Below are 53,776 nucleotides of genomic sequence, written 5' to 3'. Positions count from 1 at the left end.
GGAGCCGCGAAAACAATCAACCGCACGGTTGAATATGGGTTTTCGCCGCATTGCGGCCCCGGGCGCGGTGTTCACGGGCTGCGTGACTCCTGCAACCACGGTAAATACATTTACTTTCAGCGCGTTACGGAGAGTTTAAGGTTGCGCTAACCTGCTTGACTCACTGGCCGGTGAACCCTAGGAAGTCCCGGACCGTCAAACGGGGCGAAAATTGGCCGAAGATCCTGATCACGAGCGGCTCAGGAGACTGGAGGACAGGCTCCGCGAGACGAAACTCGGACGCGAGAAGACCTCGCGCACCGAAGAGCATTTCAGCCAGGCGAACATGGCCTGGCGGATGGTGATCGAGCTGGTGTCCGGATTGGGGATCGGCTTCGGCATCGGATACGGGCTGGACACGGTCTTCGGGACCATGCCGTTCCTTCTGGTGCTGTTCGTATTCCTGGGCCTCGCGGCCGGCGTGAAGACCATGCTTCGCACCGCCGCCGAGATGCAGGACAAACGTCAGGCGGAGCAGGATGCTGCCCGCGATGAGGGGATGTAGGACGTGGAGCACGAAGCAGAAGCCGGCACCGGCCTTGCCTTCCACCCGATGGACCAGTTCCTGGTCAAGCCGCTGTTCGGCGGGACCGAGATCCACTGGTATACGCCGACCAACGTGACGCTGTGGATGGGCCTGACGGTCCTCGCGATCGTGCTGGTTCTGGTGGTGGGCTCGCGCGGCCGGGCGATCGTGCCGTCGCGCGGCCAGTCGGTGGCCGAGCTGACCTTCGGCATGGTCCACAAGATGCTGGAAGACATCTGCGGCAAGGACGGGCTGAAGTACTTCCCCTATATCCTGACCCTGTTCTGCTTCATCGTCTTCGCGAACTTCCTGGGCCTTCTGCCGAAGAGCTTCTCGACCACCTCGCATATCGCGGTCACCGCGGTGCTGGCGGTTCTGGTCTTCCTCGGCGTGACGATCCTCGGCTTCGTGAAGAACGGCGCGCATTTCCTCGGCCTGTTCTGGGTCAGCTCGGCGCCGCTCGCGCTGCGCCCGGTGCTGGCGGTGATCGAGATCATCTCGTACTTCGTGCGCCCCGTCAGCCACTCGATCCGTCTTGCCGGCAACGTCATGGCGGGCCACGCGGTCATCAAGGTCTTCGCGGGCTTCGCCGCGGTCGCCGCGATCATGCCGGTTTCGGTCCTCGCGATCACCGCGATGTACGGGCTCGAGGTGCTGGTCGCGCTGATCCAGGCCTACGTCTTCACCATCCTCACCTGCGTCTACCTCAAGGACGCACTGCACCCGGGCCACTGAGGCCCGGACCGCAGCCAGAGACAACCCATTCAAACCTTTCAATCCAGGAGAATACCCATGGAAGGCATCGCTCAACTCGGTCAGTACCTCGGCGCGGGCCTCGCCTGCATCGGCATGGCCGGCGCTGCAATGGGCGTGGGCAACGTCGCGGGCAACTACCTTGCCGGCGCGCTGCGCAACCCCTCGGCGGCCGCCTCGCAGACCGCCACGCTGTTCATCGGCATGGCCTTCGCCGAAGCGCTGGGGATCTTCTCGTTCCTCGTCGCGCTGCTGCTGCTGTTCGCAGTCTGATCGCTTCCTGAACGGATGGCCGGGCGGGTGTCCTTGCGGCGCCTGCCCGACGGTTTGATGGCCCCGCGTTACGCCGGGCCGGGGGAAACGAGATGGCAACGACGACAGAGGGAGCTGCGGGTCACGCGATCGCCCTGCTGCCCGGCACCAATGAGCACGGCTCTGCCGTGGGCATGCCGCAGCTGGTGTTCGAGACCTTCCCGAACCAGATCTTCTGGCTTCTGGTCACGCTGGTCGTGATCTACCTCGTGCTGTCGCGCGTGGCGATCCCGCGGATCGGCAGCGTTCTGGCCGAGCGTGCGGGCGTGATCACCAACGATCTCGCCACCGCGGAAGAACTGAAGCTGAAGGCCCGCGCGGCCGAGGCCGCCTATACCAAGGCGCTCGCGGATGCGAAGGCCGAAGCGGCGAAGATCATCGCCGCCACCAAGGCCGAGATCCAGGCGGATCTCGACAAGGCGCTGGCCAAGGCCGATGCCGAGATCGCCGCGAAGACCGCTTCGTCCGAAGCGCGCATCGGCGAGATCAAGGCCGGGGCCGAGGCCGCGGTGAACGAGGTGGCCCGCGATGTCGCGGCCGAGATCGTGGCGGCCTTCGGCGCCGGTGCGGACGCGGCGGCGGTGGATGCGGCGGTTGCCGCCCGCGTGAAGGGGTAAGCGATGCGCAAACTTGCACTCCTGCTCGCCCTGACCGCGAGCCCGGCGATGGCGGCCTCGGGCCCGTTCTTCTCGCTGCACAACACCGACTTCATCGTCACGATCGCCTTCCTGGTCTTCGTGGGCATCCTGCTGTACTTCAAGGTGCCTTCGATGATCGGCAAGCTGCTCGACAAGCGGGCAGAGACGATCAAGGCCGAACTCGACGAGGCGCGCGCGCTTCGCGAGGAAGCCCAGACGGTGCTGGCCTCCTACGAGCGCAAGCAGAAAGAGATGCTCGCCCAGTCCGAGCTGATCGTCGCGAGCGCAAAGAAGGAAGCCCAGGCGGCCGCCGAGAAGGCGAAGGAAGACCTCCGGCAGTCGATCGAGCGCCGTCTCGCCGCCGCCGAAGGCCAGATCGCCTCGGCCGAGAAGGCCGCCGTGGCCGAAGTCAAGAACCGCGCCGTCGCGGTGGCTGTCGCCGCCGCCTCGGAAGTGATCGCGGCGAAACTCGGCGGGGCCGACAAGGCCGCGCTGATCGACCGCTCGATCGGCGAGGTCGAGGTCAAGCTGCACTGACACCGGCAGCGCCGCCCGCTCAAAGAGGTGGCGCCCGGCGACAGGATTGGGACAGTGACGAGAGGCTCCGCATCGCGGGGCCTCTTTCCCGTTTGGGCTTCGGCTTGGCAAAAATACTTCCGGGGGAGCCCGGAACGGGCGGGGGCGGAGCCCCCTGTCTAGCGTTTTCGCATTGGCCCAAATATCCCGGGGGGGCTGCGCGCAGCGCAGCGGGGGCAGCGCCCCCTCCGACCCCTTGGGTTGAAGTCTCCCCGCCTCAGTCCCGCGCCGCCTCAGTCCCGCTCGGCCTCGTGGGCAAGCCGCAGCCGGGCCACTTCCTCATGCGCCTCGGCGCGCCTGTGCGCCTCGAGCGCGGCGCGGACGTAGTCGAGATGCGCCTCGACCGCCGCCCGGGCGCGGGCCGGATCGCGCGCCTGCACGCCCGCGTTGATCGCGCGGTGCTGGTCCAGCAGCGCCGAGCGCGCCTGTTTCTGGCGGAAGATGATCTGGCGGTTGTAGAAGACGCCTGTGGTCAGCAGGTCATACATCGAGCGCATCATGTGCAGCATGACCACGTTATGGCCGGCCTCGATGATCGCCATGTGGAATTCCGCGTCGATGCGCGCCTCGTCCTCGGCGGGGCGGCGGCCGGGGGCCTCCATCCGGGCGAAGATCGCGGCGATGACGCTGAGGTCGGTGTCCGAGCCATGCTCGGCCGCGCGGGCGGCGGCGAGCCCCTCCATGTCGCGGCGGAAGTCGAGATAGTCGAAGAGTGCCGCGTCATGGCGCGCGAACAGCCGCACCAGCGCCGGCGAGAAGGCCGAGCCCAGCACGTCGGCCACATAGGCGCCGGCCCCGGGGCGGGTCTCGACCAGCCCGTCCTCCTGCAGCGCCGAGAGCGCCTCGCGCAGAGAGGGGCGCGACACGCCCAGACGGTCGGCCAGATCGCGTTCCGGGGGCAGCCGCTCGCCCGGGCGCAGGATCCCCTCGAGGATCAGCCGCTCGATCTGGCGCTGCACGGCGGTGGCGAGTTTCTCGGGATCGACCTTCTGGAAGGGCATGGTTCGGACCGGCAATGGATTGGTCCGGTATTATTACCGGCTGCGGCGCGGCGCAAGAAAAAGGCCGGGCGCGGGGCGCCCGGCCTGTCGTCTGGTCGCCGTGACGCGCTTACTGCGTCGGCGTGATGACGATCTGCACGCGGCGGTTCTGGGCGCGGCCGGCCTCGGATTCGTTGGAGGCGATCGGCTGGCTTTCGCCGCGGCCGATCGGGGTCACGCGGCCCGCCGACACGCCGGACTGCACGAGGATGGCGGCGACCGAGGAGGCGCGGCGCTGCGACAGGTCCATGTTGTAGGCGTCCGACCCGGTCGAGTCGGTGTGGCCGATGATCTGCACGGTCGAGTTCGGATAGCGGTTCAGCGAGGCGCCGAGCTCGTAGAGGCTTTGCGTCGCGCCCGACGAGACGGTGGTGCTGTCGACCGAGAACAGCACGTCCTGCGGCATGTTCACGATCAGGTTCGAGCCGTTGTTGACCACGGTGGTGCCGTTGCCGCCGATCGAGTTCTGCAGCTCCGACGCCTGGCGGTCGAGGAACGAGCCCGCCACCGCGCCGATGCCCGCACCGACGAGGGCGCCGGCGGCGGCCTTGGTCAGGCGTTCGTCGCCATCCGCGGTCGCGCCGAGCGCGCCGCCCAGCACGGCGCCGGCGATGGCGGCGTTGCGGGTGTTGTTGGGCTGGGTGTTGGTATAGCCGAAGGGGGCCGCCTGCTGGCAGGCGGTCAGCGCGGTGGCGCCGGCCAGGGCCAGGAGGATCGAATATCGGAAGGTCATGCTCTGCCGCCTCGTTGTCTGTGGTCCGGTGAAAAAGGACGGTGCAGGGATAGCACGGGAACGGCGGCGGGAAAGCGTTTCAGGGGCGGAAGGCGGGTTTTCGCCCATCACCTTGCGGCGAGGGGTGGTTGGGGGCGGGCGAAGAGGGGGCTCTGCCCCCGTCGCGTGCCGCGACTCCTCCGGGATATTTGGGCCAGTGCGAAAGCGGGAAGGGGGGCTCGGCCCCCGCCCGTTCCAGGCCCCCCGGGATATTTCGGCAAAGTCGAGACGCAGGGTCAGGCGGCGTCGGCGCGGGCGGCCTCCCAAGCGAGCATGGCGCGTTTCAGCGGCAGGCCCCAGTGGTAGCCGGTGAGCGCGCCCGAGGCGGCAAGCGCGCGGTGGCAGGGGATCAGGAAGCTGATCGGGTTGCGCCCGACCGCGGCGCCGACCGCGCGGCTGGCCTGCGGCTGGCCGATGGCGCGGGCGATGTCGGAATAGGTCGTGACATGGCCCGAGGGGACGGCCAGCAGCGCCTCCCACACCTTGATGTGGAAGGGGGTTCCGACGAGTTGCAGGCGCAGCTCGCCCGCGTGGCCGAAGGCGGCGGCGACCCAGGGGGCGAGGGCGGCGGGGTCTTCGGTGAAGCGCGCCTTCGGCCAGCGGCGGGCGAGGTCGTCATGGGCCTCGGCCGCGCCGATCTCGGCCGCGAAGCCGAGGCCGCAGAGCCCGTGTTCGGTGCCCATCGCCACCGCCGGGCCGAAGGGGGTGTCGAAATTGCCCCAGCGGATCGTCAGGCCCTCGGCGCCCCTGGCGAAGTCGCCCGGGCTCATCGCCTCCCACCGCAGGAAGAGGTCGTGCAGCCGCCCGGTGCCGGAGAGGCCGGTCTCGGCGGCGGTGTCGAGCAGGGTGCGGCGTTCGGCCAGCAGCTCGCGCGCGAGGCCGAGGCGCAGGTATTGCTGGTAGCGTTTCGGCGAGACCCCGACCCAGGCCGAGAAGGTGCGCTGGAAATGCGCGGGGCTGAGGCCGATCTCTGCCGCCAGCGCCTCGAGCGTGGCGGGGGCGTCGGGCGCCTCCATCCGCTTCAGCGCGCGGGCGATGACGCGGTAGTGGTAGCTGTCCTCTGGGATGGGGCTGGTGAGCGCGGGCATCGGCTGTCTCCTTCGCCTGTCACTCTAGGCCCGGCGCGGGCGGCGGGCGACCCGGAAGCTGCGGCTTTGCGGGCTTGCCGCGCGCCGCGGTGGGGTGCATAGCTTGCGCCCGATGGCACGACAGCTCGACTATTCCACGATCCAACGGATCTTCACGACCTTCCGCGAGGTCGAGCCCGAGCCGAAGGGCGAGCTCGAGCATGTGAACGCCTTCACGCTGGTCGTCGCGGTGGCGCTGTCGGCGCAGGCGACGGATGCGGGGGTGAACAAGGCCACCCGCAGGCTGTTCGAGATCGCCGACACGCCCGAAAAGATGCTGGCGCTGGGCGAAGAGGGCGTGACCGAGCATATCAAGACCATCGGCCTGTTCCGCCAGAAGGCGAAGAACGTGATCCGCCTGTCGCAGATCCTGGTGGATCAGTATGGCGGCGAGGTGCCGTCGTCCCGGGCGGCGCTGACGTCGCTGCCGGGGGTGGGCCGCAAGACCGCGAACGTGGTCCTGAACATGTGGTTCAGGCATCCGGCGCAGGCGGTCGACACCCATATCTTCCGCGTCGGCAACCGCACCGGCATCGCGCCGGGCAAGGATGTCGACCAGGTGGAACGCGCGATCGAGGACCATGTCCCCGCCGAGTTCCAGCAACATGCCCATCACTGGCTGATCCTGCATGGCCGCTACATCTGCCAGGCCAGGAAGCCGCGCTGCGGGATCTGCCCCATCGAATCCCTCTGCCCCTACGAGGAGAAGAGCTTTTGACTGACCAACGCTACCAGATCGTCGGCATCGGCAATGCCATCGTCGACGTGCTGTCGCATTCCGACGACCACTTCCTCGACATGATGGGGATCGAGAAGGGGATCATGCAGCTGGTCGAGCGCGAGCGGGCGGAGCTGCTCTATGCCGCGATGCGCGAGCGGGTCGAGGCGCCGGGCGGCTCGGTCGGCAACACCGTCGCGGGCGCGGCGGCGCTGGGGCTGAGCACGGCCTTCATCGGCCGCGTCCGCGACGACGCGCTGGGGCGCAGCTATGCCGAGGGGCTGGGCGGCAGCTTCCCGAACCCGCCGGTGAAGGGGGGCGAGCTGCCCACCTCGCGCTCGATGATCTTCGTGACGCCGGATGGCGAGCGGTCGATGAACACCTATCTGGGCATCTCGGCCGAGCTTGGCCCCGAGGATGTCAGCGAAGAGGTGACGGGGGCGGCCGAGGTGCTGTTCCTCGAGGGCTATCTCTTCGACAAGGACAAGGGCAAGGAGGCCTTCCTGAAGGCCGCGCGGGCGACGAAGGCGGGCGGCGGCAAGGCCGGGATCGCGCTGTCGGACCCGTTCTGCGTGAACCGCCACCGCGTCGATTTCCTGCGTCTGATCCAGTCGGAACTGGATTACGTCATCGGCAACCGCCACGAATGGTGCGCGCTCTACGAGACCGAGGATCTGGAGGCGGCGCTGGAGAAGGCGCGGGCCGACTGCCCGCTGGTCGTCTGCACCCGCTCGGGCGAGCCGGTGGTGATCCTGTCGGGCGAGACGCGGATCGAGGTGCCGGTGCACACGGTCGTGCCGGTCGATGCGACCGGGGCGGGCGACCAGTTCGCGGCGGGCTTCCTGTTCGGGCTGGCGACGGGCCGCGACCTGGCGACGGCTGGGCGCATGGGCTGCGTGATGGCCGAGGAGGTCATCGGCCATTTCGGGGCGCGACCCACGAGCGACGTGCAGGCGCTGTTCCGGGCCGAGGGTCTGATCTGAGAGCGGAGGGGGAGGGGGCGCTGCTCCCTTCGGGCGCTTGCGCGCCCGTTCACCCCCGGGATATTTGCGCCGTGAGAATGCGCTTTCTCATTGGTCCAAATATCCCCGCCGGAGGCGCAGATCTCCACCCCGCGGGGCGCCGGGGTGATGCGGTCAGCCGCGGGGCGGGGGCTCGCCGGCCGAGCGCATCTCGGGCGCGGGGGGCTCGGGCAGCGGGTCGATGATCTTGGCCAGCGCCGTGCAGCCCATTGCCCAGGCGAGGCCCGCGGCCCAGCCGCCGATCACGTCGGTGGGCCAGTGCACGCCGAGATAGACCCGGCTGATGCCCACCAGCACGGTGATGAGGATCGCCATCGACATCAGGTAGATGCGCAGCGGCCGGCTGGGCTCGGTCCGGGCCACCATCGCCGCGAGCGTCAGCCAGATCACCGCCGACATCATCGAATGGCCCGAGGGGAAGCTTGCCGAGGTCACCAGCGTGCCATGGGGCACGAGATCGGGGCGCGGGCGGTCGAAGATCGCCTTGGCGATGTTCGAGAAAAGCTGGCCGCCGGCGACCGCGACCAGAAGGAAGATCGCCGTGCGGTGGCGCGACTGGAACCACAGGATGCCCACGACCGAGGCCACCAGCATGCCGAGCACCGTCACGCCGCCGAGCGCGGTGATGTCGCGCATCACCGTTTCCAGCCAGGCGGGGCCCGCGGGCAGCGCGCGGTCGGTGGCGTTGCGCATCCACAGCAGCACCGCCTCGTCGAAAGCATGGGTCTCGCCGGCGGCGACCTCTTCGGCGACCTCGACGAAGACCCAGACCGCGCCCGAGACCAGCGCCACGAAGGCGAAGACCGCCGGCGACAGCTGGTTGCGCAGGTGGTGATGCAGGCGCTGCCAGAGCGGGCGGTTGCGCAGCCGCTCGGCCACGGCCTCGCGCCGCTGGGCCTGCAGCTCGGTCTCGGGGGATCGGGTCTCTGTCATCGCGGCTCCGGATGCGGGGTCAGTCCCCAAGCTTGGCGTGAACCTCGTCGAGATCAATCTCGCCTTTCGGGAATTTGTTGTCCGGATCGTCGAAATCGTAGCGGAAGAGCTGGAAGTCCTTCTTGTAGATCTCCCACACCAGATGGCGCGACAGGTCGTCGAAGTAATGCGACACCGGATGCGCGCGCTTGGGCCCGTGGCCTTCGCTTTCATTGAAGCGCGGGATCGCCGACAGGTCGACCTTCACCCGCGTCTCGGTCGCGTCGAGCACCTTCTGCATGCCCTCGTTGAAGGTCTCTGTGTAGAAGATGCTGTCGTAGCGCCCGCCGTTGACGATGAAGGTCGAGATATGGCCCGACATCGCCGACCAGTGGATGTCCGGGTCCATCGGCCGGCGCCAGCGGATGGTGTCGCGCGCGAACAGCAGGAAGCGGCGGAACGAGGCGATCTGGTCGAACTCGTCCTTGCCGTCGGGCCCGCCGACCTCGACCCCGTAGCGCTGGATCAGCTGCGGCACGAGATTGCCGCGATAGCGCCGGCCGTTGCGCTGGATGCCGCAGATCTTGTCGAAGAACGAGGACAGGATCCGGGCATAGGGGTTGCGCACGCAGGTGAAGGCATAGGCGCCGCGGGCCTTGGCCACGCGCTCGATCTCGGGCTGCGAGGCGTCGAAGGACCATTTGTGCATTCCGTCGGTGGCGTCATGGATGTCGCCGTCGAAGAACCGGCCGTTGTCCGAGTAGTACATGATCTGCCCGATGGTCGAGCAGGCGCATTTCGGGACCACGCGATAGAGCAGGCTCTCGCTCTCGGTCATCCAGGTTCCGGGGAATCCCATCGGCACATTCCATTTCCGCTTCGCCCGCAAGCCTTGCGGGCCGGGGAACAATTGCGCATTAAAAAGCAAAGAAACTGCGGCAAGACAACGCCGGAAACCGACCGTTGTCGGGGCAGGGACGCGAGGCGGAAGAGCACCCCAGATGGCAAGGATCGCCTTCATCCTGCTGTGTCACAAGGATCCCGAGGGGATCGTGGCCCAGGCCGAGCGCCTGACGGCGGCCGGTGACTGCATCGCGATCCATTTCGATGCACGGGCGCCGCGCGCGGCCTATGAGCGGATCACCTCGGCGCTGGCGGGCAATCCGGCCGTGACCTTCGCGGCGCGGCGGGTGCGCTGCGGATGGGGCGAGTGGAGCCTGGTCGAGGCGACGCTGGCCGCCGTCGAGGCCGCGGTGGCGGCCTTTCCGGCGGCCACGCATTTCTACATGCTGTCCGGCGACTGCATGTCGATCAAGTCGGCGCGCTTCGCCCATGACTTCCTCGACCGGGCCGAGAAGGACTACATCGAAAGCTTCGATTTCCTGACCTCTGACTGGATCAAGACCGGGATGAAGGAAGAGCGGCTGATCTATCGCCACTGGTTCAACGAGCGCACGCAGAAGCGGCTGTTCAACGCCAGCTTCGAGGCGCAGCGCTGGCTGGGGCTGAAGCGGGCGGTGCCGGCGGATCTGCAGGTGATGATCGGCAGCCAGTGGTGGTGCCTGCGCCGGCGCACGATCGAGGCGGTGCTGGAGTTCTGCCGCGAGCGGCGCGACGTGGTGCGGTTCTTCCGCAGCACCTGGATCCCGGACGAGACCTTCTTCCAGACCCTCGTGCGCCATCTCGTGCCCGATGCCGAGATCGACAGCCGCACGCTGACCTTCCTGATGTTCACCGACTACGGGATGCCGGTTACCTTCTACGACGACCATTACGAGTTGCTGGTCAGCCAGGACTACCTCTTCGCCCGCAAGATCTCGGTCGATGCGGTGGCGCTGAAGGCGCGGCTGGGGGAGCTTTGGGCCGATGACGGGGCGCGGTTCTCGATCTCGAACGAGGGGCGGAGCCTCTTTCAGTTCCTGACCGGGCGCGGGCGGCTGGGCCGGCGCTATGCGCCGCGGTTCTGGGAGACCGAGGCGAGCCTCGGGCGCGAGCGCGAACTTTTGCTGGTGGTGTGCAAGAAGTGGCACGTGGCCAAGCGGCTGGTCGAGCAGATGCGGCAGGTGACGGGTCTGCCGGCGGTGGATTACGTCTTCAACGAGGAAAGCGCGCCGCTGCCCGATCTGGGCGGGATCCAGACCACGCTGGGCAAGCGCACGCGGCACCGGCGGGCACTGCTGAGGATGCTCTACGACTGGTACGGCACCGACCGGATGGTGGTCTGCCTCGACCCGGCGGCGATCGAGCTGATGCGCGACTTCTACGCCGACCGCTGCCGGACGCGGCTGCTGCATGTGGAATGCGAGCTGACCGACGACTACCTGCTGGGCCATGCGCGGCGGATCGGGCTGGCGGGCGAGGCGACGCCCGCGGACGTGGCCGACCGGCTGCTGCCGACGATCCAGTACGACGTGCGCTTCGAGGCCGAGCAGATCCGCGATGCCGGCTTCCCCGACACCTACCGCATCCGCGAGCGCGACCCGGCTGCGGCCAATGCCGAGGCTCTCGCCGCGTTCCTGTCGATTTCCGGCGCGGCGGCGCTTACGCTCGCCTCGACCGATCACCTGTTCAGCGACTGACCCCGGAGAGTGCCCGATGGGCTATGCCTATGACGACCAGAACATCTTCGCGCGCATCCTGCGTGGCGAGATCCCCAACAAGACCGTGCTGGAAACCGCGCACAGCCTCGCCTTCGAGGACATCCGCCCGCAGGCGCCGGTGCATGTGCTGGTGATCCCGAAGGGGAAATACGTCAGCTACGACGATTTCGCCCGCAACGCCTCGGAGGCCGAGATCGTCGATTTCGTGCGCACGGTGGGCGAGGTCTGCCGGATGACCGGCGTCGCGCTGGATGCGGGCGAGGGCTTCCGCGCCATCGCCAATTCGGGCGGGGCCGGGGTGCAGGAAGTGCCGCATTTCCACACCCACATCCTTGGCGGGCGGGGCCTTGGCCGGATGCTTCAGCCGGCCTGACGGATCAGGGCCCCGGCTCTTCGTAAAGCTCGAGCGGCAGCGCGTCGGGGTCAGGGAAGAAGGTGAAGCGCCGGCCCGTGTAAGGGTCGGTCCGGATGTCCTCGACCGCGATGCCTTTCGCCTCCAGATCGGCCTTCGCCGCCGCCACGTCCGCGACGCGGAAGCACAGGTGGCGCAGGCCCTGCGCCTCGGGCCGCGAGGGGCGGGCGGGGGCGCCGGGGAAGCTGAACAGCTCGATCCCGGTGCCGTCGGGCAATCTCAGGTCCAGCTTCCACGAGTCCCGCTCGGGGCGATGGTTCTCGTCGATGACTTCCAGCCCGAGGACCTCGGTGTAGAAGCGTTTCGAAGCCGCGTAATCCGAGGCGATGATCGCGACGTGGTGGGTGCCGAGCAGGTTCATACCGTGTGAAGGTAAAGCTCGTAATCCACGTCGGCAATCGTGCGGGCGACGCGGGCATATTCGGCGGCCTTGATGGCGGTGAAGGTGCGGTGCATTTCCTCGCCGAGCGCCGCCTTCAGGAAGTCCGAGCCCTGCGCCGCGCGGATCGCCTCGCGCCAGTCGCCGGGCATGGCGATGGTGCTGTCGCCCTCGTAGCCGTTGCCGGTGGTCTCGGGCCCCGGGTCGATGCGGTTTGCGAGCCCGTGACGAAGGCCCGCCAGCACGGTCGCGGCGACGAGATAGGGGTTCGCGTCGACGCCCGAGGGGCGATGTTCGATCCGCCGCGCCTTCACCGACCCGGCCGGGATGCGCAGCGCGACCGAGCGGTTGTTGACCCCCCAGTTCGGCGAGACCGGCGCGTAGCTCTGGCTCGCGAAGCGGCGCCATGAATTGGCATGGGGGGCGAAGACCAGCATCGATTGGCCCATCGTCTCGCGCAGGCCGCCCAGCGCATGCAGGATCGTGTCGGTCCACTGACCTTCGGTCGTCTCGGCGAAGACGTTGCGGCCTGCGTCATCGCAGAGCGAGACGTGGAAATGCATCCCCGAACCCGCGTGGCGCTCGACCGGCTTGGCCATGAAGCAGGCGGTGACGCCGAAGCTGCGCGCGGCGAGGCGGACGATGCGCTTCAGCCGGATCAGGTCGTCGGCGGCCTGGATCACGTTGGTGCGGTAGTCGAGCGTCAGTTCATACTGGCCCGGCGCGAATTCCGAGATCACCGTCTCGGCCCGGATCCCGGCGGCCTTCGCGGCGGCGTAGATGCGCGAGAAGAGCGGCTCCATCCCGTGCAGGTGGTCGACGGAATAGACCTCGGTCATGTTCGAGCGACGCCCGTCGAGCACGGCGGCGGCGGGGCGGGGATAGCCCTCGGCGTCGAAGACCGGGTCGAGCAGGAAGAACTCGAGTTCGAAGGCTCCGGCCGGGTGCAGGCCCTCGGCCTGCATCGCGGCGACCTGGGCGGCCAGCGCGTGGCGGGGATCGGACAGCATCGGGCTGCCGTCGAGATGATAGAGGCTCATCAGCACCTCGCCCCGCGCGGGGCTGGTGCCGGGGATCGGGGCGAGGGTGCCGGGGATCGGCCAGGCGCGCAGGTCGCCGTCGCCCTTGTCCCAGATCAGCCCGGTCTCGTGCACATCCTCGCCGCAGATGTCGAGGCCGAGGATCGAGATCGGCAGGTGGCGGCCGTTCTCGTAGAAGCCGATCAGCTCGTGCCTTCGGATGATCTTGCCGCGGCCGATGCCGTTGGCGTCGGTCAGCACGATGTCGACGGCCTCGATCTCGGGGTGGGCATCGAGGAAGGCGCGGGCCTCGTCGACGGAGGAGCCGGAGGGGGAGAGGGTCATTCTTGGGCTCCGAAGAGGTCGGCCAGCACCGCGTCGAAGGCGGCGGTCAGGCGGTCGATCTGGGCGGCGGTGGTGACCGGGCTGACCAGCATCATGTTGTGGAAGGGCGCGATCAGGCAGCCGCGGGCGACGAGCGCCGCGTGCACGGCCGCCTCGAGCGCGGGGTGATGGGCAAGGCGGGCCTCGGCCCCGTCGCGGAGGGGCGTCGGGTGGCAGATGAACTCGACCCGGGCGCCGACGCGGGCGACATGCCAGGGGGCGCCGTGGCGCCTGATCGCGGCGGTCAGGCCCTCTGCAAGGCGGGCGGCGCCGGTCTCCATGCGCGCGTGGGCCGCGGGCGTGGCGACCTCGGCGAGGGTGGCGCGCAGGCAGGCGAATTGCATCGGGTTCGCCGACAGCGTGGTGCCCATGCCGGAATGGCCGGAGGGGCGCGTGGCGTCATAGGCGGCGAAGCGGTCGGCGGTGGCTTCGGTCATGCCCCAGACGGCGGTGGGCAGGCCGCCGGCGATGCATTTGCCGACGACCAGCATGTCGGGGCCGAGGCCGTGGCCGCGCGCGTAGCCGCCCCAGCCCGAGGACTGGGTGTGGGTCTCGTCGAGGATCAGGAGTGCGCCGTGGCGGGTGCAAAGGTCGCGGACACCTTCGAGGAAGCCGGGGGCGGGCAGGACCATGCAGGAATTGGTCATCACCGGCTCGGTCAGCACCGCGGCGATCTCGCCGGTGGCGAGCGCGGCGTCGAGGGCGGCGAGGTCGTTCCACGGAAGCGCGGTGCCGGTCAGCGTCAGGTCGGCTGTCTGGCCCACAAGGCCGGGGCGGGCGACGGTCCGGCCGGTGGCGTCGAGGGCGATCATCGCCTCGTCCACGGTGCCGTGGTAGCAGCCGTCGAAGACCGCCACCTTCGGCCGGCCGGTGACGGCGCGGGCGACGCGCAGCGCGAAGCGGTTCGCATCGGTGGCGGTGGTGGCGATCTGCCAGCGCATCGGGCCGAAACGCTCGGACAGCAGCGCCGCGCAGTCGAGCGCGGCACTCGTGGGCAGCATGTAGGTCAGGCCCCGGTCGGCCTGCGCCCGGATCGCGGCGGCGACGGGGGCGGGCGAATGGCCGTACATCGAACCGGTGTCGCCAAGGCAGAAGTCGTCGAGCAGGTTGCCGTCGATATCCTCGATCGTGGCCTCAGTGGCGCGGGCGACGAGCATCGGGAAGGGCTGCGGCCAGTCCTTCATCCAGTGCATCGGCACGCCGCCGAGGAAGTCGTTCGGCTGCGCGAGACGGGCGAGCGTCTGAGGGCGGGCGGCGCGATACGCGGCCTCGGCCCCGGCGGCGAGCCGGGCGATGCGGGCCGGTGACGCGCCGGCGATCGGGGACAGGTCTTCGGGCATGGGGGCACTCGTTTTGCACGCCCTGCGTAGCGCGGGCGCGGCGAGGGCGTCAATCGCGGGCCGGAAACAGGGGCGGGGGGGCCTGCGAGGCCCCCATTGCCATCGGTCCTCGGACCGATGGCGGACCAATGGCAATCCCCCCGGCTCTGGCGCCTCTGATCGGGGGCGGGCTTCTTGAAACTGTCGTGCAAGATCCTTAGAGAAACCCGGTGCCGGCCTGCCCGGCCGAGACACCGCCCGCATGAGACCCATGCGCCTGCCCGAGGAGCCGCGATGACCGATCTGCCCACCCCCCATTACCTGATCGACGCCGCGAAGCTGAAGGCGAACATGGAAAAGGTCGCGCGGCTGCGCGAGCTGTCGGGCGCGAAGGCGCTGCTGGCGCTGAAGTGTTTCGCCACCTGGTCGGCCTTCCCCTACATGAAGCCCTACATGGACGGGACCACCTCGTCCTCGCTCTACGAGCTGCGTCTGGGGCGCGAGGAGTTCGGCGGCGAGACCCATGCCTATTCCGTCGCCTGGTCGGAGGCCGAGATCGACGAGGCCGTCGGTCATGCCGACAAGATCATCTTCAACTCGATCGGCCAGCTGGAACGCTTCGCGCCCCGCGCGGGCGGGATCGAGCGCGGACTGCGGCTGAACCCGCAGATCTCGACCTCTGGCTTCGACCTCGCGGACCCGGCGCGGCCGTTCAGCCGCCTGGGCGAATGGGACAGCGAGAAGATCGCCAAGGTGCTCGACCAGATCTCGGGCTTCATGGTCCACTACAACTGCGAGAACGAGGATTTCGACCTCTTCGACCGCCAGCTGACCGAGATCGAGGGCCGGTTCGGGAACCTGCTGGCGTCGGTCAAATGGGTCTCGCTCGGCGGCGGCATCCATTTCACCGGCGATCACTACCCGCTGGAGAAGCTCGCCGCGCGGCTGAAGGCGTTTTCCGAGAAATTCGGCGTGCAGGTCTATCTGGAACCCGGCGAGGCCTCGATCACGCGCTCGACGACGCTGGAAGTGTCGGTGCTCGACATCCTCGACAATGGCAAGCGGCTGGCGATCGTCGACAGCTCGATCGAGGCGCATATGCTCGACCTGCTGATCTACCGGATCCCTGCGAAGATCGCGCCGAACGAGGGCCCGCACCGCTACATGGTCTGCGGCAAGTCCTGCCTGGCGGGCGACATCTTCGGCGAGGCGGACTTCCCGGCGGAGCTGAAGGTGGGCGACCGGATTTCCGTGCAGGACGCCGCCGGTTACACGATGGTCAAGAAGAACTGGTTCAACGGCGTGAACATGCCCGCCATCGCCATCCGCGAGGAGGACGGGACCATCCGCGCCGTCCGCGCGTTCGGCTACGACGATTACAAGTCCAGCCTCTCCTGAGGCGCATCCCAACCGAAAGGGGGTCCCGCGAAGTGAAACGGAACGTGTTGATCATCGGCGCCGGCGGCGTCGCGCAGGTCGTGGCGCACAAATGCGCGCAGAACAACGACATCCTGGGCGATCTGCACATCGCCTCGCGCACGGCGTCGAAATGCGAGGCGATCATCGCCTCGGTCCATGACAAGGCCGCGATGAAGGTCGAGGGGGTCTTCGAGGCCCATGCCGTGGATGCGATGGACACGGCCGCGGTCGCCGCGCTGATCCGCGAGACCGGCGCCCAGATCGTGATCAACGTCGGCTCCGCCTTCGTCAACATGACCGTGCTCGACGCCTGCATCGAGACCGGGGCCGCCTATATCGACACCGCGATCCACGAGGACCCGGCGAAGATCTGCGAGACGCCGCCGTGGTATGCGAACTACGAGTGGAAAAAGCGCGAGATCTGCGCCGAGAAGGGCGTGACCGCGATCCTGGGCGCGGGCTTCGATCCGGGCGTGGTGAACGCCTATGCCCGCTACGCGATCGACACCTACATGGACGAGGTCACCTCGATCGACATCGTCGACATCAACGCAGGCTCGCACGGGCGCTATTTCGCGACCAACTTCGATCCCGAGATCAACTTCCGCGAGTTCACCGGCACCGTCTATTACTGGGAAGACCAGCAGTGGAAGGAGACCGAGATGTTCGCGAGCGGTCGCGACTGGGACCTGCCGGTGGTGGGCACGCAGCGCGCCTACCAGTCGGGCCATGACGAGGTGCATTCGCTGGCCGCGAACTATCCCAAGGCCGACGTGCGCTTCTGGATGGGCTTCGGCGCGCATTACATCAACGTCTTCACGGTGCTGAAGAACCTCGGGCTGCTGTCCGAGAAGCCCGTGACCACCGCCGAGGGGCTCGAAGTGGTGCCGCTGAAGCTGGTGAAGGCCGTGCTGCCGGATCCGTCGAGCCTTGCGCCCGACTACACCGGCAAGACCTGCATCGGCGATCTGGTGAAGGGCGTGAAGGACGGCCAGCCGGTCGAGGTCTTCGTCTACAACGTCGCCGATCACAAGGAAGCCTTCGAGGAAGTCGGCAGCCAGGGGATCAGCTACACCGCCGGCGTGCCCGCCGTGGCCGCGGCGATCCTGGTGGCGCAAGGCGACTGGGACGTGGCGAAGATGGCCAATGTCGAGGAGCTGCCGCCGCTGCCCTTCCTGAAGGAGCTGTCGCGCACGGGTCTTTCGACCCGGGTGAAGATCGGCGGCAGCGACGAACTGGTGGCCTGAAACAGGTGCCGGGGGAGGCGCGGCCTCCCCCGGACCCCCTGCGCCCGGGCGCTTGGACCCGGCGGCGCGCGCGGTGGAGATGGCGGGATGATGGTGCGTGATGCGGTGCCCGGGGATGCGGGCGCGATCGCCGGGATCTACAACGACGCGGTCGAGAGCACGACGGCGATCTGGAACGAGGTCACGGTCGATGCTGCGAACCGCGTGGCCTGGATGGCGGCGCGGCAGGACGCGGGCTTTCCGGTGATCGTGGCGGTCGATGCGCAGGACCGGGTGCTGGGCTATGCGAGCTTCGGCGACTGGCGCGCCTTCGACGGCTATCGCGGCACGGTCGAGCATTCGGTCTATGTACGCGGCGACTGCCGGGGCGGCGGCATCGGGCGGGTGCTGATGGAGGCGCTGATCGCCCGCGCCCGCGCGATGGGCAAGCACGTGATGGTCGGCGCGATCGAGGCGGGCAATGCCGGCTCGGTCGGGCTGCACCTGCGGCTGGGGTTCACCGAGACCGGGCGGATGCCCGAGGTCGGGCAGAAGTTCGGGCGCTGGCTGGATCTGGTGTTCCTGCAGCTGCGGCTGGACGACCGCCCCGCGCCCTAGGGCCGCCAGAGCGTCGCGATCCGGTCGACCGGGGTGCCGTCCTTCAGAGGCACCGCCGGGTGGCGGCGGTACTCCGTGAAGCCGAGGCTGCGGTAGAAGGCGAGCCCGCCCGCATTGTCGGCGCGGATCGTGGCGTCGATGGCCGCGACGCCCCGCGCCCGGGCCCAGGCGGCGGTCGCGGCGAAGAGCGTCCGGCCCGCCCCGGGCACGGGCGGCGTGCGGCGGGTGAAGCTTGCGATCGAGAGCCAGCCCTCGGGCAGGCGCGGGTCGCGGGCGAGGGTCTGGAAGCCAATCGGCCGGTCATCCTGCAGGACGGTGTGGGTGATCGCCACCGCCGGGCCGTCGAGCGCATAGGCGCGGAAGGCCTCTGGCGGGAACGGGTCTTCATAGGCCGTGGTGCCGCCCGCGGCGATGATCGCGTTCAGGATCGCGCGGAGCGGCTCCAGATCGGCCTCGATCAGCGGGCGGGCGGCGAGGCTCATGCGTGCAGCGCCACGGCGTGGTTGTCCCAGGCGCGGGTCCGGGTGCCGAGCGCGGTGAGCGCGCCGTCCTGCAGCCGCAGCATCCCGCCGACGCCGTCGGTCAGCACGAAGCCCGCGCCCATCGGGGCCAGCCCGCAGACATCGGCACGTTCGATCACCTGCACCAGCGCGCCCGTCTTGTCGAAGACCACCGCCCGTCCGCCGCGCGGGCAGGAGACGGCGAAGAGCGCCCCGTCACGCGACACCGCGACCGAGCCGACATAGCCTTTCATCAGCCGCGCCTCGGCCTCGCCGGCATCGGCAAGCACCGCCTCTTCGCCGCGGCGGTGCAGGCCCAGAAGCGGCGGCGCGGTTTCCGGCATCTCTTCCCATTGCATCGCGAAGCCGACCTGCCCGTCGGGCGCGACGGCCAGATGGCGGATCGAGGCGCGGTGCCAGTCCTCGGGCATCGTCACCTCTTCCAGAAGCGTGCCCTGAAGGTCGAGGTAGACGAGGCTCGGACGCATCGTCGGCAGGTTCAGCTTCTCGCGGCCCTTCGCCGGGTTGGTCTCGATCCCGCCGTTGGCGACGACCAGCGTCACCCCGTCGGGCAGGAACTGCACGTCATGGGGACCGATGCCGTGGCTTTCCAGTTCCGCGATCCGCCGCCAGCCGTGGTCACGCGACCAGAGCCCGATCTTGCCGCGGGTGGTGACGAAGTCGTTTTCGGCGGTGTAGAGCAGCCGGCCGTCGGGCGAGAACGAGCCATGGCCCATGAAATGCCGGCCCTCGGGGCTTTCCAGAACCGCGAGCTCCTCGCCCGTCACGCAGTTCAGCACCACGGCGAAGGTGCCGGGGCGGCGGGCGAAGGCGACGGCCAGCGGCTCGGTCGGGTGGACGGCGCCGGCATGGCCGCGGGCGGGCAGCGGGATGCGGAAGCGGTCGGCCCCGTCGGCGCCCACGCCGTAGAGCGCGAACTGCCCGTCGGCATCCTTGGCCGCGGCGAGGAAGGCGGGGCTGCCGGCATCGGCCCAGCCAAGGCGCGGGATCGTGCCGGCGGCGGCGAGGGTGGCGAGGAATCCGCGGCGGGTGGTCATGGCTGTCTCTCCCCTTTTCGGCTCAGTCGCCGTCGAGCGCGTTGAACCCCGCGGTCACGCCCAGCATCGGCGCAAGCTCGGCGTTCGCGTCGTCGTGGATGCGCTCGAGGGCCGTCTTCAGCTCTTCGACCTTCATGCGGCCGGTGGGGCTTTCGACAGTGGCGAAGACCGGATCGCCCAGCCGCGCGGCCACGCCTTCGGCATAGTCGAAATAGTCCCAGAGCAGCTCGGGCTCTTGCGTGGCAAGCGCGCGGGCCAGCTCTTCGTTGGCGGCCAGCGACAGGGCCACGTTGCGCAAGCTGCGGCCCGCGTCGCGGCTTTCGGCACGGGTCGGGCGCGGGCGCTCGATCGTGCCGAGGGGACGACCGAGGCGGTCCTCGGTGTCGAAGCCGAGCTGGGTCAGCAGCGCGGTGAACAGCGCCTGCCGGGTTTCGTGCGGCGACAGGAAGCGGGTGTTGCCGGGCGCGCCCGCGGTTTTCATCACCTGCGCGAAATCCTGTGCCCAGTCCTGCGACACGGCGGCTGCGGTCGCGGCCAGATCGGCGGTCTGCGCCTTCAGGACCGCGCAGGCGACGGCGGCATCGCTGCCGGCGAAGTCGGGATCGTAAAGCATCGCCTCGATCGCATAGAGACCTCGCGCGGCGACCGAAGCCTCGGCGAAGGTCTCGCCCGAGGCATAGGCGGCGGCATCGCCCGACAGCACCCGGCGCAGCGCGGCCGGGGTCGAGCCCTTGGGATCGGGCCAGAAGGCGATGGCAAGGCTGCGCCCGCCCTCCTCGAGCGGGCCCATGCGGAAGGCCTGCGCCGGGATCCAGGCATCCATCGCCGCGTTCCAGGCGCCGCGCAGGGCCTCGGACCTCGGCGCGCAGTCGGTCGCGGCGGTCTTGGCCAGCGCATCCGTGGCGGTGGCGAAGGCCTCGAACCGCGGCAGGATCAGGTGATCGACGACGCGGTCGACGATCTCGTCGGCCGCGGCGGGCAGGGCAGGGGCCAGCAGCAGAAAAGCGGCAAGCGGGACGGAAAGTCGGGGCATGGGTCCTCCGGCGGCTCCGGGCGGTGATCCGGGGCCTGGTCGGTTTTCAGGAAAGACACAGAGCGCGCCGCATCTCAAGCGTCCTGCGCGGGGCGGGGATGAATTCTTAGCGTTACACTCGGGAATTTGATCTTGCCGCCCCGCGGCAAATGCGGGATGGGTCGGGCAATCCGTCCGCCCTTCGTGAGGTTTGCCGATGCTGCGCCAGTTCTTCGCCTATTACCGCCCCTGGCGCGGGCTTTTCTGGCTGGATTTCGGCTGCGCGGTGCTGTCGGGCCTGCTGGAGCTGGCCTTCCCGCTGGCGGTCACCGGCTTCATCGACCACCTGCTGCCGCGCGGCGACTGGCACCTGACGGTGCTGGCGGCGGTGGGCCTGCTGGCGATCTACGTGGTGAACGCGGGGCTGATGGCGGTGGTGACCTACTGGGGCCACATGCTGGGGATCAACATCGAGACGACGATGCGCGCCCGCGCCTTCGACCACCTGACCCGGCTGTCGTGGCGCTGGTACGACCGGACCCGCACCGGCAAGCTGGTGGCCCGCGTCACCCGCGATCTCGAAGAGATCGGCGAGGTCGCCCACCACGGCCCCGAGGACCTGTTCATCGCGGTGATGACCTTCATCGGCGCCTTCCTTCTGATGCTGTCGATCCATCCGGGGCTGGCGGCGCTGACCGCGCTGATCGTGCCCTCGACCGTGTTCATCGTCGGGCGCTACGGGCGGCGGATGACGGAAACCTGGCGCGGCATCTTCTCGCGGCTGGGCGAGTTCAACGTGCGGCTGGAAGAGGCCCTGGGCGGCATCCGGCTGGTGCAGGCCTTCGCCAACGAGCGTCACGAGCGCGGGCTGTTCGAGCGCGACAACGGCCTGTACCGCTCGGCCAAGCTCGAGGCCTACAAGGTCATGGCCTGGAGCCAGGCGCTGAACTACATGGGCATGCGCTTCGTGCAGGTGGTGGTGATGGTGGCGGGCGCGGGGCTGGTGCTGTCGGGCGGCATGACCGCGGGCGGCTTCGTGGGCTTCCTGCTGCTGGTCGGCGTCTTCTTCCGGCCGCTGGAAAAGATCGCCGCGGTGATGGAGGTCTATCCGAAGGGCATCGCGGGCTTCCAACGCTACCTCGGACTGCTGGCGACCGAGCCCGAGATCGCCGATGCCCCCGGCGCGGTCGAGGCCGCGCCGTTCAAGGGACGGATCGGCTTCGAGCAGCTGGGCTTTTCCTACGAGGCTGGGCGGCCGGTGCTGTCGGGGATCGACCTGACCGTCGCGCCCGGCGAGACGGTGGCCTTCGTCGGCGCCTCGGGCGCGGGCAAGTCGACGCTGCTGGCGCTGGTGCCGCGCTTCTATGCCCCGACCGAGGGGCGGATCACCATCGACGGCCAGCCGTTGGAGGGCCTGACGCTGGACAGCCTGCGCCGGCAGATCGGCCTCGTCAGTCAGGACGTGTTCCTGTTCGGCGGCACGCTGCGCGAGAACATCGCCTATGGCCGGCTGGGCGCGAGCGATGACGAGATCCTTCAGGCCGCGGCCAAGGCGCAGATCGCGGGGCTGGTGGCCGAGCTGCCCGAGGGGCTGGACACGATCGTGGGCGAGCGCGGGGTGATGCTGTCGGGCGGGCAGAAGCAGCGGGTGGCGATCGCGCGCGCCTTCCTGAAGAACCCGCCGATCCTGATCCTGGACGAGGCGACCTCGGCGCTGGACAGCCAGACCGAGCGCGAGATTCAAGGCGCGCTCGAGGCGCTGTCGGTGGGCCGCACCACGCTGGTGATCGCGCATCGACTGGGCACGATCCGCAAGGCCGACCGCATCGTGGTGATGGACCGCGGCCGCATCGTCGAGATCGGCGGCCATGACGAGCTTCTGGCGCGTGCCGGCGCCTATGCGCGGCTCGCGGCCTGAGCGCGGCCTGAGCGCGGCAGGAGCGTGCCGCGGGGGCTGCGGCGGGAAGCCTTTGCGCTTCAGGCCGCGATCCGGGTGCGGGTGGCGTTCGTCCCTGTCCGCTTGCCGAGGCGCTGACTCGGCGTCGCCGCCGGCTCAGAGACCTCGAGACGCTGGGGGCCGGGCCGCCTCAGGACGCGCGGGCGTCGCGACGCGGTGCCGACGGGGCGGGAGGGTGAGCCGGGCCGCTCGCAGAAGGGCATCTGCGGTGGCGATTGGGGTGCGGTGGGCGCGGGGACGCGTGCGGCCTGAACCTCAAAGGCTGTTCAGGAAGGCCACCAGCGCCGCGCGGTCCTCGGGTGGCAGGGCGATGACGCGGTCGCGGGCGGGCTCGGCCTCGCCGCCGTGCCAGAGCACGGCTTCAAGCGGGGTCGCCGCGCGACCGTCGTGCAGGAAGACCCGGGCGCGTCCGGGAACCGGCACGAAGCCAAGGCCCCAGAGCGGCTGCGTGCGCCATTCGCGCCCCGTGGCCGCGCCCTCGGGCCGGCCGTCGGCCAGCCCCTCGCCCATGTCGTGCAGCAGCAGATCGGTATAGGGCCAGATCTCCTGCCGGCCGATCGGCCCCGCGGTCTCGTGCCGGGGCGTGTGGCAGGCGGCGCAGCCCAGTTCGCGGAACCGCGCGCGGCCGCGCAGCGCCTGCGGCGTCTCGGCCTCGCGCCGGCCGGGCACGGCCAGATCGGCGACATGGCGGGCGGTCAGCGACAGCGCCTCGCGCGAGATCTCGGTCCCGTCGCGCAGGCCGGGGTCGTTGCCGTCGGGCCGGGCGCGGCAGTCGGCCTGCAGGGCGGTGCAGTCGCCGGCGCCCTCGGGGTGCAGCGGCGACGAGATCCCGAGGTCGAGCGCGAAGGCCGAGGCGACCTGTTCGCGCAGCGAGGCCTGCGCGGCCTTCCAGCCGAAACGGCCCAGCACCGCGTCGCCGTCAGGGCCCGGCATCAGCGCGGCGCGCCCCGAGATGCCGTCGCCGTTCTCGTCGCCGGGATCTGCCGCGGCGAGGATGTCGGCTTCGGGGATCGCCTCGAGCAGGCCGAGCCCGATCATCGCCGGCGCGACGCGCAGCGAGGTCAGGCGCGCGCCCGGCACCGCCGGCTCGATCCGCGGATGCGGGCGGCGCAGGTGCGCGGGGGCCTCGCCCTCCAGCGGCTGGGTGGTCTCCTCCCAGTCGAGCGCCAGCCGCCCCTCGGGCGCGAGGCCGGGCAGGGCGTGGTCCTGCAGCTGCCAGCCCAGCAGCGGATCGGGGCCGCCGTCCGGCGCGGACAGGCGCAATACCATGCCCGAGGGACCGCGGCGCACCGCGTCGGCGGGCAGGCCGCCGCCATTGCCCGGATGGCACTGCAGGCAGGAGCGCGCGTTGTAGAGCGGCCCGAGCCCGTCCGAGGCGCGGGTGGTCGAAGGGGCTGCGACCCAGAGCTTGGCGAACATCGCCGCGCCCAACTCGAAATCCAGCGCATCGAGCGAGGGCGCGCCAAGCGACGGGGCAGGCGCCGTAAGCGTCGTCGCGCCGGGCAGGGTCGCGTCGCCGCCGGGGCGCAGCTCGTCGGGGTCGAAGGGGGCGGCAACGGTTCCGCCGCCGAGCATCAGCACGGCGGCGGCGAGGCGCAGGGCCCGGGTCACGGATCGCGGCCCGCGCGGGCTCACTGCGGGGTCATTCCTGTTCGTCGGCCGATTTGGCGTTCAGCAGCCCGTAACGCTCTTCGCCCAGCTTGCCGAAGAGGTCGAGCTGGGTCTCGAGGAAGTCGATATGGCCTTCCTCGTCGGCGATCAGCTCTTCGAAGAGGTTCTTCGAGACATAGTCCTTGGCGGTCTCGCAGTAGTCGCGCGCCTCGATGTAGAGCGTGCGGGCGTCGTGTTCCGCGGCGAGATCGGCCTCGAGCGTCTCTTTCAGCGTCTGCCCGATCCGCAGCGGGTCGAGCTTCTGCAGGTTCGGATGCCCCTCCAGGAAGATGATCCGCGTGATCAGCTTGTCGGCATGGTTCATCTCTTCGATCGACTCGGCGCGGTTCTTCGCGGCCAGCTTGCCGAAGCCCCAGTCCTCCTGCAGGCGATAGTGCAGCCAGTATTGGCTGACGGCGGTCAGTTCCGACCGCAGCGCCGCGTTGAGATACTCGATGACCTTCGCGTCACCCTTCATGGCTGTCTTCCTTTGCTCGCTGTCACGCCCGTGCAGGCTGGCGCAGATTGCTGAGGTCCGCCGGCACCGGCGTCTCGCCGGGGCCACGATGCCTGAGATTGGGCGATTTTCGCATGGTGGCAAGGAAGATCGGCATGCAGCCGCCGCAATCGGCCCGCTTGCCCAGCGCGCGATAGATCCGCCCGGCGGTGATCACCACGTCGGGGTCGGACTGGCGCATCCAGTCGATGGCGGCAAGGATGTCGCGGTCCGAGATGGACTGGCAGTGGCAGATCATCATGGAGGGGGTCCCGCAGGGCTGGACCGGCCGCGGCGGCGGGGCCGCGGTCCGGTCGGGGCGGAGGGAGGGGTTACTTGCTGACGGCACTAGGGTTGTCGAGGCTGTCCGAGCCCTCGATCTCGACCGGGTCAGCGCCCAGCGCGGTCACGGCGCGCTCGATACCGCGGGTCTGGGCCACCAGCCCGTCGACCACGGCGGTGATCAGCGTCTCGCCCTCGCTGTTGCCGGCGGCGAGCATCATGTCATAGGCCATGCCCTTGCCCGCGGCGGTCGAGAGCGCATCGGCGGCCGCCATCGTCGCGGCGATCTGCCCGGTCAGCTCGTCGGCGACGGCCTTGTCCTTGCCGGCGATCAGCGCCTGCAGCGAGGGGCCCTCGACCACGGTGCCGTCGGGACGCTCGTAGCGGCCGAGCCAGAGGTTCTCGATGCCCTTGGCGTCGTAATAGAGGCTGAGGTGGGTGTTGTCCGAGAAGCAGTCCTGCTCTTCCTCGGGGTCGTTCAGCATCAGGCCGAGCTTGGTGCGCTCGCCCGCCAGCTCGCCATAGGAAAGGCTGCCCATGCCCTTGAAGGCGCGGACCGGGCCGGCGGGATCGGCCAGCGCCTCGGCGCGGGCGGCGCCGCCCTCGGCCCAGTCGGCGGCCATCTCCTTCAGGTCGGTGACCAGCAGTTCGGTGACCGCGGTCAGGTATTGCGCGCGGCGGTCGCAGTTGCCGCCGGTGCAGCCCTCGCCCTGGACATAGTCGGTATAGGGGCGCTCGCCCGAGCCCTTCTCGGTCCCGTTCAGGTCCTGTCCCCAGAGCAGGAATTCGACGGCATGGTAGCCCGAGGCGACGTTGGCCTCGATCTCGTCGGCCTCGTGCAGGGTGCCCGAGATCAGTTCGGGGGTGATCTCGGCGGCATCGACCGTCTCGCCCGCCAGCTCGAAGCTGGGGTTCGCGATCACGTCGAGCGCGCGGAATTCGTTTTCGTCGCTGGGCCCGCCGTAGCTGTCCGCATCGACATAGTCGATCAGCCCCTCGTCCAGCGGCCAGGCGTTCACCCGGCCTTCCCAGTCGTCGACGATCGGGTTGGCGAAGCGGAAGGTCTCGGACTGCAGGTAGGGCACGCGGGCGGCCTTCCAGGCGGCCTTCGCGGCCTCGAGCGTCTCTGCCGAGGGCTTGGCGGTCAGCGCGGCCACGGCCGTCTGCAGCGCCTCTGCCGTGGTCGCGGCATCGCCGAAGGCGGCGGCGGCGATGTCCACATAGGTGGTCATCACCTCGGCGGGTTCGACGGCATGGGCCGGCAGGGCGGCAAGGGCGGTGGTGCTGGCGAGAACGAGGGCAGTGAAACGCGTCATCGATCGGGGGTCCTGAAAAACTGGCTGGGGCGGCCCCGGATCCGGGACCGCCCCTGGCTCGAGGGAACTTATTTCGTGAGGATCAGCTTGCCCGCGCGGGTGATGCGCAGGGTGTAGCACTGGCCGTTCAGCAGGATGCGGGCCTGGACGCCGCCCTCGGTGAGGCGGGTGGCATCATGCACCGGCAGGCTGTCAAAGCGGGTGAAGTCGGTCTGCACGGTCGCGTTCATGGCATCCTCTCGATCCGGTCGAGTGCCCCGTCGATCCCGATCCCGCCCGGCATCACGCCGAAGATCAGGATCATGGCCGCACGAAGCCGGGGAAGCCTCGGCCGGGGCAGTCTGGCAAGTGTCCTGGGCACGGGCCGGGACGGCCCGCGGGTGGTCTCCGTCATCATCATCGCAAACCTCCGGGGTGACGATTCGTCGTCCCTGGCTGCCGAAGCCGGCTGGCTGTGACAGGAGATAACCTGAGCGAAATGCTCGGTCTTGTCAAACCTGATTCTTCTGGTCGGATATTATTGCCGCCGAAGGCGGATCATGGGGCGAGCACGGTCCAGCTGTCGTCGTAGCTGTATTCCTGAAGGTTCGGGCTGGCGCCGATGCGGTCGACCACCGCGAAGAGCCCCGGCGCGGCGAGCGGCGTCAGCACGCCGTGCCAGGTGCCGCGGTGCAGGTTGATGCCCTGGCCGGGCGCGGTGAGGAAGGCCACGGGACGGCCCGGCACGCCGTCCTCGTCACGCGCGACGATCACCAGGAACGGCGACATGGTCATCGGCAGGAAGGCCTGGCTGCCCTCGGGGTGGCGTTCGACCAGCGCGAATTCGTAGGGCAGGGCGCGGGGCACGGCGTCGAAGATCGAGATGCCGGCGCGGCCGCCGGTCTCGGCCCCGAAGTCGAGCCGGGCGCGGTCGTGGAAGCGCCCGCAGAGGCCCGCGTTGATGATCCGGTCGGGCTGGCCCGAGGCGTCGAGCACCTCGCCGAAGGGGGCGAAGGCTTCCGGCGTCAGCGGGCGGGGGGTGAGGCTGCGGGTCACGGGCGGTCCTTTCGGATGACGGGCGGGGAGGGGGCGCTGCCCCCGTCGCGTGCCGCGACTCCCCCGGGATATTTGTGCCAATGCGAAAGCGGAACGGAAGGGGGGCGCTGCCCCCGCCCCTGCGGGGCTCCCCCGGGATGGTTCCGCAAGGTCGAGAGGCTCAGCGGCGGAAGGTGCCGCCGAGCTTGGCGTGGCGGTTCACGTCCTTGTAAAGCAGGTAGCGGAACGGGCCGGGGCCGGCGGCGTAGCAGGCCTGCGGGCAGAAGGCGCGCAGCCACATGAAGTCGCCGGCCTCGACCTCGACCCAGTCCTGGTTCAGCTTGTAGACGGCGCGGCCCTGCAGGACGTAGAGCCCGTGCTCCATCACATGCGTTTCCTCGAAGGGGATCACGCCGCCGGGCTGGAAGGTGACGATGGTCACATGCATGTCGTGGCGCAGGTCGGCAGGGTCGACGAAGCGGGTGGTGGCCCAGGCACCGTTCGTGTCGGGCATGGGCGCGGGGGCGATGTCGGCCTCGTTCAGGATCAGCACCTCGGGCTTTTCGAGGCCGGGCGCCGGTTCCCAGACCTTGCGGATCCAGTGGAAGCGCGCGGGCTCGGACCCGAGGTTCTTCATCGCCCAGCCGGTGCCGGCGGGCAGGTAGACATAGCTGCCGGGGCGCAGCTCGTGCGCCTCGGTCCCCAGCGTCAGGATCGGGTGGCCCCCGGTCACGAAAAGCACCGACTGCGCGGCCTCGTCGATCTCGGGCCGGTCGGAGCCGCCGCCGGGTTCGACCTCCATCACATACTGGCTGAAGGTTTCCGAAAAGCCGGTCATCGGGCGGGCGATCATCCAGAGCCGGGTCTTGTGCCAGCCCGGCAGGAACGAGGTCACGATGTCGGAGAAGACGCCCTTGGGCAGGACGGCATAGGCCTCGGTGAAGACGGCGCGGCCGGTCATCAGCTGGGTCTGGGGCGGCAGGCCGCCCTTCGGGGCGTAGTAGCTGGCGGTCATCGGTTCCCTCGCGTCCGGGTCTGTCCGTTTCGGGATAGGGCGAAGCCGGCGGCGGGGGAAGGGGGCATGGCGCGCGGGCCCGGGCAGGGCGCGAAGCCTTGCCGAGGAGCGGGGCGCGTTGCGGGCCGGGCCGGCCGGGGCTAGGGTGGCGCGAGTGCTGACGGAGGCCGCGTGATGACCGAGGACAGACCCTGGCGCGAGGCCGCCTGCCATTGCGGCGCGGTGCAGTTCCGCGTGAAGCTGGCCCGCGGGTTCGAGACGATCCGGCGCTGCACCTGTTCGCTGTGCCGGATGCGCGGGGCGATCGCGGTGTCGGTCGCGCCGGAGGAGTTCGAGATCCTGTCGGGCGCCGACCGGCTGTCGCTCTATCAGTTCAACACCGGCGTGGCCGAGCACTGGTTCTGTCGCGACTGCGGGATCTACACCCATCATCGCCGCCGCTCTGACCCCACGCAGTTCGGCGTCAATGTCGCCTGCCTGAAGGGGGTGAGCCCCTTCGACTTCGCCGAGGTGCAGGTGACCGACGGCGTCGCGCATCCCTCGGACACCGGGGGCGGCAGCCGGCTGGCGGGGGTGCTGCGCTACGAGGCGTTCTGAGGCTCCGTCCGGCCGCCGTCCGGTCGCGATCAGTTCGCATTCAGCCCGTGGGCACGGGCGCCGAGCTTTTCCTTCCAGGCGCTCTCTCGCGCGAGGATTTCGGCCGGGGCCATGTCGGGCGAGGCGATCTCGAGGATCGACACGGTGTAATCGCGCAGGCCGCGCTGGCGCAGCAGCAGGTTGCCGCCATGACCATTCGCCAGATAGGCGCGCCAGCGGCCGGCGAAGCCTTCGGCGCCCGAGGCGGGGCCAACATATTGCTCGCCCGTATCGCTGACCAGAAGGTAGACGCCGCGCACGGCTTCCAGCGCGCCCAGCCAGGCCTGCGGGAAGGTCGGAAGATCCGTGATCCGCGCCCGGAAGGCGGCGAAGCCGGGGAAGGGCGGGTCTTGCGCGGTCTGTCGCCATGCGAGGATCGGCTTCGCGCCACGCCCCGCCCATTGCGACCAGGCACGGGTGCCCGGGCCCCAGCCGATCAGCACGCGCTCGGCCAGATCCGCCCCGGCGTCGAGCCATGCGAGGTCGAATGCCTCGATGTCGCGCCGGCCCACCTCGGTTGCGGGCACGTCCGCGTCCTGCAGCACGGGCAGGCGGTTCTCGTCCCAAGTCCAGCGGTCCAGGATGCGCGTGGTGCCAAGGAACAGCGCCGTCGCCGCGCCGTCGGCAAGCGCCGGGCCGGCGAGGAAATGGCAGGCCAGATCGGTGCCGGCAGAGGGACGCGTCGTCAGCTTATGGAAGCTGGCGAGGCAGCTGAAGGCGAGGTGACCGCACCCGGTCCAAAGCGCCCGTTCAGGGCAGCAGCGCCTTCAGCCGCAGCGTCGCGATGCGTTCGACCTGCGCGCAGGCGGTCGCGGTCTCGGTCGCGCTGTCGTTGTCGATCCGGGTGCGGAAGGCCGCGAGGATGCCCGCCTTGTCGTGGTCGCGCACCGCGATGATGAAGGGGAAGCCGTGCCGGGCGACATAGGCCGCGTTCAGACGGGTGAATTCGTCGCGCTCGGCATCGGTCAGGGCGTCGAGCCCGGCCGAGGCCTGTTCCGCGGACGACTCCGCCGTCAGACGCTTTGCCGCCGCCAGCTTGCCCGCAAGGTCGGGATGGGCGCGCAGCACGGCCACACGCTCGTCGGCCGAGGCGGTGCGGAACACCCGCGCGAAGGCATTCGCCAGCCCGGCGGCACGGTCGTGGACGGGGCCGAGTTCCAGTGCGAAGGCGCGCTCGGCGACCCAGGGGGAATGTTCGTAGACGCCGCCATAGACCTCGACGAAGCGGGCGCGGTCCATCTGCGAGGGGCGTTCGTAGCGGCGGTGCGGATGGGTGGCGGCCCAATGTGCCGCGATTTCGCCGCGGGTCGCGAACCAGACATCGCCCTTGGCCTGCGCATAGTGCAGGAAGCGCTTCAGACCGGCCATCTTGCCGGGCCGCCCGATCAGCCGGTTGTGCAGGCCGATGGAAAACATTTTCGCCGCCCCCGCCGCGCCTTCGTCCCAGAGCGTGTCGAGGCTGTCCTTCAGATAGGTGAAGAACTGCTCGCCCTCGGTGTAGCCCGGCGAGGTCGCGAAGCGCATGTCGTTGGCTTCCAGCGTGTAGGGGATCACCAGCTGGTCGCGCGCGCCGATCTCCAGCCAATAGGGCAGGTCGTCGTCATAGGTGTCGGAGATCCAGTCGAGCTGCCCGGTCTCGGCCGTCAGCCGCACCGTGTTGGCCGAGCAGCGCCCGGTGTACCAGCCGCGCGGCGGCGCGCCCACCACCTCGGTGTGCAGGCGGATCGCCTCGGCGATCTGGGCGCGTTCCTCGGCCTCGGGCAGGTCCTTGTGCTCGACCCATTTCAACCCGTGGCTGGCGATCTCCCAGCCCGCGTCCTTCATCGCCTCGACCTGTTCGGGGGCGCGGGCCAGCGCGGTGGCGACGCCGTAGATCGTCAGCGGGATGCCCATGCCGGTGAACAGCCGGTGCAGCCGCCAGAAGCCGGCGCGGGCGCCGTATTCGTAGATCGACTCCATGTTCCAGTGCCGCTGGCCCGGCCACATCGCTGCGCCGGCGATGTCGGACAGGAACGCTTCCGAGGCCGCATCGCCGTGCAGGATGTTGTTCTCGCCGCCCTCTTCGAAGTTCAGCACCAGCGAGACGGCGACCTTCGCCCCGTTCGGCCAGCGGGCGTCGGGCGCGTCGGGGCCATAGCCGATCAGGTCGCGGGGGTATCTGCTGCTCATCGGGGGTCTCTCGCTTGCCGTTCCTGCGGGTCGGGGCCAAGAATGGCGGGACGACAAGGGATTGACCAGAGGGACGGGTATGGCGGGCGGCTATCTGACGACGCATGTGCTGGACACCGCGCGGGGCTGCCCCGCCGCCGGGCTCAGGATCACGCTTTACCGCCTGACGGGCGAGACGCGCGAGGAACTGGCGGTGCGGGTGACCAATGCCGACGGTCGCACCGACACGCCGATCCTGAAGGACGGTTTCGCGACCGGGACCTATGAACTGGTCTTCGAGGCCGGGGCCTATCTGGACTCGAGCGGTGCCGCGCCCGAAAGCCCGCGGTTCCTTGACGTGGTGCCGCTCCGCTTCGGGATCTCGGACCCGGACGCGCATTACCACGTGCCGCTGCTGCTCTCGCCCTTCGGCTATTCGACCTATCGCGGCAGCTGAGCGGCCCGCAACTGACCGTTCCTTGGGCATTTCCGCCACGGCCCGGCGCCGGCGGGCGGCGCGGCGCTGGCCTGATGCGCCGCGGGGCGTCAGGATGGGCACACGGCTCTCACAGGCAGAACGTTCCGGGAAGGCGGAACACCTGAAGGGAGCGAGGACACTACATGAACGATTTCGCCGTCATCATGGACTGGCTGGAATTCGCGGTGCGCTGGCTGCATGTCGTCACCGCCATCGCCTGGATCGGATCTTCCTTCTATTTCGTCGCGCTCGACCTCGGGCTGAACCGCAACATTCCCGGACCGGCCGATGGCGAGGAATGGCAGGTGCATGGCGGCGGCTTCTACCACATCCAGAAATACCTCGTGGCGCCCGGCGCGATGCCCGAGCATCTGACCTGGTTCAAATGGGAAAGCTACGCGACCTGGCTGTCGGGCTTCGCGCTCTTGTGCCTGGTCTACTACCTGGGCGCGGACCTGTTCCTGGTCGATCCGGCGGTGGCCGAGATCTCGACCCCCTTCGCCATCGCGCTCTCGTTGGGGTCGCTGGGCTTGGGCTGGGTGCTTTACGACACGATCTGCAAGAGCCGCTTCGGCGATGACAACACCCGGCTGATGCTGGGGCTTTACGTCATCCTCGTCTGCATGGCCTGGGGATACACGCACATCTTCTCGGGCCGCGCGGCGCTTCTGCACCTGGGCGCCTTCACCGCGACGATCATGACCGCGAACGTCTTCCTGATCATCATGCCGAACCAGCGCATCGTGGTCGCCGACCTGATCGCCGGCCGCAAGCCTGATCCGAAATACGGAAAGATCGCCAAGCAGCGCAGCACCCACAACAACTACCTGACGCTGCCCGTCGTCTTCCTGATGCTGTCGAACCACTATCCGCTGGCCTTCGCCAGCGAGATGAACTGGCTGATCGCAAGCCTCGTGTTCCTGATGGGCGTCACCATCCGCCACTGGTTCAACACCCGCCACGCCCGCAAGGGCGCGCCGACCTGGACCTGGGCCGCGACGGCGATCCTGTTCGTGATCATCATGTGGCTTTCGACCGCGCCGATGTTCCAGCCGGTCGCGGACGAGGGTGCGGCGCTGCCGGCCTCCGCCCAGAAATTCGCGCAGGCCGAGGGCTTCGACGAGGTCGCGGGCATCGTCGCCGGGCGCTGCTCGATGTGCCACGCGGCAGAACCGGGCTGGGACGGCATCCATTACGCCCCGCGCGGCGTGCATCTGGACACGCCCGGCCAGGTCGCGCGCCATGCCGCGGACATCTACCTGCAGGCCGGGATCACCCATGCGATGCCCCCGGCCAACGTCAGCTTCATCGAACCGGCCGAGCGGCAGGCGATCGTCGCCTGGTACCGCCGCGCGACCGGCGGCTGATCACTTCACGCAGTCGGCGATGGCCGCGGCCATCTTGCGCAGCGTCTCGGCGTAAAGCCCCGGCCCCGGCGTGGCGGCCCCGCCCTCGGGCGCGAGTGCTGCGCCCAGCTTGGTGCCTGTGCCCTCGACCAGCGTCTCCATCAGCTTCGGATCGTGGTTCGCCTCGGGGAAGGCGCAGGCGGCCTTGGTCGTGGCGATGGTTTCGCGCAGCTCGGCCAGCCGGGCCGCGCCCGGGGTCGCGGCATCGCCAAGCGCCAGCGTGCCCACGACATCCAGCCCGAAATGCTCGCGGAAATAGCCGTAGGCGTCGTGGAAGACGACGATCGGCTTGCCAGCGGCCGGGGCGAGGGTCGCGCTCACCTCGGCATCGAGCGTGGCCAGCGTCTTGTCCGTCGCCGCGGCATTGGCGGCATAGGTCGCGGCATGTTCGGGGTCGAGCTTCGCCAGCTCTGCCGCCACCGCCGCGACCCAGGTCCGCGCGTTCGACGGGTCGAGCCAGGCGTGGGGATCGGTGCCGTCGTGGTGGTGATCGCCGTGGTCGTCATGGTCGTGATCGTGATCGTGATCATGGCTGGCTTCGTCTTCGCCCTCGTCTTCGTCCTCGTCGCTTTCGCCGGGGCCGAACTGGCGCAGGTGGGTGCCCTCGGTCTCCAGCAGCACCAGCGACGGCCCCTTGCGCTCATCCGCGGCGCGGTCGAGCCAGGGGGTCAACGCCGGGCCGGTCCAGACCAGCAGATCGGCGCCGGCCAGCGCCCGCGCCTCGGACGGGCGCATCTGGTAGTGATGCGGATCGCCACCCTGGCTCATCAGCACCGTGGGGCTGCCCAGATCGCCCATCACCATCGCCACCAGCGACTGGGTGATCGGCGTGTCGGTCGCGACGCTGGGCACCGCGGCCAGTGCGGGCAGGCCGGAAAGCAGCGTCGAGCCGATGGCGGCGGCAAGGGCAGAGGGGCGGATCATGGGATACCTCGGTCTTCAGGCGGATTGTGGGCAGGGGTTGATCATGTTATATCATCACGAGTCAAGAGCTATGTGATATGATAACATGATGCAGTCGCCCCTCGCCTTCGAAGAGCATGACCATCATCACTGCGCCGGCGACGTGCTGGAGCGGGCCGAGGCGCTTGCGGCCGAGCGCGGGGCGCGACTGACCCCGGTGCGGCGCCGCGCGCTCGAGATCCTGCTTGAAGCGCATCGCGCGATGGGCGCCTACGAGATGCTGGACCGGCTGGCGGCCGAGGGCTTCGGCAAGCAGCCGCCGGTGGCCTACCGGGCGCTGGAGTTCCTTGTCGAACATGGGCTTGCGCATCGGGTGCGGCGGCTGAACGCCTTCGCCGCCTGCATGCATCCGGGCGAGGCGCACAGCCCGCTGTTCCTGATCTGCCGGGCCTGCAACGCGGTGGCCGAGGCGCCGGCGGCCCCGGTCCATGCCGCGCTGGGGGCGGCGGCGGGGGCTGCGGGCTTCACCGTCGAGCGCGCGACGCTCGAGGCGCTGGGCCTGTGCGACGGCTGCCGGGCGGCAGAGGCGGCGCAAGAATGACCGCGCTGATCGAGACCCACGGCCTGACCGTCGGCCACGGTGGCGACCCGGTGCTGACCGGTGTCGATTTCGCCATCGCGCCGGGTGAGATCGTGACGGTGATCGGCCCGAACGGCTCTGGAAAGTCGACGCTGCTGCGCGCGCTGATCGGGCTGATCCGGCCCGACGCCGGCGCGATCCGGCGCAGGGCGGGGCTGAAGATCGGCTATGTGCCTCAGAAGCTGGCGCTGGACCCGACGCTGCCGATGACGGTGCGGCGCTTCCTGTCGCTGCCGAAGCCGGTGAGCGAGGCCGAGGCCGCGGCGGCGCTGGCGCGCACCGGCGTGCCGGACCTTGGTGCCCGGCAGATCGCGCGGCTGTCGGGCGGGCAGGCGCAGCGGGTGATGCTGGCGCGCGCGCTGCTTGCGAAGCCCGACATCCTGATCCTCGACGAGCCGACGCAGGGGCTCGACCAGCCCGCGACCTCGGGCTTCTACCAGCTGGTGGCCGAGGTCCGCGCCCAGACCGGCGTCGCGGTGCTGATGGTCAGCCACGACCTGCATGTGGTGATGAGCGCGACCGACCGGGTGATCTGCCTGAACGGCCATGTCTGCTGCGAGGGCACGCCCGAGGTGGTGACCGACGCGCCGGAATACCGCGCGCTCTTCGGCTTCGGCACCGGCGGGGCGCTGGCGCTTTATCGCCACCACCACGATCACGACCACGACCATGCGCAGGACCACGCGCACCCGCACCATGTGCACGGGCCGAACTGCAGCCATGCGCCCGCGAAGCCTGCCGCAAAGACGGCTGCCAAAACGGCGGCGGAGTGACAGAATGCTCGACGATTTCCTGATCCGCGCCGGGCTTGCCGGGATCGGCCTGTCGCTGGCGACCGGGCCCCTGGGCAGTTTCGTGGTCTGGCGGCGGATGGCCTATTTCGGCGATGCCACCGCCCATGCCGCGATCCTGGGCGTGGTGCTGGCCTTCGCGACCGGGCTGCCGCTCTACCTCGGGACCGTGCTGGTCGCGCTGGCGATGGCCGCGACGGTGGCGGCGCTGGCGAGCCGCGGTCACGCGATGGACGCGGCGCTGGGCGTGCTTGCCCATACCGCGCTGGCGGCGGGGCTGGTCGCGGCCTCGTTCCTGCCGGGGCTGCGCACCGATCTGTCGGCCTTCCTGTTCGGCGACATCCTCGCGGTGACGCGGGCGGATCTGGCCTGGGTCTGGGGCGGGTCGCTGGGCGTTCTGGCGCTGGTGGTCTGGCGCTGGCGGCCGCTGCTGACCGCGACGCTGAACGAGGATCTGGCCCAGGCCTCGGGCATCGATCCGCGGCGCGAGCGGCTGGTGCTGGTGGTCGCGCTGGCGCTGGTGGTGGCGGTGTCGATCAAGATCGTGGGGGCGCTGCTGATCGCGGCGCTCTTGATCGTGCCGGCAGCGGCGGCGCGGGGTGCCTCGCGCACGCCCGAGGGGATGGCGCTGGGAGCAACGGGGATTTCCGTGCTGTCGGTGGTGGCGGGGCTCTGGGCCTCGCTGCAGGCGGACACGCCGGCCGGGCCCTCGATCGTGCTGGCGGCGGCGCTGGGATTCGTCGTCCTGCTGCCCTTCGCGCGTCGGTCTTGAACGGAGTCGGGGGGCCTGCGAGGCCCCCCGTGCCCCCCCGGCTCGGGCGCTTCTGCCCGGGCGGGGGTCAGTTCAGCTTTTCCACCACGCGATCGGCGAACATGTTCACCATCGCCTGGTAGTAGGCGGGGCTGTCCATGGTCAGCACGGCGACGTCGGTGCCGGCGGGCACATAGGCCTTGTCGAAGCCGACCATCAGGTCATAGGTCGCGAACTTGGTATTGTCGTTCTCGCTCGAGACGTTGACCCGGCCCGCAAGCTTGGTCTCGCCCACGCCCAGCGCGCGTTCGTAGGCGTTCGACAGCGCGAGTTCATCGATATCGACGTTGACTCGCACACCATCCTTGTCGCTGCGGTCGGCGACACGGGCGACGATGGCGTTCTGCAGGTCGGCCGCGGCATTCGACCAGACCTTGGCGGCCTCGGGGTTCTTGATCGAGGACATGTCGATCTCGACCTCGACTTCTTTCACCTGCGTGGCGGCAAGGACCGGCTGGGCAAGGGCCAGCATCGAAGCCGAGACGAGGACGGCGAGCTTGGCGTTCATTGCAGTCATCTCCTATTGGGGCGGGCCTCACGGCCGCGCTTCGGTGCTCAAACCATCAGCCTCACGAAAAAGTTCCAAGCTCCGGTGCGGGCCGCGCGGCCTTGACCTTGCCGCGCGCGGGGTCCCTAACTGGCGCCGCAACCGAGGAAGGAGCCCCCGCGCATGTCCGACTACCTGTTCCCCCCGCCCGAGGTGACGGCCCTTTCCATCCGCGGCGAAAGCGCGCTGTTCCCGGTGCGCCGGATCTTCTGCGTCGGGCGCAACTATGCCGAACATGCCCGCGAGATGGGCCACGATCCCGACCGCGAGCCGCCGTTCTTCTTTTCGAAACCCCGCGACGCGCTGGCCTTCGGCCGGGCCGAGATCCCGTTCCCGCCGCAGACCGCCGACCTGCATTACGAGGGCGAACTGGTGATCGCGCTGGGCGCGGGCGGGGCCGACGTGCCGGCGGCGCAGGCGCTGGATCTGGTCGCGGGCTATGCGATCGGCAACGACCTGACCCGGCGCGACCTGCAGGCCGTGGCCAAGAAGGCCGGCCGGCCGTGGGATCTGGCCAAGGGCTTCGACTTCTCGGCCGTGATCTCGGACATCGTGCCGGTCGCGGTGACGGGGCGCGAGCCTGCCGGGCGCATCACCAGCCGCGTCAATGGCGAGGTCCGTCAGGATTCGGAGCTGTCGGCGATGATCTGGCCGGTCGCGGACGTGATCGCCTTCCTGTCGCAATCGGTGACGCTGGCTGCGGGCGACCTGATCTTCACCGGCACCCCCGCCGGGGTCGGCAAGCTGGAAAAGGGCGATGTCGTCGAGGTCGAGATCGACGGGCTCGGCACGCTGTCGACGAAGATCGTGTGAACCCTTGCCGGACGAGCTGCGCATCGGGCCCGGGGCAGGGCTGGCGGTCAGCCTGCGCCGCTCGGCCCGGGCGCGGCGGTTCTCGTTGCGCGTCAGCCAGATCGACGGGCGCATCAGCCTGACGCTGCCCGCCCGCGCCCGCGAGGCCGAGGCGCTGCGCTTCGCGCGCGAGCACGAGGGCTGGATCCGCGCCGCGCTTCTGCGGATGGGCTTCGACCCCGAGGCGCCCGCGGCAGAGACGGTGCGCTTCGGCGATCGGGTCCTGTTCGAGGGCCGGTCGCTGACCCTGACCCCGGCGCCGCTGCGCACGGCTCGGGTCGAGGACGGGGCGCTGCTGCTGCCCGCCGACCCCGAGCGGATGCCGGCACGGCTTGCGGCCTTCCTGAAGCTGGCGGCGCGCGACCGACTGACCCGCGCCTCGGACCGGCATGCCGCGGCGCTGGGGCGGCGGTACGCGCGGATCACCCTGCGTGACACCCGCTCGCGCTGGGGCTCCTGCGCGCAGGACGGGGCGCTGATGTATTCCTGGCGGCTGATCATGGCCCCGGCCGAGGTGCTGGACTACGTCGCCGCCCATGAATGCGCGCATCTGGTCGAGATGAACCATTCGCAGGCCTTCTGGGATCTGGTCGAGCGGCTGGACCCGGACTGGCGGCGCCATCGCGCCTGGCTTCGGACCGAGGGCAATGCGCTGCACAAATTAAGGTTGTCTTCACCGGATTGACGAAGCGGCATTTTTCGTGATCACGCTTGCGCATGCAGACCCCGCGCCCCGTCGATCCGGCCCTCGCCGCCGCCGCCCATGAACAGCTCTACCGCACGCTGCGCCAGCAGATCATGCATGGCGAGCTGGCGCCGGGGCAGCACCTGACCCTGCGCGGGCTGGCCAAGGACTATGGCGTGTCGATGACGCCCGCGCGCGAGGCGCTGCGGCGGCTGGCGGCCGAGGGCGCGGTCTCGCTGACCGCCTCGGGCCGGGTGATGACGCCCGAGCTGTCGAACGACCGCATCGAAGAACTGGCGAAGCTGCGCGCGCTGATCGAGCCGGAACTTGCGAGCCGCGCCTTGCCGCGCGCCCATATGGCGCTGATCGAGCGGCTGCAGGTCATCAACATGGCCAATGCCGAGGCGGTGGTGAAGCAGGATGCGGTCGGCTACATCCGCACGAATCTCGAGTTCCATCGGACGCTCTACCTGCGGGCGCAGGCCCCGGCGATGCTGGCGGTGGTCGAGACGGTCTGGCTGCAGCTGGGCCCGACGATGCGGGCGCTGTACGGCAAGCTGCGCCGGTCAGAGGCGCCGCCGACGCATCGGATGATCCTTGCCGCGCTGAAGGCGGGCGACGATCCGGGGCTGCGGCTGGCGATCCGCACCGATGTGACGCAGGGATTGCGGCACCTTCAGGCCTGATCCGGGCGCCATCCGGCGACGGTTCAAGAGGCTCGCAAAATTTTTATCGAGATCGGCGACGGAAGCCGCCGGAGCCCCCGTTTGGATCAGCGGGATGCAGCCACTCACGGCATTCCCTGCATCCCCGCCAACGCGGGCCGGTCATATTGCCGGCCGGTCCGTCGACGCGCCTGGCAGCGGCGCGTTCCCCGCCGGCCCCTGGAGACCGGCGGGGATTTTTTATTCTATCCCAAGGCGATCAGGCGTGGATCGCGCCGTCGCCGCAGGCCAGCGCGGCTTCGCGCACCGCTTCCGAATAGGTCGGGTGGGCGTGGCAGGTCAGCGCCAGATCCTGCGCCGAGGCACCGAATTCCATCGCCACGCAGACCTCGTGGATCAGGTCGCCGGCACCCGGGCCGATGATGTGGCAGCCGAGGATCCGGTCGGTTTCCTTGTCGGCCAGCAGCTTCACGAAGCCCTCGGCCTGGAAGACCGCCTTGGCGCGGGCATTGCCCATGAAGGGGAACTTGCCAACCTTGTAGGCGCGGCCCGCCTCTTTCAGCTGCTCTTCGGTCTGGCCGACCGAGGCGACCTCGGGCGTGGTGTAGATCACGCCGGGGATCACGCCGTAGTTCACATGCCCATGTTTTCCGGCGAGAATCTCGGCCACGGCCATGCCCTCGTCCTCGGCCTTGTGCGCGAGCATCGGGCCGGGGATGCAGTCGCCGATCGCGTAGACGCCCGGAACCGAGGTCTGGAAGTGGTCGTCGACCTTGACGACGCCGCGCGGCAGCATCTCTGCCCCCAGCGCCTCGAGCCCGAGGCCCGCGGTGAAGGCGCGGCGGCCGGTGGCGACGAGAACCGCATCGGCCTCGATCGTGTGCTCGCTGTCGTCCTTGCGCAGCTTGTAGGTCACGGACGCCTTGCCGCCGGCCTTGCTGACGCCGGAAACCGCGGCGCCGAGCACGAACTCAAAGCCTTGTTTCGTCAGGATCTTCTGGAAGTTCTTCGCGACCTCGCCGTCCATGCCGGGGGTGATCGCCTCGAGATATTCGACGACCGTCACCTTGGCGCCGAGACGCTGGTAGACCGAGCCCATTTCCAGCCCGATGACGCCCGCGCCGATCACCACCAGCGATTTCGGGATCTTGCCCAGCGACAGCGCGCCGGTCGAGGTCACGACGGTCTCTTCATCGACCTCGATCCCCGGCAGGGCTGCGGGTTCCGAGCCGGTGGCGATGACGATCGACTTGGCGGAATGCACCTCGTCGCCCACCTTGACCTTGCCGGCCTCGGGGATCGAGCCCCAGCCCTTGAGCCAGGTGATCTTGTTCTTTTTGAACAGGAATTCGATGCCCTTGGTGTTTCCGTCGACCACGTCCTGCTTGTAGGACTTCATCTGGTCCCAGTCGACGGTCGGGGTCTTGGCCTTCAGGCCCATCTTGGCGAAGTTGTGCTCTGCCTCGTGCAGGTGATGGGTGGCATTCAGAAGCGCCTTCGAGGGGATGCAGCCGACGTTCAGGCAGGTGCCGCCCAGCGTCTCGCGCCCCTCGACGCAGGCGGTCTTCAGCCCGAGTTGGGCGCAGTGGATGGCGCAGACATAGCCGCCGGGGCCGCCGCCGATCACGATCACGTCGAATTCTGCCATGGTCTTCCTCGTCCTGTTCCGGGGCGTCCGGCCCCGGTGTTTTGCGTCTGATGTGCGTGCACGGAGCGTACACCCCCCGTACACCCCCCGAGAGCCCTAGCTTAACAAAGCGATAAGGATCATCAGGAGCGTGGAGAAGAGGCCCACACCGAAGATCACCGAACGCCAGGGCGTCCAGGCAAGCGCGTAGGCCGGAACGTAAAGCACCCGCATCGCCAGCGCGACCCAGGCCAGGGCCGCGGTCAGCGGACTGCCGCGGCCGGTCAGTTCGAGCGCCAGGACCGCGATGATGAACAGCGGCAGGTTCTCGACATGGTTCGACAGCGCGCGGCGCAGGCGGCCGGTGCGCTTCGAGAAGGCGGGCTGGTCGTCGCGGGGGCCGGCGTTCCAGCTGGCCCCCACGTCGCGGTTCATCGAGGCGCCGGCCAGCAGGATGATGGCCGGCTGCAAAAGCGCCATAAGGCAGAGGACGATCAGTTCCTGGCTCATGCGGTCCTCAGGAAATGCGCGGTCATCGGGCGGCCGAAGCCCTCGGCCTTGTCGAGCCAGGCCTGCGCGCGGGCGCGGTCGTGGACCTCGAACAGGGCGAAGATCTGGCCGCGGCTGTCGGTCGCGTGCCAGAGTTGAAGAAGCATAAGCCCGGCCTGGCCGCGGTTTTCCGCGTCACGCTCGAAGCTGGCCTTCCAGCCCTCGGGGTCGGCGGTCTCGATCTGGACAAGAAGCTGCATCGTATTCCTCCCGAAGCTACTCGAGTTCATCCAAGCATTGATCTAACGCCACATGCAGAGAAGTCGCATGTGCGTAGAGCCACCACATTATGAGCGCAGTGAAAGATGCCGTTAGGAGCAGCAACCACCACGGCACTGTCGCGTCATTGGAGGACAGGAAGTCTAAATCGAGCCGCAGAATCAGAACTGCAGCGACATACAGGGGTATGGACCCAATTAGACCGCCAACGAGGTCGAGACGATTTTCGGCCTCGCGGAGCAACTCGATAAGCATCGGATTCGCTGTTTTGCCGATGCGGTGCGCACGACGAGTTCGGTTAGGAAGCGAGATTTCCGGGCGGCGAAACCCAACAAGGCTGACTCCGATAAACACGACTAGGTTGCCGAGGAGAAGGCCGCTTAAGGTTAGGGAGAGGACGTAGAGCGCGCCAAGAACAGAATTAAGATCCTGTCCTTGGCTCGTATCTATAATCTCAGGACGTTGCTGTATCAGAACCGTAGCTTGAATCGCCATTCCGTACCCTAGGCGGGTGAGCGTTGAGCTCCAGTTCTGCGCCAGCGTTACGGCCTGAGCGAACACTAGATGTCCATCAGCAGACGGCGGGGATCTTCCAGCGCGTCCTTGACGCGGACGAGGAAGGTCACGGCGCCCTTGCCGTCGACGATGCGGTGGTCGTAGCTGAGCGCGAGATACATCATCGGGCGGATGACGATCTGGCCGTTCACAACCACGGGGCGGTCCTGGATCTTGTGCATGCCGAGGATGCCCGACTGCGGCGGGTTCAGGATCGGCGAGGACATCAGCGAGCCGTAGACGCCGCCGTTCGAGATGGTGAACGAGCCGCCCTGCATTTCCGCCATCGACAGCTTGCCGTCACGGGCGCGCTTGCCCTTTTCCGCGATCTCTTTCTCGATCTCGGCGAAGGACTTCTGGTCGACGTCGCGCAGCACCGGCACCACGAGGCCCTGCGGCGTGCCCGCGGCGATGCCCATGTGGACGTAGTGCTTGTAGACGACGTCGGTGCCGTCGATCTCGGCGTTGACTTCCGGGACCTCTTTCAGCGCGTGGACGCAGGCCTTGGTGAAGAAGGACATGAAGCCCATCTTCACGCCGTGCTTCTTCTCGAACGCGTCCTTGTAGGTGTTGCGCAGATCCATGACGCCCGACATGTCGACCTCGTTGTAGGTCGTCAGCATCGCGGCGGTGTTCTGGCTTTCCTTCAGGCGGCGCGCGATGGTCTGGCGCAGCTTGGTCATCTTCACGCGCTCTTCGCGCGAGGCGTCGTCGGCCGAGACCGGGGCGCGCGGGGCGGCGGCGACCGGGGCCGGAGCCGGAGCGGCTTTCGGCGCGGCGGCGGCTTTCGCCACGTCTTCCTTCATGATGCGGCCGTCGCGGCCCGAGCCCGAGACCTGGGCGGCCGACAGACCGGCTTCGGCCATCGCCTTCTTGGCCGAGGGCGCGTCCTCGACGTCACGGCCGCCAGCGGCGGGGGCAGCGGCGGCGGGGGCCGCGGCAGCCGGGGCGGCTTTCGGGGCGGCGGCACCGGCCGAGGCGCCTTCGGCGATCACGGCGAGCTTCGCCTTGGCGTCGACCGTGGCGCCTTCCGGCGCGAGGATCTCGGTCAGCACGCCCGCGGCGGGGGCCGGGACCTCGACCGAGACCTTGTCGGTTTCCAGTTCGCACAGCATCTCGTCCTGCGCGACGGTGTCGCCGACCTTCTTGAACCAGGTCGCCACGGTGGCTTCGGTGACGCTTTCGCCCAGCGTCGGCACCATCACGTCGGTCATCTTGCCCTCACTTGCAGTGGCTTCCGGGGCCGCAGCCACGGGTTCTTCGGCGGATTTCTTCGGTTTGACTTCCTCGGGGCCGGCATTGCCGGCCTCGGCGATCTGGGCGAGGAGCGCGTTCACGCCCACGGTCTCGCCTTCGGCGGCGACGATCTCGGCCAGCACGCCCGAGGCGGGGGCCGGGACCTCGACGGTCACCTTGTCGGTTTCCAACTCGCACAGCATCTCGTCCTGCGCGACGGAGTCGCCGACCTTCTTGAACCAGGTGGCGATCGTCGCTTCCGAGACGGACTCGCCAAGCGTCGGGACGCGGACTTCAATGGCCATTCGTCAGGCTCCGATCGTGAGGGCTTCGTCGACCAGCGCCTCTTGCTCGGCCTTGTGGCGCGAGGCGAGGCCGGTGGCCGGCGAGGCGGTGGCGGACCGGCCGACATAGCGGGCGCGGCCATGGGTGGCGCCGATGCGGCCCAGCACCCATTCGAGGTTCGGCTCGACGAAGGTCCAGGCGCCTTGGTTCTTCGGCTCTTCCTGGCACCAGACGATTTCCGCGCCCTTGAAGCGTTCCAGCTCCTTGACCAGCGACAGGGCCGGGAAGGGGTAGAACTGTTCCAGACGCAGCAGGTAGACGTCTTCGATCCCGCGCTTGTCGCGTTCGGCGAGCAGGTCGTAGTAGACCTTGCCCGACGAGATGACGACGCGCTTGATCTCGGTGTCGGGCTTCAGCTGCGTTTCCGAATGGCCGCGTTCGGCATCGTCCCAGAGCACGCGGTGGAACTGCGAGCCGGTGGTGAACATGTCGACGTCCGACACCGCCAGCGGGTGACGCAGCAGCGACTTCGGCGTCATCAGCACCAGCGGCTTGCGGAAGCTGCGGTGGATCTGGCGGCGCAGGATGTGGAAGTAGTTCGCGGGCGTCGAGCAGTTGGCGACGATCCAGTTGTCCTGGGCCGACATCTGCAGGAAGCGCTCGAGGCGGGCGGACGAGTGTTCCGGGCCCTGGCCTTCATAGCCGTGGGGCAGGAGCATCACGAGGCCCGACATCCGCAGCCATTTCGATTCACCCGACGAGATGAACTGGTCGAACATGATCTGCGCGCCGTTGGCGAAGTCGCCGAACTGGCCTTCCCACATCACCAGCGCGTTCGGTTCGGCCAGCGAGTAGCCGTATTCGAACCCGAGCACCGCGTATTCCGAGAGCATCGAGTCGATGACCTCGTAGCGCGCCTGCCCCGGCTTGATGTTGTTCAGCGGGTAGTAGCGTTCCTCGGTCGTCTGGTCGATGAAGGCCGAGTGGCGTTGGCTGAAGGTGCCGCGGGTCGAGTCCTGGCCCGCGAGGCGGACGGGGAAGCCCTCCGCGACGAGGCTGCCGAAGGCCAGTGCCTCGCCGGTCGCCCAGTCGAAGCCCTTGCCCGTTTCGAACATCTGCTTCTTGGCGTCGAGCAGGCGCGAGACGGTCTTGTGCATGTCCCAGTTGTCGGGCGCGGAGGTCAGCGCGCGGCCAAGCTCCTGCAGCGTCTCGTCCGAGATCGCGGTCTTGCCGGCCTGGTATTCGGCGCCCTCGGTCTGAAGGCCCGTCCACTTGCCGTCGAGCCAGTCGGCGCGGTTCGGCTTGAACTCTTTGCCGGCCTCGAACTCTTCGTTCAGGCGCGCCTGGAAGGCGGCCTTCATGTCCTCGATCTCGCCCTCGGGGATCAGGCCGTCCTTGACGAGCCGCTCGGTGTAGAGCTGAAGCGTGGTCTTCTGCTTCTTGATCGCCTTGTACATCGCCGGGTTGGTGAACATCGGCTCGTCGCCTTCGTTGTGACCGAAGCGGCGGTAGCAGAAGATGTCCAGAACCACGTCCTTGTGGAACTTCATCCGGAATTCGGTGGCGACCTTGGCGGCATGCACGACCGCTTCCGGGTCATCGCCGTTCACGTGGAAGATCGGGGCTTCCACCATCAGGGCGAGGTCGGTCGGGTAGGGCGAGGTGCGCGAGAAATGCGGCGCGGTGGTGAAGCCGATCTGGTTGTTCACCACGACGTGGATGGTGCCGCCGGTGCGGTGGCCGCGGATGCCCGAAAGCTGGAAGCATTCCGCCACCACGCCCTGGCCGGCAAAGGCCGCGTCGCCGTGCAGCAGGATCGGAATCACCGAGTGACGCTCGGGGTCGTTCATCTGGTCGGTCTTGGCGCGGGCCTTGCCCAGCACGACCGGGTTCACCGCCTCGAGGTGCGAGGGGTTGGCGGTCAGCGACAGGTGAACCGTGTTGCCGTCGAACTCGCGGTCCGAGGAGGCGCCGAGGTGGTATTTCACGTCGCCCGACCCGTCCACGTCCTCGGGCTTGTAGGAGCCGCCCTGGAATTCGTGGAAGATCGCGCGGTAGGGCTTCTGCATGACGTTCGCCAGCACCGACAGGCGCCCGCGGTGCGGCATGCCGAACACCATCTCTTTCGCGCCGAGCGCACCGCCGCGCTTGATGATCTGCTCGAGCGCCGGGATCAGCGCCTCGCCGCCATCAAGGCCGAAGCGCTTGGTGCCCATGTATTTCACATGGAGGAACTTCTCGAAGCCCTCGGCCTCGACCAGCTTGTTCAGGATCGCACGGCGGCCTTCACGGGTGAAGGTGATTTCCTTCCCGTAGCCCTCGATGCGCTCCTTCAGCCAGGCCGACTGCTCTGGGTCCGAGATGTGCATGTATTGCAGCGCGAAGGTGCCGCAGTAGGTGCGCTTCACGATGTCCAGGATCTGGCGCATAGAGGCGAGCTGCAGGCCCAGCACGTTGTCGATGAAGATCGGGCGGTCCATGTCGGCGTCCGAGAAGCCGTAGGACTTGGGATCAAGCTCGGGGTGCGGGGTTTCCTGGCGCATGCCCAGCGGATCGAGATCGGCGGCGAGGTGGCCGCGGATCCGGTAGGCGCGGATGATCATGATGGCGCGGATCGAATCCAGCACCGCGCGCTGCACCTGCGCGTCCGAGATCGAGATCCCGGTTTCGGCGGCCTTGGCCTTGATCTTCTCGCCGGCCTGCTTGGCGTCCTTCACGGGCGCGAGCGGCCATTCGCCGGTCAGCGCCGCGGTCAGGTCGTCGTTGGGGGTCGGCGGCCAGTCGGACCGGGTCCAGGTGGCGCCCGCCGCTTCCTTCTTCACGTCGCTTTCGGCATCCCCGAGGGTGCGGAAGAACTCGGCCCAGGCCGCGTCCACCGACGCGGGGTCGGTCGCGTAGCGCGCGTAGAGCTGTTCGATGTATTCCGCGTTCTGCCCCTGCAGGAACGAGGAGGCGTGGAAGAGGTCGTTGGCACTCTGGTCCGTCATGGCGTCACCTGAGATGTGGAGGGGCAGGCCACATCTGATGGCCTGCCCGTAACTGCTTGCTTACTTGCCCATCGCCTTGAGCACGGCTTCGCCGAGCGTGGCGGGGCTGTCGGCGACGACGATCCCGGCGGCTTTCATCGCCTCGATCTTCGATTCCGCGTCACCCTTGCCGCCCGAGACGATCGCACCGGCGTGGCCCATGCGGCGGCCCTTCGGCGCGGTGCGGCCCGCGATGAAGCCGGCGCAGGGCTTGGAACGGCCCTTCTTGGCTTCGTCGGCGAGGAACTGCGCCGCGACTTCCTCGGCGTCGCCGCCGATTTCGCCGATCATGATCATGGCTTCGGTTTCCGGGTCCGCCAGGAACATCTCGAGCACTTCGAGGTGCTCGGTGCCCTTGATCGGGTCGCCGCCGATGCCGACGGCCGACGATTGGCCGAGGCCGAGGTCGGAGGTCTGTTTCACGGCCTCATAGGTAAGCGTGCCCGAGCGCGAGACAACACCGATCTTGCCGCGCTTGTGGATGTGGCCCGGCATGATGCCGATCTTGCAGGCGCCCGGCGTGATGACGCCCGGGCAGTTCGGGCCGATCAGGCGCGACTTCGAATTGATGAGGGCGCGCTTGACCTTCATCATGTCGAGGACCGGGATGCCTTCGGTGATGCAGACGATCAGCGGGATCTCGGCATCGATCGCCTCGAGGATCGAGTCGGCCGCGAACGGCGGCGGAACGTAGATCACGGAGGCATTGGCGCCGGTCACTTCGGCCGCTTCGTGGACCGAGTTGAAGACCGGCAGGCCGAGGTGCAGCGTGCCGCCCTTGCCCGGGGTGACGCCGCCGACCATCTTGGTGCCGTAGGCGATGGCCTGTTCCGAGTGGAAGGTGCCCTGCGAGCCGGTGAAGCCCTGGCAGATGACCTTGGTGTTTTCGTCGACGAGGACTGCCATCTGGCGTACTCCCTTGAAATGTCTGGCCGGGCTGGCCCGAGGGCCAGCCTGCGGTGAAGGTCAGCCCTTGACGGCTTTCACGATCTTTTCGGCAGCGTCCGACAGGTTGTCGCCGGCGATGACGTTGAGACCCGAGTTGCGGATGATCTCCTTGCCCAGCTCGACGTTCGTGCCCTCGAGGCGCACGACCAGCGGAACCTGCAGGCCGACTTCTTTCACCGCGGCCAGAACGCCCTCGGCGATCACGTCGCAGCGCATGATGCCGCCGAAGATGTTCACCAGGATGCCCTTCACGTTCGGGTCCGAGGTGATGATCTTGAAGGCCTCGGTCACTTTCTCTTTCGTGGCGCCGCCGCCGACGTCGAGGAAGTTCGCGGGCTCGGCGCCGTAGAGCTTGATGATGTCCATCGTGGCCATCGCGAGGCCCGCGCCGTTCACCATGCAGCCGATCTCGCCGTCGAGCGCGATGTAGTTCAGATCGAACTTCGAGGCGGCGAGTTCCTTCGGGTCTTCCTCGGTCTCGTCACGCAGCGCGAGGATGTCGGGCTGGCGGTAGAGCGCATTGTTGTCGAAGCCGACCTTGGCGTCGAGAACCTTGAGGTTGCCGTCGGTCATGACGATCAGCGGGTTGATCTCGAGCATCTCCATGTCCTTCTCGACGAAGGCACGGTAGAGGTTCTTGACGAGCGCCACGCACTGCTTGACCTGCGCGCCCTTCAGCCCGAGGGCGAAGGCGACCTTGCGGCCGTGGAAGTCCGAGAGCCCCGAGGCCGGGTCGACGGAGAACGAGAGGATCTTCTCGGGCGTGTGGGCCGCGACTTCCTCGATGTCCATGCCGCCTTCGGTCGAGACGACGAAGGAGATGCGCGAGGTGGCGCGGTCGACGAGGAGGGCGAGGTAGAGCTCGCGCTCGATGTCCGAGCCGTCCTCGATGTAGATGCGGTTCACCTGCTTGCCGGCCGGGCCGGTCTGGTGGGTGACGAGCGTGCGGCCCAGCATCTGCTTGGTCAGTGCTTCCGCTTCCTCGACCGACTTGGCGAGGCGGACGCCGCCTTTTTCGCCGGCCTCGGGCTCGACGAACTTGCCCTTGCCGCGGCCACCGGCGTGGATCTGGGCCTTGATGACCCAGAGCGGGCCGTCAAGCTCGCCCGCGGCGGCTTTCGCCTCTTCCGCGCGCAGGACCGCGCGGCCCTCGGAAACCGGGCAGCCGTAGCTGCGCAGCAGCGCCTTCGCCTGGTATTCGTGGATGTTCATGGATCACTTCCCATGCTGGTGCGATTTGGCCGAGGGGATGACACAGTGCCGCAGCGCTGCGAAACCAAATCTGACGTGATCGGCAGATACCGGCCGGTTTCTTGGGGTTTGTGATCACGGGCCGGCGGGGTGTGATCACATCCGTCGCGACGGCGGGATTCGCTGTGAATCGCGGCCGCTGCGGCGACGAATCACGGCAGGGAAGGGGGCGCTGCCCCCTCGGGCTGCGCCCTCACCCCCGGGATATTTGCACCGATGAGAAACGCAAAAGAAAAGGCGCGGCCCCGTTCGGGGGCCGCGCCCTGTGCGTCTGGCTTCGTGCTCAGGCGAGCGAGCCGTCGATGCCCTTGCAGGCGGCGACGAGGCCCTTCACCGCGTCGACCGACTTGTCGAACATCGCCTGCTCGTCCTTGTTGAGCTTGATGTCGACGATGCGCTCGATCCCGTCCTTGCCGATGATCGTCGGCACGCCGACGTAGAGCCCGTCGAGGCCGTAGGCGCCCTTGACATAGGCCGCGCAGGGCAGGAGGCGCTTCTGGTCCTTCAGGTAGCTTTCGGCCATCTCGATCGCCGAGGTGGCGGGGGCGTAGAAGGCCGAACCGGTCTTCAGCAGGCCCACGATCTCGGCGCCGCCGTCACGGGTGCGCTGGACGATGGCGTCGAGCTTCTCCTGGCTGGTCCAGCCCATCTCGACGAGGTCCGGCAGCGGGATGCCGCCAACGGTCGAGTAGCGGGTGAGCGGCACCATGGTGTCGCCGTGGCCGCCGAGCACGAAGCCGGTCACGTCCTTCATCGAGCAGTTGAACTCGACCGAGAGGAAGTGGCGGAAGCGGGCCGAGTCGAGCACGCCGGCCATGCCGACGACCTTGTTGTGCGGCAGGCCCGAGAATTCGCGCAGCGCCCAGACCATCGCGTCGAGCGGGTTGGTGATGCAGATCACGAAGGCGTCGGGGGCGTGCTGCTTGATGCCTTCGCCGACCGATTTCATGACCTTGAGGTTGATGCCCAGCAGGTCGTCGCGGCTCATGCCCGGCTTGCGCGGCACGCCGGCGGTGACGATGCAGACATCGGCGCCGGCGATGTCGGCGTAGTCGTTCGTGCCCTTCATGACGGCGTCGAAGCCCTCGGAGGGACCGGATTCGGCGATGTCGAGCGCCTTGCCCTGGGGCGTGCCTTCCGAGATGTCGAACAGGACGACGTCCCCGAGTTCCTTGATCGCAGCGAGGTGAGCGAGCGTGCCGCCGATCTGACCTGCGCCGATGAGCGCGATCTTGGGTCTGGCCATGAAATCCTCCGGGTCAGTGTGTGTGAGACGATGCGAAAAGTCTTCTGACGCGGGATTGCCTAGTCCCGAACCGCCGTTCGTGCAAGCGCGATGCGGCAGAGCGGCATGCACAGGCATGCCGTCCTTGCCGCAGCGCGGCCGCGACCGGCGCCGAAACTCGGGCCGAAACCGGTACTGGCCGGGAACGCTCGGCCGCGGTAGCACTTGCGCATCGGGGAGGCCGCAGCATGACCGGCGATATCGCATTCTGGACGCTCGCGATTCTGTCGTCGGGGCTGGTCGGCATGGGCAAGGGCGGGCTGCCGGTGGTGGGCATGCTGAGCGTGCCGGTGCTGGCGCTGGCGATGCCGCCGACCGAGGCCGCGGGCCTGCTGCTGCCGGTCTACATCGTCTCTGACGCGGTGGGGGTCTGGGCCTATCGTGCCGCCTTCGACCGGCGCACGCTGGCGATCCTGATCCCGGGCGCGGCGCTGGGGATCGTGGTCGGGTGGCTGACCGCGGCGGTGGTGCCCGAGCGCGCGGTGCTGGCGATGGTCGGGCTGATCGGGGCGGTCTTCGCCGGGCTGCTGCTGACCCGCCGCGGCCCGCCGCCCGAGCCGCGGCCGGGCCGGGTGGGGCCGGGGCTGTTCTGGGGCATGGTCACCGGCTTCACCAGCTTCGTCAGCCATGCGGGCGGGCCGCCCTACCAGGTCTGGGTGATGCCGCAGCGCCTGCCGAAGGCGGTCTATGCCGGGACGACGACGATCTGCTTCGCCGTGGTCAACCTGATGAAGCTGCCGCCCTATGTCGCGCTGGGGCAGGTTTCGGCCCAGAGCCTGCATCTGGCGGCGGTGCTGATGGTGCCGGCGGCGGGCGCGGTCTTCCTGGGCCTGTGGCTGGTGAAGCGCCTGCCGGAGCGGCTGTTCTTCCGGCTGGTGACCTGGGCGCTGCTGGCGGTGTCGCTGCGGCTTCTGTGGCAGGCCGCGGTCTGAGGCTCAGGTCGGCTCGCCCTTGGCGGCGGCAGGGGTCGGGCCGGGAACCCAGTTCTGCCCCGAGGCCAGCAGGCAGGCCATGCCCGAAGGCAGGGTGACGGTGATCGTCCAGGTCCCGGTTTCGTCCGAGGCGAAGACCTCGATCACGCCGCCGTTGTCGCCGGCGATGCCGACGCCGCGGCGGCTTTCGCCATAGGTCCCCTCGAGCCGGGCGACGACGCTGTCGCGCTGGGCGCATTGCGCCGCGGCGGCGGGCGGGGCGAGGGGGCAGGTGGCCGCGAGGCCGGACAGCAGAAGGGCGGACAGGAGCTTCGACATCGTCACCTCCGTCTCTGGCGGCGCGGGGCCGCGATGTGCCGGGCGCCACGGCCCTGCGAAACAGCCTCGCGCCGCATTCGCAAGAATCGGTTAACGCTGCGACCTTCGTCGCGGTATTCTGCATCGCGGCAAAGACACGCTTGCCGAATGTACCAAATTCGTGGTTTCAGGCGAAAGAATATTTCGGAGGAGAATCATGTCACAGGCGGTCCGACCCTATCGCTCGGTGCTCTACATCCCCGGCTCGAAGGAGCGCGCGCTGGAGAAGGCCATGGGCCTTGCGGCTGACGCGATCATCTTCGACCTCGAGGACGCGGTGGCGATCGACGAGAAGGCCAATGCCCGCAGCCTGCTGGCGCGGGTGCTGACCGAATGGGACTTCGGCCCGCGGGCGCGGATCGTGCGGGTGAACGGGCTGGACACCGACTGGGGGCAGGCGGATGTCGCGACCTTCGCCACCGCGATCGCCGCGGGCGCCAAGGTCGACGCGATCCTGGTGCCGAAGGTGAACGGGCCGGCAGATCTGGACGCGGTGGCGGCGCTGGTGCCGGGCGTGGCGCTGTGGGCGATGATGGAGACGGCGGAGGGCATGCTGAACGCAGCCGCCATCGCCGCGCATCCGCGGCTGGAGGGCATGGTGATGGGCACCAACGACCTGGCCAAGGAGCTGGGGTCGCGGTTCCGGCCCGACCGGCTGGCGATGCAGGCGGGGCTGGGGCTGTGCCTGCTGGCGGCCAAGGCGCAGGGCCGGATCGTGATCGATGGGGTCTTCAACGCCTTCAAGGATGACGAGGGTCTGGCCGTCGAATGCGAGCAGGGCCGCGACATGGGCTTTGACGGCAAGACGCTGATCCATCCCGCGCAGCTCGAGGTCGCGAACCGCGCCTTCGCGCCGTCCGAGGCCGAGATCGCGCTGGCCGAGCGCCAGATCGCCGCCTTCGAAGAGGCCGAGCGGGCGGGGCAAGGTGTCGCGGTCGTCGACGGCAGGATCGTTGAAAACCTGCATATCGTCACCGCCAAGGCGACCTTGGCCAAGGCAAGCGCCATTGCGGCTTTCGGCTGATCGCGAAAGGGTTCGCCTGACGCGATTCCCGGAGGGTGCGAGATGATGGCGATGCTGATCCTTGGCGTGGTGCTGATGGCGGGGGCGCATCTGGCGATGCGTCTGTCGCCGGGGCTGAAGGTGCGGCTCGGGCGGCCGGGCTGGGGGGCGATCCTGGCTGTGGCGCTGGTGCTGATCGTGCTGGGCTACCGGGGGGCCGCGTTCACCCCGGTCTACGACCCGATCCCGGGCATCGGGCATCTGAACAACCTGATGATGCTGGTCGCGATCTTCCTCTTCGGTGTCGGCGGCACCAAGGGCACGCTCTGGCCGCGGCTCAGGAACCCGATGCTGATCGGCACCGTGGTCTGGGCGGTGGCGCATCTGCTGGTGAATGGCGATCTGGCCTCGGTCGTGCTGTTCGGGGGGCTCGGGCTTTGGGCGGTGATGCAGATCGTCCTGATCGACCGCGATCCCTGGGTGCGGCCCGATCCGGCGGCGGGGCGGGGGCTGAAGGGCGACCTGATGAACCTTGTCGGCACGCTGGTGCTTTACGGGCTGATCGCGGGGGTTCACATCTGGCTCGGGCACAATCCGTTCCTGGGAACCTACGCATGAAACTTTACCGATTCCTGACCGAGGACGACACCTCGGCCTTCTGCCACAAGGTCAGCCTCGCGCTGTCGAAGGGCTGGGAGCTGCATGGCGCGCCGACCTATGCCTATGACGCCGCGAAGGGCGTCATGCGCTGCGGGCAGGCGGTCACCAAGGTGGTGCCGGGCGAATATCACCCGGAGCTGAAGCTGGGCGAGCAATAGGCCCCGGAAAGGGGGCGAGGGGAGAGCGCATGAAGACGAACGCAGGCCGGTTCTTCGAGGATTACCGCGTCGGACAGGTCATCGACCACGCGGTGCCGCGCACGATCTCGGGCGGCGAGCGGGCGCTGTACCATGCGCTCTACCCCGCGCGCGGGGCGCTCTATTCCTCGGACGCCTTCGCGCGGGCCTGCGGGCTGGCGGCCTCTCCGGTCGATGATCTCGTGGCGTTCCATGTCGTCTTCGGCAAGACCGTGCCCGACATCTCGATCAACGCGGTGGCGAACCTCGGCTACGCCGAGGGGCGCTGGCGGAAGCCGGTCTGGCCGGGCGACACCTTGCGCGCCCGGTCCGAGGTGATCGGGGTCAAGGAGAATTCGAACGGCACCTCGGGCGTGGTCTGGGTCCGCTCGCAGGGCATCGACCAGACGGGCGAGACGGTCATGGACTATGTCCGCTGGGTGATGGTGCGCAAACGCGATGCCGCCTCGCCCGCGCCCGAGCCGGTGGTGCCGCAGCTGGCGCCCGCGGTGGCGGCGGCGGATCTGGCGATCCCGGCGGGGCTCGACTTCACCGGCTACGATTTCACGCTGGCGGGCGAGCCGCACCGCTGGGGCGACTATGCGGTGGGCGAGGTGATCGACCATGTCGATGGCGTCACCATCGAGGAGGCCGAGCACATGCTGGCCACCCGCCTGTGGCAGAACACCGCCAAGGTGCATTTCGACGCCACGTTCCGCGAGGATGGCAAGCGGCTGATCTACGGGGGGCACGTGATCTCGATGGCGCGGGCGCTGTCGTTCAATGGCCTCGCGAATGCGCAGATGATCGTGGCGCTGAACGGTGGCGCCCATGCCAATCCCTGTTTCGCGGGCGATACGGTGAAGGCCTGGTCCGAGGTTCTGGACAAGGCGCCGACCGCGGCCCCCGGTGTCGGCGCGATCCGGCTGCGGCTCGTCGCGGTCAAGGCCGGCGCCGGCGATCCACTGACCCTGAAGGAGGGCGGCAAATATGC

The 53,776-nt window shown here is 68.8% G+C and carries 59 protein-coding genes (1 of these 59 only partly in view); 27 read left to right on the top strand and 32 right to left on the bottom strand.

Annotated elements, in window-relative coordinates:
• The first annotated feature begins 211 nt into the window (after positions 1-211).
• From V8J36_RS02120 to V8J36_RS02100, 5 genes are all read left to right on the top strand, one after another.
• Positions 212-544, top strand: coding sequence for an AtpZ/AtpI family protein (locus V8J36_RS02120; protein WP_336465597.1), 333 nt, complete (start codon positions 212-214; stop codon positions 542-544).
• A gap of 3 nt (positions 545-547) precedes the next feature.
• On the top strand, positions 548-1,300 hold the full coding sequence (locus V8J36_RS02115) for a F0F1 ATP synthase subunit A (protein ID WP_336465596.1): 753 nt from the start codon (positions 548-550) through the stop codon (positions 1,298-1,300).
• 57 nt (positions 1,301-1,357) lie between these two features.
• On the top strand, positions 1,358-1,591 hold the full coding sequence (locus V8J36_RS02110) for a F0F1 ATP synthase subunit C (protein WP_066809443.1): 234 nt from the start codon (positions 1,358-1,360) through the stop codon (positions 1,589-1,591).
• A 92-nt stretch (positions 1,592-1,683) separates the two neighbouring features.
• Positions 1,684-2,247, top strand: a complete 564-nt coding sequence (locus V8J36_RS02105) for a F0F1 ATP synthase subunit B' (RefSeq protein WP_336465595.1) — start codon at positions 1,684-1,686, stop codon at positions 2,245-2,247.
• Between the two features lie 3 nt (positions 2,248-2,250).
• Positions 2,251-2,805 (top strand): F0F1 ATP synthase subunit B, encoded by a 555-nt coding sequence (locus tag V8J36_RS02100; RefSeq protein WP_336465594.1) that lies wholly within the window; start codon positions 2,251-2,253, stop codon positions 2,803-2,805.
• Positions 2,806-3,077: 272 nt separating this feature from the next.
• Here V8J36_RS02100 and V8J36_RS02095 read toward each other — a convergent pair whose 3' ends face one another.
• The 3 genes from V8J36_RS02095 to V8J36_RS02085 all read right to left on the bottom strand — a co-directional run bounded on the left by V8J36_RS02095 (position 3,078) and on the right by V8J36_RS02085 (position 5,744).
• Positions 3,078-3,845 (bottom strand): FadR/GntR family transcriptional regulator, encoded by a 768-nt coding sequence (locus tag V8J36_RS02095; protein WP_336465593.1) that lies wholly within the window; start codon positions 3,843-3,845, stop codon positions 3,078-3,080.
• Between the two features lie 109 nt (positions 3,846-3,954).
• The gene (locus V8J36_RS02090; protein ID WP_336465592.1) at positions 3,955-4,617 is read right to left on the bottom strand and encodes an OmpA family protein; all 663 of its coding nucleotides are present in this window, start codon (positions 4,615-4,617) and stop codon (positions 3,955-3,957) included.
• A gap of 275 nt (positions 4,618-4,892) precedes the next feature.
• Positions 4,893-5,744 (bottom strand): methylated-DNA--[protein]-cysteine S-methyltransferase, encoded by an 852-nt coding sequence (locus V8J36_RS02085; RefSeq protein ID WP_336465591.1) that lies wholly within the window; start codon positions 5,742-5,744, stop codon positions 4,893-4,895.
• Between the two features lie 112 nt (positions 5,745-5,856).
• Between V8J36_RS02085 and nth the strand changes: the two genes are divergently transcribed.
• Positions 5,857-6,501: an endonuclease III gene (nth, locus tag V8J36_RS02080; RefSeq protein ID WP_336465590.1), complete on the top strand. Its 645-nt coding sequence runs from the start codon at positions 5,857-5,859 to the stop codon at positions 6,499-6,501.
• Positions 6,498-7,484 carry an adenosine kinase gene (locus tag V8J36_RS02075; RefSeq protein ID WP_336465589.1) on the top strand — a complete coding sequence of 329 codons (987 nt, stop codon included), beginning with the start codon at positions 6,498-6,500 and terminating at the stop codon, positions 7,482-7,484. Before nth ends, V8J36_RS02075 begins: the two co-directional genes overlap by 4 nt.
• Positions 7,485-7,637: 153 nt before the next feature.
• Here the strand turns inward: V8J36_RS02075 and V8J36_RS02070 are convergent, their stop codons facing one another.
• Positions 7,638-8,456: a phosphatase PAP2 family protein gene (locus V8J36_RS02070; protein ID WP_336465588.1), complete on the bottom strand. Its 819-nt coding sequence runs from the start codon at positions 8,454-8,456 to the stop codon at positions 7,638-7,640.
• A 19-nt stretch (positions 8,457-8,475) separates the two neighbouring features.
• Entirely contained in the window at positions 8,476-9,294 is an 819-nt protein-coding gene (locus V8J36_RS02065) for a sulfotransferase family protein (protein ID WP_336465587.1), read from the bottom strand.
• A 142-nt stretch (positions 9,295-9,436) separates the two neighbouring features.
• Here V8J36_RS02065 and V8J36_RS02060 point away from each other — a divergent pair, with 142 nt between their 5' ends.
• Together V8J36_RS02060 and V8J36_RS02055 are read left to right on the top strand one after the other, a co-directional pair.
• On the top strand, positions 9,437-11,014 hold the full coding sequence (locus tag V8J36_RS02060; RefSeq protein ID WP_336465586.1) for a DUF5928 domain-containing protein: 1,578 nt from the start codon (positions 9,437-9,439) through the stop codon (positions 11,012-11,014).
• A gap of 16 nt (positions 11,015-11,030) precedes the next feature.
• Positions 11,031-11,408 carry an HIT domain-containing protein gene (locus V8J36_RS02055; RefSeq protein WP_336465585.1) on the top strand — a complete coding sequence of 126 codons (378 nt, stop codon included), beginning with the start codon at positions 11,031-11,033 and terminating at the stop codon, positions 11,406-11,408.
• 4 nt (positions 11,409-11,412) lie between these two features.
• On the opposite strand, the gene gloA2 is transcribed toward V8J36_RS02055, so the two are convergent.
• From gloA2 to V8J36_RS02040, 3 genes are read right to left on the bottom strand one after another with little or no spacing between them, the layout of a single operon-like run.
• The gene (gene gloA2 / locus V8J36_RS02050) at positions 11,413-11,808 is read right to left on the bottom strand and encodes an SMU1112c/YaeR family gloxylase I-like metalloprotein (protein WP_336465584.1); all 396 of its coding nucleotides are present in this window, start codon (positions 11,806-11,808) and stop codon (positions 11,413-11,415) included.
• Entirely contained in the window at positions 11,805-13,190 is a 1,386-nt protein-coding gene (locus tag V8J36_RS02045) for a glutamine synthetase family protein (protein ID WP_336465583.1), read from the bottom strand. Before V8J36_RS02045 ends, gloA2 begins: the two co-directional genes overlap by 4 nt.
• The gene (locus tag V8J36_RS02040; RefSeq protein ID WP_336465582.1) at positions 13,187-14,569 is read right to left on the bottom strand and encodes a transaminase; all 1,383 of its coding nucleotides are present in this window, start codon (positions 14,567-14,569) and stop codon (positions 13,187-13,189) included. The genes V8J36_RS02045 and V8J36_RS02040 overlap by 4 nt, the downstream gene beginning before the upstream one ends.
• Before the next feature lie 273 nt (positions 14,570-14,842).
• Here V8J36_RS02040 and V8J36_RS02035 point away from each other — a divergent pair, with 273 nt between their 5' ends.
• The 3 genes from V8J36_RS02035 (at position 14,843) to V8J36_RS02025 (ending at position 17,811) form a co-directional block, all read left to right on the top strand.
• Complete coding sequence (locus tag V8J36_RS02035; RefSeq protein ID WP_336465581.1) at positions 14,843-15,946, top strand: carboxynorspermidine decarboxylase; 1,104 nt, start codon at positions 14,843-14,845, stop codon at positions 15,944-15,946.
• 32 nt (positions 15,947-15,978) lie between these two features.
• Complete coding sequence (locus V8J36_RS02030; RefSeq protein WP_336465580.1) at positions 15,979-17,214, top strand: saccharopine dehydrogenase family protein; 1,236 nt, start codon at positions 15,979-15,981, stop codon at positions 17,212-17,214.
• A gap of 87 nt (positions 17,215-17,301) precedes the next feature.
• The gene (locus V8J36_RS02025; RefSeq protein ID WP_336465579.1) at positions 17,302-17,811 is read left to right on the top strand and encodes a GNAT family N-acetyltransferase; all 510 of its coding nucleotides are present in this window, start codon (positions 17,302-17,304) and stop codon (positions 17,809-17,811) included.
• Here V8J36_RS02025 and V8J36_RS02020 read toward each other — a convergent pair.
• The 3 genes from V8J36_RS02020 to V8J36_RS02010 are packed head-to-tail and all read right to left on the bottom strand — an operon-like array spanning position 17,808 to position 20,402.
• On the bottom strand, positions 17,808-18,293 hold the full coding sequence (locus tag V8J36_RS02020; RefSeq protein ID WP_336465578.1) for a GNAT family N-acetyltransferase: 486 nt from the start codon (positions 18,291-18,293) through the stop codon (positions 17,808-17,810). The two genes, V8J36_RS02025 and V8J36_RS02020, sit on opposite strands and share 4 nt — an antisense overlap.
• Positions 18,290-19,369, bottom strand: coding sequence for a DUF1513 domain-containing protein (locus tag V8J36_RS02015; RefSeq protein WP_336465577.1), 1,080 nt, complete (start codon positions 19,367-19,369; stop codon positions 18,290-18,292). Before V8J36_RS02015 ends, V8J36_RS02020 begins: the two co-directional genes overlap by 4 nt.
• A gap of 22 nt (positions 19,370-19,391) precedes the next feature.
• A complete protein-coding gene (locus V8J36_RS02010; protein WP_336465576.1) occupies positions 19,392-20,402 on the bottom strand; it encodes an imelysin family protein in 1,011 nt (336 codons plus the stop codon).
• A gap of 196 nt (positions 20,403-20,598) precedes the next feature.
• On the opposite strand from V8J36_RS02010, the gene V8J36_RS02005 reads away from it, so the two are divergent.
• Complete coding sequence (locus V8J36_RS02005; RefSeq protein ID WP_336465575.1) at positions 20,599-22,299, top strand: ABC transporter ATP-binding protein; 1,701 nt, start codon at positions 20,599-20,601, stop codon at positions 22,297-22,299.
• Positions 22,300-22,593: 294 nt separating this feature from the next.
• On the opposite strand, the gene V8J36_RS02000 is transcribed toward V8J36_RS02005, so the two are convergent.
• The 7 genes from V8J36_RS02000 to V8J36_RS01970 form a co-directional block, all read right to left on the bottom strand.
• Positions 22,594-23,949: a di-heme oxidoreductase family protein gene (locus V8J36_RS02000; protein ID WP_336465574.1), complete on the bottom strand. Its 1,356-nt coding sequence runs from the start codon at positions 23,947-23,949 to the stop codon at positions 22,594-22,596.
• Between the two features lie 31 nt (positions 23,950-23,980).
• A complete protein-coding gene (gene bfr, locus V8J36_RS01995) occupies positions 23,981-24,466 on the bottom strand; it encodes a bacterioferritin (RefSeq protein WP_336465573.1) in 486 nt (161 codons plus the stop codon).
• Between the two features lie 22 nt (positions 24,467-24,488).
• Positions 24,489-24,746 carry a (2Fe-2S)-binding protein gene (locus V8J36_RS01990; protein ID WP_336465572.1) on the bottom strand — a complete coding sequence of 86 codons (258 nt, stop codon included), beginning with the start codon at positions 24,744-24,746 and terminating at the stop codon, positions 24,489-24,491.
• Positions 24,747-24,816: 70 nt separating this feature from the next.
• Complete coding sequence (locus V8J36_RS01985) at positions 24,817-26,082, bottom strand: imelysin family protein (RefSeq protein WP_336465571.1); 1,266 nt, start codon at positions 26,080-26,082, stop codon at positions 24,817-24,819.
• 68 nt (positions 26,083-26,150) lie between these two features.
• Entirely contained in the window at positions 26,151-26,312 is a 162-nt protein-coding gene (gene hemP, locus V8J36_RS01980) for a hemin uptake protein HemP (RefSeq protein ID WP_336465570.1), read from the bottom strand.
• Between the two features lie 307 nt (positions 26,313-26,619).
• Positions 26,620-27,117: an ureidoglycolate lyase gene (locus tag V8J36_RS01975; RefSeq protein ID WP_336465569.1), complete on the bottom strand. Its 498-nt coding sequence runs from the start codon at positions 27,115-27,117 to the stop codon at positions 26,620-26,622.
• Positions 27,118-27,277: 160 nt separating this feature from the next.
• Positions 27,278-28,111 (bottom strand): bifunctional allantoicase/(S)-ureidoglycine aminohydrolase, encoded by an 834-nt coding sequence (locus V8J36_RS01970; RefSeq protein WP_336465568.1) that lies wholly within the window; start codon positions 28,109-28,111, stop codon positions 27,278-27,280.
• 174 nt (positions 28,112-28,285) lie between these two features.
• On the opposite strand from V8J36_RS01970, the gene V8J36_RS01965 reads away from it, so the two are divergent.
• Positions 28,286-28,708 (top strand): GFA family protein, encoded by a 423-nt coding sequence (locus V8J36_RS01965; protein WP_336465567.1) that lies wholly within the window; start codon positions 28,286-28,288, stop codon positions 28,706-28,708.
• Between the two features lie 29 nt (positions 28,709-28,737).
• Here the strand turns inward: V8J36_RS01965 and V8J36_RS01960 are convergent, their stop codons facing one another.
• Positions 28,738-29,274 carry a GIY-YIG nuclease family protein gene (locus tag V8J36_RS01960; protein ID WP_336465566.1) on the bottom strand — a complete coding sequence of 179 codons (537 nt, stop codon included), beginning with the start codon at positions 29,272-29,274 and terminating at the stop codon, positions 28,738-28,740.
• 223 nt (positions 29,275-29,497) lie between these two features.
• Positions 29,498-30,916 carry an allantoinase PuuE gene (puuE, locus tag V8J36_RS01955; protein ID WP_336465565.1) on the bottom strand — a complete coding sequence of 473 codons (1,419 nt, stop codon included), beginning with the start codon at positions 30,914-30,916 and terminating at the stop codon, positions 29,498-29,500.
• A 79-nt stretch (positions 30,917-30,995) separates the two neighbouring features.
• Here puuE and uraH point away from each other — a divergent pair, with 79 nt between their 5' ends.
• Positions 30,996-31,352 (top strand): hydroxyisourate hydrolase, encoded by a 357-nt coding sequence (uraH, locus tag V8J36_RS01950; protein WP_336465564.1) that lies wholly within the window; start codon positions 30,996-30,998, stop codon positions 31,350-31,352.
• Between the two features lie 164 nt (positions 31,353-31,516).
• Entirely contained in the window at positions 31,517-32,740 is a 1,224-nt protein-coding gene (locus V8J36_RS01945) for a urate hydroxylase PuuD (RefSeq protein WP_336465563.1), read from the top strand.
• On the opposite strand, the gene V8J36_RS01940 is transcribed toward V8J36_RS01945, so the two are convergent.
• Positions 32,741-33,703 (bottom strand): zinc ABC transporter substrate-binding protein, encoded by a 963-nt coding sequence (locus V8J36_RS01940; protein WP_336465562.1) that lies wholly within the window; start codon positions 33,701-33,703, stop codon positions 32,741-32,743.
• Positions 33,704-33,791: 88 nt separating this feature from the next.
• On the opposite strand from V8J36_RS01940, the gene V8J36_RS01935 reads away from it, so the two are divergent.
• From V8J36_RS01935 to V8J36_RS01925, 3 genes are read left to right on the top strand one after another with little or no spacing between them, the layout of a single operon-like run.
• Positions 33,792-34,283 carry a Fur family transcriptional regulator gene (locus V8J36_RS01935; RefSeq protein ID WP_336465561.1) on the top strand — a complete coding sequence of 164 codons (492 nt, stop codon included), beginning with the start codon at positions 33,792-33,794 and terminating at the stop codon, positions 34,281-34,283.
• Positions 34,280-35,095, top strand: a complete 816-nt coding sequence (locus V8J36_RS01930) for a metal ABC transporter ATP-binding protein (RefSeq protein ID WP_336465560.1) — start codon at positions 34,280-34,282, stop codon at positions 35,093-35,095. Before V8J36_RS01935 ends, V8J36_RS01930 begins: the two co-directional genes overlap by 4 nt.
• Before the next feature lie 4 nt (positions 35,096-35,099).
• On the top strand, positions 35,100-35,885 hold the full coding sequence (locus V8J36_RS01925) for a metal ABC transporter permease (RefSeq protein WP_336465559.1): 786 nt from the start codon (positions 35,100-35,102) through the stop codon (positions 35,883-35,885).
• Between the two features lie 67 nt (positions 35,886-35,952).
• On the opposite strand, the gene V8J36_RS01920 is transcribed toward V8J36_RS01925, so the two are convergent.
• Entirely contained in the window at positions 35,953-36,432 is a 480-nt protein-coding gene (locus tag V8J36_RS01920) for a hypothetical protein (RefSeq protein ID WP_336465558.1), read from the bottom strand.
• 162 nt (positions 36,433-36,594) lie between these two features.
• Here V8J36_RS01920 and V8J36_RS01915 point away from each other — a divergent pair, with 162 nt between their 5' ends.
• The 3 genes from V8J36_RS01915 to V8J36_RS01905 are packed head-to-tail and all read left to right on the top strand — an operon-like array spanning position 36,595 to position 38,694.
• A complete protein-coding gene (locus V8J36_RS01915) occupies positions 36,595-37,284 on the top strand; it encodes a fumarylacetoacetate hydrolase family protein (protein WP_336465557.1) in 690 nt (229 codons plus the stop codon).
• 4 nt (positions 37,285-37,288) lie between these two features.
• Entirely contained in the window at positions 37,289-38,008 is a 720-nt protein-coding gene (locus V8J36_RS01910; protein ID WP_442902451.1) for a M48 family metallopeptidase, read from the top strand.
• Between the two features lie 32 nt (positions 38,009-38,040).
• Positions 38,041-38,694, top strand: coding sequence for a GntR family transcriptional regulator (locus V8J36_RS01905; protein WP_336465556.1), 654 nt, complete (start codon positions 38,041-38,043; stop codon positions 38,692-38,694).
• Between the two features lie 238 nt (positions 38,695-38,932).
• On the opposite strand, the gene lpdA is transcribed toward V8J36_RS01905, so the two are convergent.
• From lpdA to mdh, 9 genes are all read right to left on the bottom strand, one after another.
• Positions 38,933-40,321 carry a dihydrolipoyl dehydrogenase gene (gene lpdA / locus V8J36_RS01900; RefSeq protein ID WP_336465555.1) on the bottom strand — a complete coding sequence of 463 codons (1,389 nt, stop codon included), beginning with the start codon at positions 40,319-40,321 and terminating at the stop codon, positions 38,933-38,935.
• A gap of 96 nt (positions 40,322-40,417) precedes the next feature.
• Positions 40,418-40,810, bottom strand: coding sequence for an MAPEG family protein (locus V8J36_RS01895; RefSeq protein ID WP_336465554.1), 393 nt, complete (start codon positions 40,808-40,810; stop codon positions 40,418-40,420).
• Positions 40,807-41,049 (bottom strand): hypothetical protein, encoded by a 243-nt coding sequence (locus V8J36_RS01890; protein ID WP_336465553.1) that lies wholly within the window; start codon positions 41,047-41,049, stop codon positions 40,807-40,809. Before V8J36_RS01890 ends, V8J36_RS01895 begins: the two co-directional genes overlap by 4 nt.
• A 16-nt stretch (positions 41,050-41,065) precedes the next feature.
• Positions 41,066-41,563, bottom strand: a complete 498-nt coding sequence (locus tag V8J36_RS01885; protein WP_336465552.1) for a hypothetical protein — start codon at positions 41,561-41,563, stop codon at positions 41,066-41,068.
• Between the two features lie 65 nt (positions 41,564-41,628).
• Positions 41,629-43,164 carry a 2-oxoglutarate dehydrogenase complex dihydrolipoyllysine-residue succinyltransferase gene (odhB, locus tag V8J36_RS01880; RefSeq protein ID WP_336465551.1) on the bottom strand — a complete coding sequence of 512 codons (1,536 nt, stop codon included), beginning with the start codon at positions 43,162-43,164 and terminating at the stop codon, positions 41,629-41,631.
• Between the two features lie 3 nt (positions 43,165-43,167).
• Positions 43,168-46,131 (bottom strand): 2-oxoglutarate dehydrogenase E1 component, encoded by a 2,964-nt coding sequence (locus tag V8J36_RS01875; protein ID WP_336465550.1) that lies wholly within the window; start codon positions 46,129-46,131, stop codon positions 43,168-43,170.
• Between the two features lie 60 nt (positions 46,132-46,191).
• Positions 46,192-47,076: a succinate--CoA ligase subunit alpha gene (gene sucD, locus V8J36_RS01870; protein WP_336465549.1), complete on the bottom strand. Its 885-nt coding sequence runs from the start codon at positions 47,074-47,076 to the stop codon at positions 46,192-46,194.
• Positions 47,077-47,136: 60 nt separating this feature from the next.
• On the bottom strand, positions 47,137-48,330 hold the full coding sequence (gene sucC, locus V8J36_RS01865; RefSeq protein ID WP_336465548.1) for an ADP-forming succinate--CoA ligase subunit beta: 1,194 nt from the start codon (positions 48,328-48,330) through the stop codon (positions 47,137-47,139).
• A 322-nt stretch (positions 48,331-48,652) separates the two neighbouring features.
• Complete coding sequence (gene mdh, locus V8J36_RS01860) at positions 48,653-49,615, bottom strand: malate dehydrogenase (protein WP_336465547.1); 963 nt, start codon at positions 49,613-49,615, stop codon at positions 48,653-48,655.
• A gap of 227 nt (positions 49,616-49,842) precedes the next feature.
• Between mdh and V8J36_RS01855 the strand changes: the two genes are divergently transcribed.
• Complete coding sequence (locus V8J36_RS01855; RefSeq protein WP_336465546.1) at positions 49,843-50,586, top strand: sulfite exporter TauE/SafE family protein; 744 nt, start codon at positions 49,843-49,845, stop codon at positions 50,584-50,586.
• A gap of 3 nt (positions 50,587-50,589) precedes the next feature.
• On the opposite strand, the gene V8J36_RS01850 is transcribed toward V8J36_RS01855, so the two are convergent.
• Positions 50,590-50,904, bottom strand: coding sequence for a hypothetical protein (locus V8J36_RS01850; protein WP_336465545.1), 315 nt, complete (start codon positions 50,902-50,904; stop codon positions 50,590-50,592).
• Between the two features lie 196 nt (positions 50,905-51,100).
• Between V8J36_RS01850 and V8J36_RS01845 the strand changes: the two genes are divergently transcribed.
• The 4 genes in view from V8J36_RS01845 to V8J36_RS01830 are tightly spaced (at most 42 nt apart) and all read left to right on the top strand, a layout consistent with a single transcriptional unit that may run on beyond the window.
• Positions 51,101-51,967 carry an HpcH/HpaI aldolase/citrate lyase family protein gene (locus tag V8J36_RS01845; protein ID WP_336465544.1) on the top strand — a complete coding sequence of 289 codons (867 nt, stop codon included), beginning with the start codon at positions 51,101-51,103 and terminating at the stop codon, positions 51,965-51,967.
• 42 nt (positions 51,968-52,009) lie between these two features.
• On the top strand, positions 52,010-52,564 hold the full coding sequence (locus V8J36_RS01840; RefSeq protein ID WP_336465543.1) for an NnrU family protein: 555 nt from the start codon (positions 52,010-52,012) through the stop codon (positions 52,562-52,564).
• Positions 52,561-52,764 (top strand): DUF1737 domain-containing protein, encoded by a 204-nt coding sequence (locus V8J36_RS01835; protein ID WP_336465542.1) that lies wholly within the window; start codon positions 52,561-52,563, stop codon positions 52,762-52,764. Before V8J36_RS01840 ends, V8J36_RS01835 begins: the two co-directional genes overlap by 4 nt.
• Before the next feature lie 29 nt (positions 52,765-52,793).
• A protein-coding gene (locus V8J36_RS01830; protein ID WP_336465541.1) for a MaoC family dehydratase crosses the window boundary here: on the top strand, positions 52,794-53,776 show its 5' portion. The gene runs 49 nt beyond the window's last position; 983 of the gene's 1,032 nt are visible here — the first part of the coding sequence; its start codon is at positions 52,794-52,796; its stop codon lies off the right edge, out of view.

The sequence above is a fragment of the Frigidibacter sp. MR17.14 genome, from assembly GCF_037095735.1.
Classification (GTDB): domain Bacteria; phylum Pseudomonadota; class Alphaproteobacteria; order Rhodobacterales; family Rhodobacteraceae; genus Frigidibacter.
Note: the sequence above shows the minus strand (reverse complement) of the source record. Positions and strands in the feature narration are given on the sequence as shown.

What these genes read in the sequence shown, in the direction of transcription:
- V8J36_RS02110 (WP_066809443.1), top strand. Translation starts at nt 1,358, where the DNA reads ATGGAAGGCATCGCTCAACTCGGTCAGTACCTCGGCGCGGGCCTCGCC.
- V8J36_RS02105 (WP_336465595.1), top strand. Translation starts at nt 1,684, where the DNA reads ATGGCAACGACGACAGAGGGAGCTGCGGGTCACGCGATCGCCCTGCTG.
- V8J36_RS02100 (WP_336465594.1), top strand. Translation starts at nt 2,251, where the DNA reads ATGCGCAAACTTGCACTCCTGCTCGCCCTGACCGCGAGCCCGGCGATG.
- V8J36_RS02095 (WP_336465593.1), bottom strand. Translation starts at nt 3,845, where the DNA reads ATGCCCTTCCAGAAGGTCGATCCCGAGAAACTCGCCACCGCCGTGCAG.
- V8J36_RS02090 (WP_336465592.1), bottom strand. Translation starts at nt 4,617, where the DNA reads ATGACCTTCCGATATTCGATCCTCCTGGCCCTGGCCGGCGCCACCGCG.
- V8J36_RS02085 (WP_336465591.1), bottom strand. Translation starts at nt 5,744, where the DNA reads ATGCCCGCGCTCACCAGCCCCATCCCAGAGGACAGCTACCACTACCGC.
- nth (WP_336465590.1), top strand. Translation starts at nt 5,857, where the DNA reads ATGGCACGACAGCTCGACTATTCCACGATCCAACGGATCTTCACGACC.
- V8J36_RS02070 (WP_336465588.1), bottom strand. Translation starts at nt 8,456, where the DNA reads ATGACAGAGACCCGATCCCCCGAGACCGAGCTGCAGGCCCAGCGGCGC.
- V8J36_RS02065 (WP_336465587.1), bottom strand. Translation starts at nt 9,294, where the DNA reads ATGGGATTCCCCGGAACCTGGATGACCGAGAGCGAGAGCCTGCTCTAT.
- V8J36_RS02060 (WP_336465586.1), top strand. Translation starts at nt 9,437, where the DNA reads ATGGCAAGGATCGCCTTCATCCTGCTGTGTCACAAGGATCCCGAGGGG.
- V8J36_RS02055 (WP_336465585.1), top strand. Translation starts at nt 11,031, where the DNA reads ATGGGCTATGCCTATGACGACCAGAACATCTTCGCGCGCATCCTGCGT.
- gloA2 (WP_336465584.1), bottom strand. Translation starts at nt 11,808, where the DNA reads ATGAACCTGCTCGGCACCCACCACGTCGCGATCATCGCCTCGGATTAC.
- V8J36_RS02045 (WP_336465583.1), bottom strand. Translation starts at nt 13,190, where the DNA reads ATGACCCTCTCCCCCTCCGGCTCCTCCGTCGACGAGGCCCGCGCCTTC.
- V8J36_RS02040 (WP_336465582.1), bottom strand. Translation starts at nt 14,569, where the DNA reads ATGCCCGAAGACCTGTCCCCGATCGCCGGCGCGTCACCGGCCCGCATC.
- V8J36_RS02035 (WP_336465581.1), top strand. Translation starts at nt 14,843, where the DNA reads ATGACCGATCTGCCCACCCCCCATTACCTGATCGACGCCGCGAAGCTG.
- V8J36_RS02025 (WP_336465579.1), top strand. Translation starts at nt 17,302, where the DNA reads ATGATGGTGCGTGATGCGGTGCCCGGGGATGCGGGCGCGATCGCCGGG.
- V8J36_RS02020 (WP_336465578.1), bottom strand. Translation starts at nt 18,293, where the DNA reads ATGAGCCTCGCCGCCCGCCCGCTGATCGAGGCCGATCTGGAGCCGCTC.
- V8J36_RS02015 (WP_336465577.1), bottom strand. Translation starts at nt 19,369, where the DNA reads ATGACCACCCGCCGCGGATTCCTCGCCACCCTCGCCGCCGCCGGCACG.
- V8J36_RS02010 (WP_336465576.1), bottom strand. Translation starts at nt 20,402, where the DNA reads ATGCCCCGACTTTCCGTCCCGCTTGCCGCTTTTCTGCTGCTGGCCCCT.
- V8J36_RS02005 (WP_336465575.1), top strand. Translation starts at nt 20,599, where the DNA reads ATGCTGCGCCAGTTCTTCGCCTATTACCGCCCCTGGCGCGGGCTTTTC.
- bfr (WP_336465573.1), bottom strand. Translation starts at nt 24,466, where the DNA reads ATGAAGGGTGACGCGAAGGTCATCGAGTATCTCAACGCGGCGCTGCGG.
- V8J36_RS01990 (WP_336465572.1), bottom strand. Translation starts at nt 24,746, where the DNA reads ATGATGATCTGCCACTGCCAGTCCATCTCGGACCGCGACATCCTTGCC.
- V8J36_RS01985 (WP_336465571.1), bottom strand. Translation starts at nt 26,082, where the DNA reads ATGACGCGTTTCACTGCCCTCGTTCTCGCCAGCACCACCGCCCTTGCC.
- hemP (WP_336465570.1), bottom strand. Translation starts at nt 26,312, where the DNA reads ATGAACGCGACCGTGCAGACCGACTTCACCCGCTTTGACAGCCTGCCG.
- V8J36_RS01970 (WP_336465568.1), bottom strand. Translation starts at nt 28,111, where the DNA reads ATGACCGCCAGCTACTACGCCCCGAAGGGCGGCCTGCCGCCCCAGACC.
- V8J36_RS01965 (WP_336465567.1), top strand. Translation starts at nt 28,286, where the DNA reads ATGACCGAGGACAGACCCTGGCGCGAGGCCGCCTGCCATTGCGGCGCG.
- puuE (WP_336465565.1), bottom strand. Translation starts at nt 30,916, where the DNA reads ATGAGCAGCAGATACCCCCGCGACCTGATCGGCTATGGCCCCGACGCG.
- uraH (WP_336465564.1), top strand. Translation starts at nt 30,996, where the DNA reads ATGGCGGGCGGCTATCTGACGACGCATGTGCTGGACACCGCGCGGGGC.
- V8J36_RS01945 (WP_336465563.1), top strand. Translation starts at nt 31,517, where the DNA reads ATGAACGATTTCGCCGTCATCATGGACTGGCTGGAATTCGCGGTGCGC.
- V8J36_RS01940 (WP_336465562.1), bottom strand. Translation starts at nt 33,703, where the DNA reads ATGATCCGCCCCTCTGCCCTTGCCGCCGCCATCGGCTCGACGCTGCTT.
- V8J36_RS01935 (WP_336465561.1), top strand. Translation starts at nt 33,792, where the DNA reads ATGCAGTCGCCCCTCGCCTTCGAAGAGCATGACCATCATCACTGCGCC.
- V8J36_RS01930 (WP_336465560.1), top strand. Translation starts at nt 34,280, where the DNA reads ATGACCGCGCTGATCGAGACCCACGGCCTGACCGTCGGCCACGGTGGC.
- V8J36_RS01925 (WP_336465559.1), top strand. Translation starts at nt 35,100, where the DNA reads ATGCTCGACGATTTCCTGATCCGCGCCGGGCTTGCCGGGATCGGCCTG.
- V8J36_RS01920 (WP_336465558.1), bottom strand. Translation starts at nt 36,432, where the DNA reads ATGAACGCCAAGCTCGCCGTCCTCGTCTCGGCTTCGATGCTGGCCCTT.
- V8J36_RS01915 (WP_336465557.1), top strand. Translation starts at nt 36,595, where the DNA reads ATGTCCGACTACCTGTTCCCCCCGCCCGAGGTGACGGCCCTTTCCATC.
- V8J36_RS01905 (WP_336465556.1), top strand. Translation starts at nt 38,041, where the DNA reads ATGCAGACCCCGCGCCCCGTCGATCCGGCCCTCGCCGCCGCCGCCCAT.
- lpdA (WP_336465555.1), bottom strand. Translation starts at nt 40,321, where the DNA reads ATGGCAGAATTCGACGTGATCGTGATCGGCGGCGGCCCCGGCGGCTAT.
- V8J36_RS01895 (WP_336465554.1), bottom strand. Translation starts at nt 40,810, where the DNA reads ATGAGCCAGGAACTGATCGTCCTCTGCCTTATGGCGCTTTTGCAGCCG.
- V8J36_RS01890 (WP_336465553.1), bottom strand. Translation starts at nt 41,049, where the DNA reads ATGCAGCTTCTTGTCCAGATCGAGACCGCCGACCCCGAGGGCTGGAAG.
- V8J36_RS01885 (WP_336465552.1), bottom strand. Translation starts at nt 41,563, where the DNA reads ATGGCGATTCAAGCTACGGTTCTGATACAGCAACGTCCTGAGATTATA.
- odhB (WP_336465551.1), bottom strand. Translation starts at nt 43,164, where the DNA reads ATGGCCATTGAAGTCCGCGTCCCGACGCTTGGCGAGTCCGTCTCGGAA.
- V8J36_RS01875 (WP_336465550.1), bottom strand. Translation starts at nt 46,131, where the DNA reads ATGACGGACCAGAGTGCCAACGACCTCTTCCACGCCTCCTCGTTCCTG.
- sucD (WP_336465549.1), bottom strand. Translation starts at nt 47,076, where the DNA reads ATGGCAGTCCTCGTCGACGAAAACACCAAGGTCATCTGCCAGGGCTTC.
- sucC (WP_336465548.1), bottom strand. Translation starts at nt 48,330, where the DNA reads ATGAACATCCACGAATACCAGGCGAAGGCGCTGCTGCGCAGCTACGGC.
- mdh (WP_336465547.1), bottom strand. Translation starts at nt 49,615, where the DNA reads ATGGCCAGACCCAAGATCGCGCTCATCGGCGCAGGTCAGATCGGCGGC.
- V8J36_RS01855 (WP_336465546.1), top strand. Translation starts at nt 49,843, where the DNA reads ATGACCGGCGATATCGCATTCTGGACGCTCGCGATTCTGTCGTCGGGG.
- V8J36_RS01850 (WP_336465545.1), bottom strand. Translation starts at nt 50,904, where the DNA reads ATGTCGAAGCTCCTGTCCGCCCTTCTGCTGTCCGGCCTCGCGGCCACC.
- V8J36_RS01845 (WP_336465544.1), top strand. Translation starts at nt 51,101, where the DNA reads ATGTCACAGGCGGTCCGACCCTATCGCTCGGTGCTCTACATCCCCGGC.
- V8J36_RS01840 (WP_336465543.1), top strand. Translation starts at nt 52,010, where the DNA reads ATGATGGCGATGCTGATCCTTGGCGTGGTGCTGATGGCGGGGGCGCAT.
- V8J36_RS01835 (WP_336465542.1), top strand. Translation starts at nt 52,561, where the DNA reads ATGAAACTTTACCGATTCCTGACCGAGGACGACACCTCGGCCTTCTGC.